This is a genomic window from Bradyrhizobium sp. (assembly GCF_027307225.1).
Lineage (GTDB): Bacteria > Pseudomonadota > Alphaproteobacteria > Rhizobiales > Xanthobacteraceae > Bradyrhizobium.
In genome coordinates, this window is the sequence record NZ_DAHUXJ010000053.1 from 55604 (window position 1) to 102356 (window position 46753).

The 46753-nt window shown below is 61.3% G+C and carries 40 protein-coding genes, 1 tRNA gene and 1 pseudogene (1 of these 42 only partly in view); 22 read left to right on the forward strand and 20 right to left on the reverse strand.

Annotation, left to right across the window (positions count from 1 at the left end):
• On the reverse strand, positions 1-542 hold the 5' portion of the coding sequence (locus M6D32_RS09260) for an acyltransferase (RefSeq protein ID WP_298255551.1). 685 nt of this gene lie to the left of the window's left edge; the window shows 542 of its 1227 coding nt (coding positions 1-542); its start codon is at positions 540-542; the stop codon falls past the left edge of the window.
• A gap of 1 nt (position 543) precedes the next feature.
• Complete coding sequence (locus M6D32_RS09265) at positions 544-1701, reverse strand: GNAT family N-acetyltransferase (RefSeq protein ID WP_298255553.1); 1158 nt, start codon at positions 1699-1701, stop codon at positions 544-546.
• 372 nt (positions 1702-2073) lie between these two features.
• On the opposite strand from M6D32_RS09265, the gene M6D32_RS09270 reads away from it, so the two are divergent.
• The gene (locus tag M6D32_RS09270; RefSeq protein ID WP_298255555.1) at positions 2074-3165 is read left to right on the forward strand and encodes a hypothetical protein; all 1092 of its coding nucleotides are present in this window, start codon (positions 2074-2076) and stop codon (positions 3163-3165) included.
• A 93-nt stretch (positions 3166-3258) separates the two neighbouring features.
• Here M6D32_RS09270 and M6D32_RS09275 read toward each other — a convergent pair whose 3' ends face one another.
• Genes M6D32_RS09275 through M6D32_RS09290 form a run of 4 tightly spaced genes read right to left on the reverse strand, consistent with a single transcriptional unit; the run spans position 3259 to position 7791 of the window.
• Complete coding sequence (locus M6D32_RS09275; RefSeq protein ID WP_298255557.1) at positions 3259-4647, reverse strand: O-antigen ligase; 1389 nt, start codon at positions 4645-4647, stop codon at positions 3259-3261.
• Complete coding sequence (locus M6D32_RS09280) at positions 4644-5645, reverse strand: glycosyltransferase (RefSeq protein ID WP_298255559.1); 1002 nt, start codon at positions 5643-5645, stop codon at positions 4644-4646. The genes M6D32_RS09275 and M6D32_RS09280 overlap by 4 nt, the downstream gene beginning before the upstream one ends.
• Positions 5632-6630 carry a hypothetical protein gene (locus M6D32_RS09285; protein ID WP_298255561.1) on the reverse strand — a complete coding sequence of 333 codons (999 nt, stop codon included), beginning with the start codon at positions 6628-6630 and terminating at the stop codon, positions 5632-5634. Before M6D32_RS09285 ends, M6D32_RS09280 begins: the two co-directional genes overlap by 14 nt.
• A gap of 57 nt (positions 6631-6687) precedes the next feature.
• Positions 6688-7791 (reverse strand): endo-1,4-beta-xylanase, encoded by a 1104-nt coding sequence (locus tag M6D32_RS09290; RefSeq protein ID WP_298255563.1) that lies wholly within the window; start codon positions 7789-7791, stop codon positions 6688-6690.
• 193 nt (positions 7792-7984) lie between these two features.
• Between M6D32_RS09290 and M6D32_RS09295 the strand changes: the two genes are divergently transcribed.
• From M6D32_RS09295 to M6D32_RS09310, 4 genes and pseudogenes are all read left to right on the forward strand, one after another.
• Positions 7985-9298 carry a hypothetical protein gene (locus M6D32_RS09295; protein ID WP_298255565.1) on the forward strand — a complete coding sequence of 438 codons (1314 nt, stop codon included), beginning with the start codon at positions 7985-7987 and terminating at the stop codon, positions 9296-9298.
• 234 nt (positions 9299-9532) lie between these two features.
• Entirely contained in the window at positions 9533-11803 is a 2271-nt protein-coding gene (locus tag M6D32_RS09300; RefSeq protein ID WP_298255567.1) for an exopolysaccharide transport family protein, read from the forward strand.
• Positions 11796-12617, forward strand: coding sequence for a WecB/TagA/CpsF family glycosyltransferase (locus M6D32_RS09305; RefSeq protein ID WP_298255569.1), 822 nt, complete (start codon positions 11796-11798; stop codon positions 12615-12617). Before M6D32_RS09300 ends, M6D32_RS09305 begins: the two co-directional genes overlap by 8 nt.
• 120 nt (positions 12618-12737) lie before the next feature.
• A pseudogene (locus M6D32_RS09310) lies at positions 12738-14009 on the forward strand (MFS transporter); the annotation flags it as partial.
• Positions 14010-14057: 48 nt separating this feature from the next.
• On the opposite strand, the gene M6D32_RS09315 reads toward M6D32_RS09310, so the two are convergent.
• From M6D32_RS09315 to M6D32_RS09330, 4 genes are all read right to left on the reverse strand, one after another.
• The gene (locus tag M6D32_RS09315; protein ID WP_298255571.1) at positions 14058-15338 is read right to left on the reverse strand and encodes a TRAP transporter large permease; all 1281 of its coding nucleotides are present in this window, start codon (positions 15336-15338) and stop codon (positions 14058-14060) included.
• A 243-nt stretch (positions 15339-15581) separates the two neighbouring features.
• A complete protein-coding gene (locus M6D32_RS09320; protein WP_298255573.1) occupies positions 15582-16130 on the reverse strand; it encodes a TRAP transporter small permease in 549 nt (182 codons plus the stop codon).
• Positions 16131-16148: 18 nt separating this feature from the next.
• Positions 16149-17180 carry a TRAP transporter substrate-binding protein DctP gene (dctP, locus tag M6D32_RS09325; protein WP_298255575.1) on the reverse strand — a complete coding sequence of 344 codons (1032 nt, stop codon included), beginning with the start codon at positions 17178-17180 and terminating at the stop codon, positions 16149-16151.
• 864 nt (positions 17181-18044) lie between these two features.
• The gene (locus M6D32_RS09330; RefSeq protein WP_298255577.1) at positions 18045-18623 is read right to left on the reverse strand and encodes an outer membrane beta-barrel protein; all 579 of its coding nucleotides are present in this window, start codon (positions 18621-18623) and stop codon (positions 18045-18047) included.
• Between the two features lie 78 nt (positions 18624-18701).
• On the opposite strand from M6D32_RS09330, the gene M6D32_RS09335 reads away from it, so the two are divergent.
• The 11 genes from M6D32_RS09335 to M6D32_RS09385 all read left to right on the forward strand — a co-directional run bounded on the left by M6D32_RS09335 (position 18702) and on the right by M6D32_RS09385 (position 28617).
• Positions 18702-19352, forward strand: a complete 651-nt coding sequence (locus M6D32_RS09335; protein ID WP_298255579.1) for a hypothetical protein — start codon at positions 18702-18704, stop codon at positions 19350-19352.
• A 97-nt stretch (positions 19353-19449) separates the two neighbouring features.
• Entirely contained in the window at positions 19450-19857 is a 408-nt protein-coding gene (locus tag M6D32_RS09340) for a FixH family protein (RefSeq protein WP_298255632.1), read from the forward strand.
• Complete coding sequence (locus M6D32_RS09345; RefSeq protein ID WP_298255581.1) at positions 19854-21299, forward strand: efflux RND transporter periplasmic adaptor subunit; 1446 nt, start codon at positions 19854-19856, stop codon at positions 21297-21299. The genes M6D32_RS09340 and M6D32_RS09345 overlap by 4 nt, the downstream gene beginning before the upstream one ends.
• Complete coding sequence (locus M6D32_RS09350; protein WP_298255583.1) at positions 21296-24490, forward strand: efflux RND transporter permease subunit; 3195 nt, start codon at positions 21296-21298, stop codon at positions 24488-24490. Before M6D32_RS09345 ends, M6D32_RS09350 begins: the two co-directional genes overlap by 4 nt.
• Before the next feature lie 134 nt (positions 24491-24624).
• Complete coding sequence (locus tag M6D32_RS09355; protein ID WP_298255585.1) at positions 24625-25182, forward strand: sigma-70 family RNA polymerase sigma factor; 558 nt, start codon at positions 24625-24627, stop codon at positions 25180-25182.
• Positions 25179-25820: a DUF1109 domain-containing protein gene (locus tag M6D32_RS09360; RefSeq protein WP_298255587.1), complete on the forward strand. Its 642-nt coding sequence runs from the start codon at positions 25179-25181 to the stop codon at positions 25818-25820. The genes M6D32_RS09355 and M6D32_RS09360 overlap by 4 nt, the downstream gene beginning before the upstream one ends.
• Before the next feature lie 111 nt (positions 25821-25931).
• Complete coding sequence (locus tag M6D32_RS09365) at positions 25932-26192, forward strand: hypothetical protein (RefSeq protein ID WP_298255589.1); 261 nt, start codon at positions 25932-25934, stop codon at positions 26190-26192.
• Between the two features lie 536 nt (positions 26193-26728).
• Positions 26729-26863, forward strand: coding sequence for a hypothetical protein (locus M6D32_RS09370; RefSeq protein ID WP_298255591.1), 135 nt, complete (start codon positions 26729-26731; stop codon positions 26861-26863).
• A gap of 38 nt (positions 26864-26901) precedes the next feature.
• Positions 26902-27252 (forward strand): hypothetical protein, encoded by a 351-nt coding sequence (locus tag M6D32_RS09375; protein ID WP_298255593.1) that lies wholly within the window; start codon positions 26902-26904, stop codon positions 27250-27252.
• A gap of 13 nt (positions 27253-27265) precedes the next feature.
• Positions 27266-27907, forward strand: coding sequence for a class I SAM-dependent methyltransferase (locus M6D32_RS09380; RefSeq protein ID WP_298255595.1), 642 nt, complete (start codon positions 27266-27268; stop codon positions 27905-27907).
• The gene (locus tag M6D32_RS09385) at positions 27904-28617 is read left to right on the forward strand and encodes a cytochrome c family protein (RefSeq protein ID WP_298255597.1); all 714 of its coding nucleotides are present in this window, start codon (positions 27904-27906) and stop codon (positions 28615-28617) included. The genes M6D32_RS09380 and M6D32_RS09385 overlap by 4 nt, the downstream gene beginning before the upstream one ends.
• Before the next feature lie 264 nt (positions 28618-28881).
• On the opposite strand, the gene M6D32_RS09390 is transcribed toward M6D32_RS09385, so the two are convergent.
• A complete protein-coding gene (locus tag M6D32_RS09390; RefSeq protein WP_298255600.1) occupies positions 28882-29790 on the reverse strand; it encodes an SWIM zinc finger family protein in 909 nt (302 codons plus the stop codon).
• Complete coding sequence (locus tag M6D32_RS09395; protein ID WP_298255602.1) at positions 29787-32504, reverse strand: DEAD/DEAH box helicase; 2718 nt, start codon at positions 32502-32504, stop codon at positions 29787-29789. Before M6D32_RS09395 ends, M6D32_RS09390 begins: the two co-directional genes overlap by 4 nt.
• A 131-nt stretch (positions 32505-32635) precedes the next feature.
• Between M6D32_RS09395 and M6D32_RS09400 the strand changes: the two genes are divergently transcribed.
• On the forward strand, positions 32636-33067 hold the full coding sequence (locus M6D32_RS09400; protein ID WP_298255604.1) for a hypothetical protein: 432 nt from the start codon (positions 32636-32638) through the stop codon (positions 33065-33067).
• 350 nt (positions 33068-33417) lie between these two features.
• Here M6D32_RS09400 and M6D32_RS09405 read toward each other — a convergent pair whose 3' ends face one another.
• The 3 genes from M6D32_RS09405 to M6D32_RS09415 all read right to left on the reverse strand — a co-directional run bounded on the left by M6D32_RS09405 (position 33418) and on the right by M6D32_RS09415 (position 36289).
• On the reverse strand, positions 33418-35235 hold the full coding sequence (locus tag M6D32_RS09405) for an AIPR family protein (RefSeq protein WP_298255605.1): 1818 nt from the start codon (positions 35233-35235) through the stop codon (positions 33418-33420).
• A gap of 396 nt (positions 35236-35631) precedes the next feature.
• Positions 35632-35706 (reverse strand) — tRNA-Glu (locus tag M6D32_RS09410).
• A 250-nt stretch (positions 35707-35956) separates the two neighbouring features.
• On the reverse strand, positions 35957-36289 hold the full coding sequence (locus tag M6D32_RS09415; RefSeq protein ID WP_298255607.1) for a hypothetical protein: 333 nt from the start codon (positions 36287-36289) through the stop codon (positions 35957-35959).
• 64 nt (positions 36290-36353) lie between these two features.
• Between M6D32_RS09415 and M6D32_RS09420 the strand changes: the two genes are divergently transcribed.
• A complete protein-coding gene (locus M6D32_RS09420; protein WP_298255634.1) occupies positions 36354-37334 on the forward strand; it encodes an RluA family pseudouridine synthase in 981 nt (326 codons plus the stop codon).
• Between the two features lie 218 nt (positions 37335-37552).
• The gene (rpoH, locus tag M6D32_RS09425; RefSeq protein WP_298255609.1) at positions 37553-38452 is read left to right on the forward strand and encodes an RNA polymerase sigma factor RpoH; all 900 of its coding nucleotides are present in this window, start codon (positions 37553-37555) and stop codon (positions 38450-38452) included.
• A 205-nt stretch (positions 38453-38657) separates the two neighbouring features.
• On the opposite strand, the gene M6D32_RS09430 is transcribed toward rpoH, so the two are convergent.
• A complete protein-coding gene (locus tag M6D32_RS09430) occupies positions 38658-39281 on the reverse strand; it encodes a peptidoglycan recognition family protein (RefSeq protein ID WP_298255611.1) in 624 nt (207 codons plus the stop codon).
• 56 nt (positions 39282-39337) lie between these two features.
• Positions 39338-40558 carry a GGDEF domain-containing protein gene (locus tag M6D32_RS09435; protein ID WP_298255613.1) on the reverse strand — a complete coding sequence of 407 codons (1221 nt, stop codon included), beginning with the start codon at positions 40556-40558 and terminating at the stop codon, positions 39338-39340.
• Positions 40559-41386: 828 nt separating this feature from the next.
• Here M6D32_RS09435 and M6D32_RS09440 point away from each other — a divergent pair.
• Positions 41387-42238, forward strand: a complete 852-nt coding sequence (locus tag M6D32_RS09440) for an SDR family NAD(P)-dependent oxidoreductase (RefSeq protein ID WP_298255615.1) — start codon at positions 41387-41389, stop codon at positions 42236-42238.
• Positions 42239-42358: 120 nt separating this feature from the next.
• On the opposite strand, the gene M6D32_RS09445 is transcribed toward M6D32_RS09440, so the two are convergent.
• The 3 genes from M6D32_RS09445 to M6D32_RS09455 all read right to left on the reverse strand — a co-directional run bounded on the left by M6D32_RS09445 (position 42359) and on the right by M6D32_RS09455 (position 45094).
• On the reverse strand, positions 42359-43156 hold the full coding sequence (locus M6D32_RS09445) for a lytic transglycosylase domain-containing protein (protein ID WP_298255617.1): 798 nt from the start codon (positions 43154-43156) through the stop codon (positions 42359-42361).
• Between the two features lie 347 nt (positions 43157-43503).
• Positions 43504-44373: an alpha/beta hydrolase gene (locus tag M6D32_RS09450; protein WP_298255619.1), complete on the reverse strand. Its 870-nt coding sequence runs from the start codon at positions 44371-44373 to the stop codon at positions 43504-43506.
• A 31-nt stretch (positions 44374-44404) separates the two neighbouring features.
• Positions 44405-45094, reverse strand: coding sequence for an alpha/beta hydrolase (locus M6D32_RS09455; protein ID WP_298255622.1), 690 nt, complete (start codon positions 45092-45094; stop codon positions 44405-44407).
• Positions 45095-45233: 139 nt separating this feature from the next.
• On the opposite strand from M6D32_RS09455, the gene M6D32_RS09460 reads away from it, so the two are divergent.
• On the forward strand, positions 45234-45857 hold the full coding sequence (locus M6D32_RS09460; protein ID WP_298255624.1) for an ABATE domain-containing protein: 624 nt from the start codon (positions 45234-45236) through the stop codon (positions 45855-45857).
• A 67-nt stretch (positions 45858-45924) separates the two neighbouring features.
• Positions 45925-46608, forward strand: a complete 684-nt coding sequence (locus tag M6D32_RS09465; protein WP_298255626.1) for a haloacid dehalogenase type II — start codon at positions 45925-45927, stop codon at positions 46606-46608.
• The last annotated feature ends 145 nt before the right edge of the window (positions 46609-46753 follow it).

The window sequence follows — 46753 nt, forward strand, 5'->3', positions numbered from 1 at the left end:
GACGCAAAACGAAACCGCGCGAGCCATGTCGAGCTGAAGACCAGAACGCTGCCGAATACCAGATAGGTCCAGAACTCGGCGCAAATGCTCCAGCTCGGCGGATTCCAGGTCAAATGCTGAACGAGTCCGAAGGACTGCCCGAACCCCAGATTGAGTGGAATGGTACCCAGTGAATTGGTGCCGGTGAACGGTGGCAGATAGAACGAAGCGCCGCGCGCGGCGAGCACGGCTTTGCCGCTTTCGGCTGCCAGAAACGCCAGCAGGACAATCACGTGAAGCGGCCAGAGCCGGCCGAACCTCCGGATTGCGAATGCACCCAAATCGTCGAGCGTCTTGATCCGATCGCCGTAGCTGTAGGTGATGACGAAACCGCTCAGCACAAAAAAGAAGTCGACAAAGAGATAGCCGTTGCGAACGAAATTGAGCGGATAAATCGCGCTGTACAGATTGAGGTGAAACAGGGCCACCAGCAGCGCGGCAACCCCGCGCCAGCTATCGAGCACCCGGAAGTGCAGCTTTGCCGTTTCCACCGATGAAGTCATTTCATTCCTCGTGTGACGATCGACCCAATGCACGCCCAATCTTTTGCGCGAGCCGCGGATAGCGGCGCAGTCCCTGCGCAGCGTGGTCGCGCAGGACGTAGGGAATGCCGCGCCAGCGGAGCGCAACGCTTGCGTCTGTGAGCGGAATCTGCATGGCACCAAAGCGGCGCTTGAACGCATAATTGCCCACGCTCAAATCGAACCGGCGAACGCCTTGCTCGTGGAGGGCCGCCATGGTGCGCTCGACGATGAGCTTGCTGGGGGAGCAATGCGACCAGCGAGCGCCCGCATTGCTGATTCTCAGGACGACAAAATGATCGTCCTGCCTGACACCGAACATGGTCGCCACGACCGCCTCATCGCAGCTCAGGGTCGAAACAACAACATAGCCATCTGACAACCCGCGCCTGACCAGATCCCGGTAGAAATGCGCGTGAGTTTCATCATTCAGCACGAACTCCAGACCGAGTTTCTGCATGCGCTCCTGTTGCTGCGCATCCATAACGTCAAGCGCCTTCAATGCCTCGTCGACCGAACGCATCATTCGAAAAGTCCCGCCGGGATGACGGCAAAACACGCGCCAATACCGCGCCATCTGGATTCGCTTGATTGAAGTTCGATAGGTTTCGAAATCTTCGCCGGTTTCGATGATATTCCCGTTCAGCGAGCTTGAGCCTGCGCGCCCCAACAATGCGAGGGGGTTAAATCCGCCCGCAAGCCTGCTCGGCATCTTCTTTAAACGAACAAGGTCGACGCCACCGGGCACCTTGCGCAATCCCGCCACCAGCGCCTTGCTAACCTCTCGCGCCTGCGCGGCGTCGAGCGTCACGCCATCCGCAAGCAGCGGCGCGTTGTAATCCGTCACATTCAGATCGGCGAATTCGACAATCCGCACGCCGTGGCGCACGCGAAGCACGAGTGGCACCAGCGCAATCCGCCGCCCGGTAATGCCGTCGCTGACGATCGCAATCAGCGGCAAGGCTTCCTTGAAAGCGCCATACCAGGCTTCGAACCACATCGGATGCTGAAAGGCCGTTTCCTGGTTGGCGCCGGACCAGCATGCTGACGCGCGCTTCCAGTCATCGGCGAAGTCGATGCTGAAGCTGGGCGCAAGAGAAGATACTCGCCCGATTAGTCGCCCGGCTTCCGAGATCGTCATCGTCCGCCAACTTCCCTCAGCCGGTCCCGCTGCCGATCGTTCGACAGCATGACCGCACCATTTCGGTCTTCTGACCTGGTTGTTGTTTTCCGCCAGTTGCCGTCAATTGCCGTACGGCTTCGGTTGAATTATGCGTGATGCCGTTGTGGAGCAGACGCGCGATCTTTGGCTGTTTATCCCGCAAAAAACAGGGTTTAGGCAATCGCAGCGGCTGACAGTTGGCTCATCACTGGGATATATGGCTAACGTCGATATCCGCGGAACCTGAACAGAGCCGTCCAGAGCACCGATCTTTGCCGAACATCCTTAACGCAACCTGCCGGCGCATTGGTGCCAATTGCCGCTCAATCATCCGACGTTTCAGCAAACGCCATGACGGCAGACACTGAACATAAGGCGCTGTTTCTCGGCGCGGGCGCAGAAATGCAATGCGGCATCGGACACTTCACGCGTCTGCTATGCGACGCCGTCGAGAAGCTCCATCCCGGCCGTTGCACCACGTTAACCTTGACGCGATCGGAGGGGTCGGTTGCCGAGATCTGGCGCGCGGTCGGCGCCGCCCACAGCGTGGTCTGCAATCTCCCGATCGTGGCCTGGAAGCGGGTGATCCTGCGGCCCTTGCTGGCGCTTTTGATCGCCCGCCTGCGGCGCCGCCGTGTCGTCCTGATCCAGCATGAATGGGCGAGCCTGCATTGGCTGCGGCAGCTCACCTATCTCCCGGCGCTCTTGCTCGCCGACACGATTGTCATGTTCTCGCCACTGGTGCGGGGCGAACTGGCCAGCCATCCGCTTCTCGGCTGGACGGCTTCGAAATGCGTGCTGGCGCCGCTGCCGCCCAATATCGACGCTCCGTCGGACATCATCGATTCTCCCTTGCGCGAACAACTCGCCACCGCGCGCAAGAACGGCCGGTTGGTGCTCGGCTATTTCGGATCGATCTATCCGGGCAAGCAGCCCACGGCGCTATTGGATATCGCTGCGGACCTGTGGGACCGTGGAAAAAAGCCGCTGACCGTCTATATCGGCTCATTCATCAGAGCTCTGGATAACGTCGAGCAGGATTTCTACGGACGGGTAAACGAACTCGGCTTGACCGATGATGTCATCGTCAGCGGCTACATTGCGTCCGACGCCGAGGTGTTCGGGTTGTTCGGCGAGGTCGACGCCTTCTGCTACCCGCTCGACGAAGGATTGACCGCGCGGCGCTCCAGCATTCTCACCTGCGTGCAATCCGGCCGGCCGGTGATCGTCACCGGCCCCGCCAATGCGGATGAGTTCGATCATCACCCGCGGCTCAAGGCTCTGATCGATCGCGGCGCCATCGGCCTCGTTCCACGCGGTTCGCCGCCGCAAGCCTATGCCGATCGCATCATCGCCGCACTTGAATCGCCCCCCGCGCCCGTTCCATTCGATTTCGATGGCTGGTGGCAGGATGTCGCGAGGGCGATCGATTCGGAGCTTTAGGCTAGTGCGGCGAATTTGAAGTTCCTATCAGTTTCGCCGTGAGTTCGTTATAGGAACTTCAAATTCAAAGCCGCTACTCAAAACAATAAGTTGCTAGAGCTCCTTTGATTCCGAAGTTCGCATCGGAGGGGCCGCAATAGCTTGCGAACTTCGGAATCGGAGCTCTAGTTGCGTCTTCAGACGAAAGCGCGCGAGATAGTGCAAGCCGAACACCGCCGTCAAAAAAGTCACCCACATAGGATCGGCGCGGTCGAGGAAGAAGCTTTCCATCGAAGAAAGGTATAGTCCGAACAGCCATACCTGGAGCAATGCCGTTGCCAATGGGCCACTGTTGCCCTGGCAATCGGCGGTATGGAAATTTCGCAAGGGCGCGATCACGAATACCGCAATCAGCAGCGCCAACCCCGGCAAGCCCATCGCGAGCGTGATATCGAGATATCCGTTATGGCTATGGGCAGCCGAAGCAGCCCATTCCATGCCCTGCGGCAGATTTCGCACCGCGCTGCTTCCCCAGAACGACGCAAATCCATATCCCGTCCAAAGTTTCAGCTGCGCAGCCTCTAATCCAAAGGTCCAAATATCGGTGCGGCCGGTGAAGGTCGCGTCCACCGGCAACGCTTTGGAAATGGCAGCGAGATGGTCGCTCATCACACTGCCGATGCCGATCATATTGAGCATCACAAGCGGAGCCAGCAACACGATGGCGCGGCCCCACAGCGATCGGATCGATGCGGCGAAGGAGGTCAAAGCCAGCACCACGACGCACAGGGCCAGCGAGCTCTTTCCCTCAGTGTTGATAAAAAACACAACCGTCAAGCCGACCGCGATCCCGCCAGCGAGCCATGAACCGGCGCGGATGATGTAGATGCCGAGAAATAGCAGCATCGCCATCATGCCCGCCGCCATGTTCTTGTGTCCGAACACGCCGCGCCAGTCTCCAGCGAGCGCTGGCTCCTGGGCGTCGGTTGCAAGGTGAACCGACAGATTGGGAATCAGCAGGACGCCCAGGTAGCAAACGGCCAGCAGGCTCAAAATCGCGATCGCGAACCAGCGTCTCAGTTCGTTCTCCGACTTCGGCAGCAACAGCAATGACGCGGCAACAGCCGCGACACAAAGCGACAGCACAAATCGGCGGGCGGAAGTACCCGGCTCGATCGACATCACGACGGTAGCAGCGGTCCAGCCGACCAAAGCGAGATAGCCCGGCGAGATCAGCGTCGCAAATCCGCGCCCGCCGTCGCGCATCGCGAGGGCAAATGTTACCAGGGCGAAACAGCCGAAGGCCACATAGGTCGAGGCTTCCTTGCCCGTCGTCACCTCGGCAAGCAGCATGTTGCTGAGATCAATGAACGGCTGCAACGATATCCAGGCCAGCAATAACGCACCAACGAAGGCGCCCGTGCGCGCGATATCGATAGCCTCCCAGCGGGAAACCTCGCCGAGGACGGCGCGCGTATCGGAGATGAAGGCGAACCGGCTCAAGATGCGATCTTCGAGGCTTTATAGGGTTGAGGTTCGATACCGAACGCGGCTAGCAGACCACCGGCCGCGACGATCATCGGATGCAAGGCGATCAGCGTCTTTCGCTCGGCGAGATAAAGGCGAACGGCGCGAAGCAGCGATAGCGGCAACAGCGCCAGAATCTTGGCGGCGAGCCGCACACGCAGCCACGGCGTTTGCGCCCCCTTGCGCTGGACGTGATAATTGATCGCGCCGATGCGAAGCCCGCGCAATGCGATCCATGACAACCCGGACCGGTTGTCCGGAACCGTTTCAGTGATGACCGCTTCGGCCGCCCAGTGAAATTTCATGCCACCCCGACGGCAACGGGTGAAGAAGTCGACATCGCCGCCGCCAAGGAAATTGAAGCGCGGATCGAACGCGGGGCTGCCGAGACGGTCGAACGCCGATCGTCCGATCAGGCAGTTTCCGCAGCCGTAGATGATCGGCACCGGCCCGCTTGCATCATAAGCGGGGCGAAACGCCGGATGGCGCTGCAAGCCTTGCTTGGCTTCGTCATCGAAGCGCTGCAGAACCGGCCCACCGACGACGTCGGCGCCGGTCACTTCGGCCGAGCGCACCATCTCTTCCAGCCAATCCGGCGAGGCGATCTCGTCGTCATCGATCATCAGAAAATAGCGGGCCGCCGAAAATATTGCCTGCGCCGTTTCGAATGCTGCATTGATGGCATAGCAGTTTCCCTGCCGCGGTTCGACGACACAGAGTCCGGCAAGCCGGTTGGTCCGGAGAAATTCGCTGGCAACCGGCACGCTGCCGCAGGCCGCTGCATCGTTTTCGACCACGACGACGGCGAAGCGTCGATCGGTCCGCTGATCGGTCAACGACCGAAGCGTTCGCCGCAAGTGCTCGGGCCGGCGGAAGCAGGGGATGCACACAACGATCTCGATCGCTTGATCGAGCGAGGACGACATTGCCGCGATCGCGCGCGGCGTTTCGCGCCTGAGACTAAAGTTTCCCATCTGGCGGCACCTCGATCCAGGGGAGTTGCGACAGGCGCGGCCACCATCGGCGGCGCACTTCCTCCGCGGCCGGGTTGGAGTCCAGCACGGACGCCGGAATTTCCGGCATTTCCGCCGCCAGCACGTCATCGCGCAGGAAGATCGCGTTGAACCCGAGCGCATTCATGCCGACAAGACGATAGCCCTTGCGCCGGCCGACCGCGACAAAGGCGGCAAGGCTGGCGGAGCGGAACATCGCCTGGTCGGCAGGCAAGGTAGTGAACGAGAAACCAGGCCGGTAGGGAATGGTGAGCGCAAGACCGCTCGGCACGGCGTTGTTGAACTCGCAAATCAAAATCCGCGGGCGCGTCTTCATCGCGCTCCACAGGTAAAGGTCGTTGCCGTCGATACCGAGCGACAGCACGTCGACCTCATCGGGTACGCCGGCAGCGGCGAGCGCGTGGTTGACGTTATCGCGCGTGAACCACTCGGCCCGCATCACCGGCGGCGCGCTGCGAGTAGCAGGATGAGAGGCGAAGAAGCGCCGGCCTTCCCTGACGAAGACCGGGTCGCCGTCGAACAGGAAGCCTCGCCAGCGATGATGCACCAGAAGGTTGGTCGCCATGCAGACGCGGCCGTCCTGAGAACTGATTTCGACCACGGTGCGGGATGTCGATCCCGCAAGCGTCAGCAGATACAGGAGGTGACCGTCTTCCTCGAATTCGGAAAAGCGGCTGAAGCCGACCTGATCGAGTGGGAGGATCACGCCGGAAGCCTGCAGTTGCTTCCAGGTAGCGACCAGATTCTTCTGGGCCACCTCGGACTGGCGGTAGATTGCTTCCTCCGATCCGCGAGCCAACTCGACCAGCCGGCGTTTGATGGCGCGAAGCGAAGGCACACCACGCAGGCGCGCCTTGGCCAAGTCCAGCAATTGCCGGCCGAGGGCGGGTCGCGGCGCGGCCAAGGACGAGGTGGAAGACTGATACTCGGTCGTTGTTTGGCTCATCGGACGTTCAATTCGTTAAGGACTGCGTTACTTCCCGGCGTATGGCGTTCGTATCCATCACGCCTTGTGGCGAAATTCGTCGATCACGTCGAACAGCGGCTTGCGCCTGAGTTCGGCATCGAGCGGCAACGGCCGGTTGGGCATACCATCCCGGCGTTTAAAATAGATTGGCACCCAGGTGTATCGATCGCTGAGACCCCAGGTCAGGACCGCTTTCGGCCGAACCACCTCGTAAACCGTTTGTAAAAACTGGTCGGCGAGATCGGCCACCAGTTTGTCCCGCTCGTGGATTTCGCCAGGCAAGTCACGGTCGATCACATCAAGCTCGGTGATCCAGACATCGAGATCGAGGGCTTTGATTTCCGTCAGGAGCGCCTGCAAGCCATCACGATCGATCGTGCGGCTGGCGAACAGATGCGCCTGCAATCCAACGGCATGCAATGGCACGTTGCGGTCTCGCAGCGACCGCAGCAACTGAAGCAGCGCGCTTCGCTTTGCCGAAAAGCGCTCTCCGGCATATTCCACATCGTATTCATTGAGCACGAGCCGCGCGTCGGAATCGACCGCAGCGGTGGTCTCGAGCGCGATCCGCAGATAGTCGGGCCCGAGCCGTTTCGCCCAGATCGAGGGGCGTAGCGACGCGGCGCTTTCGGGCCAGTCGACCAGAGGCTCGTTGATCACGTCCCACGATGGAATTGCGCCTTTATATCGCGACACCACCGTCTCGATGTGATCGATGAGTTCGCGTTCGGCATCCGCGTGCGTTGCGATCTGTTCGGTCCATTTCGGCAGCGCGCCGTACCAGGCGAGCGTATGGCCGCGAACCTGGATACCGTTCTGGCGCGCGAAGTCGACAATCGCGTCGGCCTTCTCGAACCGGTATTGGTCCGGCGTCGGCCGCAGCTCGAGCCATTTGAGTTCGCTCTCCGGCACGACCAGCTGGCAGTCGGCGATCACCGCCTCGCGATAGGATTGATCGGCCGCGAGCGCATCGGATCGCACCGCCGCGCCATAGGGAATGAAATTCCCCTCGGCCGAAGGCTTTGACGGTGTCGCAAATGCGGACATGGCGGACAACTGACCTGTGCCGAAAACGGTCAGTGCCGCGGCCGATGCCGTGCCGGCGAGAAAACCGCGCCGGGAATGCGTCTCTATCGACATTGATTCAACCTGAAATCGGGCCTGCCAAATCGTTTGCACGAATACTCGCACCAACAACTGCAATATCCGGTCCAGCGCAGTCCTTTGCAGCACCAAATGTCGGCGATGGTTACCGCATACGGATTAACCAGACCTTCAGCATCCCCAACACGGCGAAGCCGCGCGGCATTAATCTTGCTCTCGGGACACCAAGATGAAATCTGAACCGTTAAGCACGCTCGAACTGGATACGCCCGTCATCTCGCTGGCATCGCGGCTGCTCGCGGCGCTGACGCATGCCTTCCGTACGCAGTTCGCCAACTATCTTCAGGTCTTCGCCGGCACCGGCGCGCGCCTCTTTCTTCAGGCGGTTTACTTCTTCCTTCTGGCCAACACGCTATCGCTGCACGACATGGGCGTGTTTGCCTCGGCCTCCTCGACCGGGATCATGATCGGGTGCTTCTCGGGATTCGGCTTTGCTTCCCTTGCCTACAGGGCATCCGCTGGCAAGCGCCGCACGCTCGGCGGCTATCTCGCGATCTTCTACGCAAGCTGGCTGATCGCTTTGCCGCTCTGCCTCGCCGCCTCGTTGCCGATTTTCTATTTTCTGTTTACGTCGTCGCTGTCGCTAGCGGCGTTTCTCCTGATCATCGCGGTCGAAACCGGCCTGTGGCGGATCGTGGAGATGATCCACCAGGTCAATAACGGCCTCGGACGCTATGCGTCGGCGTCGCTTGTCATCAGCTGCGGGGCGGCGCTGCGGACCGCCGGCGCCGTTACTTTCGCTCTCTCCGGCAAGCACGATGTCGAGGCCTGGGCCCTTGTCTATTTCGCGTTCAATCTGGCGGCGATGGCGCTCGCGATCGCCGCGTTTCAACCGCGCATCAAATTACGCTGGAAAACTCAGATCTTCTTCGGCCGCATGCGCGAGGCACTGCTGTTCTCGGTCGCCTACTGCGCTTCGATTGCGCAGAACGAGATTGACAAGCTCGTGTTGCTGTCGCTCGCCGATCAGCGCACCGTCGGCATCTATGCGATCTCCACCCGCATCATCGATTTTACGTCGGTGCCGATCCGCAGCTTCTATGTACTGTATTCGCGAAAGCTGATCATCGAGGGCTACCGGCGCAGCCAGCTTCGCCGCAGCCTCGGCGTCGAGGTCCTGATCGCGCTGATCTCGACCGCCGGCCTCTCCGCGCTGCTGGTGACGCTTTCGATCTGGCCGGATCTGCTCGGCCATAATGTTGCGGTTGCGGCACAGCTGTTCGGCGTGCTGCTGGCCGTGCCGGCTTTCAAGAATCTGCTCGAGTTTCATTCCGAGCTTTTCTTCGTGTATCAGCACATGACGATCCGCGCCGTACTGGCAACCGTGCTGGTGGGAATGAAGGCCGCAGCCCTCGCGCTGCTGCTGATCCACTTCGACAACATCGTCGACTGGGGGATTTGGCTCAACGCCCTCTATTTCGGACTTTATGTGTTCTCTGCCGCATCCGTTTACGGCTCGATATTCGGAGGCAGCGGCCGATGACGGCGCGCGATTCCAAAACCGATAACCAATCGTTAACCGTCGAACGCGGCGTTTGGTCCGACGACGAAAGGACGCGAGCAACTCGACGTTTAAACGGTTTCTTTGCCAATTCGGTGAATAGTCCTTCAATGAGTATGGTAAATTTTTCCTGTTGCGTTCTTTTTACGCCCGACGTTACCCGAGAAGTAACCGCTCAGACGATGCGTTCGGCGGTTCGAACGGAAACCGGGGCTCATGCTGGCGTATGACCAACCCATAACGCGATCGAAGCCCGACGCCAGGCCAAAGCCTGCGCAGAGAACGGCCGGGTTGAACGTATTGCAGGTCGCGCAACTGCTTTGGCGGCGCAAGACGGCGATCGTGTTTGCGGCGCTGATCGGCGCCTGCGCGGCGGTTGCGATCGGCAAAGGCCTGACCCCGAAATACATTGCGACCGCGCAGCTCTATGTCGACCCGCGCGAACTTCAACTGGTCGATCGCGAACTGACGCCGCGCTCGCAGGATATCTCCGGGCTTGCGATGGTGGTCGACAGCCAGGCGCGCGTGATCACGTCCAACAGCGTACTGATGCAGGTGATCCAGGACACCCATCTCGACATCGATCCGGAATTCGGCGGCGGAGCGAATGGCGGCCTGGCAAAGCTGCTCAGCTTGTTCGGGCTGCAACTGCGATCGGCCGCCCCGACAACGCTGGGATTGACGGCGGCGCTGGACGCGCTCATCCACCACATCATCGTCAAGAAGACCGACCGCACCTTCATCGTCGACATCGACGTCTGGTCTTCCGATCCGGCCAAGGCGGCGATGCTCGCCAATGCGATTTCGAACGCCTATCTGGCCGAAGCCAAGAATTCGCAATCTGTTGCCGCGCGGCGCGCCACCCACGATCTGTCGGGGAGACTGAAGGAATTGCAGGACCGGCTGCGTACCGCCGAGAACGCGCTCGCAATCTACAAGGCGCAAAATAATTTCGTCGGCACGCAAGACACGCTGATCACCGACCAACAGCTCCTGGCAAGCAATCAGCGGCTGGCGGCGGCGCGTGCGGCGACGCTCGATGCCCAGGCCAAATACGATCAGATCGAAGCAAGTCGCCGCAATGCCGGCGATGCTGGCGCCATTCCAGAAGCGCTGCAATCGCCGACGCTTGGCAATTTGCGCGCGCAATCTGCGGAGGCGCGCCGGAAACTCGCAGAGATGACGGCCGCATTCGGCCCCTTGCATCCCTCGCTGCGCCAGATGGAAAAGCAGGTCGAGGACCTGCACCGGACGATCAACGAGGAAGTCGACCGCTTCGCCCAATCGGCGAAAAACGATCTCGCTCGCGCCCGCGATTACGAAACCTCTCTCGCACGGTCGCTCGAGGCCCAGAAGCGTCAGAGCGTCCAGCTCAGCCACGCTTCGGTACGGCTGCGCGAGCTTGAACGCGACGTCGACGCCGGCCGCGAGGTGTATCAGTCGTTCCTTAAGCGATCGCGCGAAACCGAGGAACAGGAAAGCCTCAATACCTCGAACGCCCGCATCATAGGCGAAGCGACGATCCCGCGGCGGCGTTCCTTCCCGCCGCCCATGAGCATACTTGCGGCGATCGGCCTTGTGCTCGGCGGACTCGCGGCTGCAAGCTGGTTTGCCGGCGTGGAATTGTTGTCCTCGGAGATGGCCGAGCAGCCGCCCTATGAGGAAGTACGACCTTTACCCGAGGCCGAAACTCCGGCCCTGCAGCCGAAGACGGCGGAGGCCAAGCCTCCGTCACCGGTAGCGGAGAAACCGGGAATCGCGCGTCTTCAGGAAACTGACGTCATACGAACGCTCGGCGGCATTCTCGCCGACAGCGGCCCCCCCGACCTGACACGGCTGGGCTGGCCGACCTTGCGGGCGACGCTCTCGCTCACGACTTTCCTCAATTCGATGCGCGACATGCGCGAGGCGCTCGCGCGTCGCTCGGCGGCGAATGTCGCACCCGTGATGGCCGTCATCGGCCAGGGCTTGGGCCGCGACCGAAGCATCGTCACCTTGAACGTCGCACTGGCAGCGGCTCGTAACGGCGCGCGGGTGCTGATGATCGACGCCGATCCCGAACGCCGCGCGCTCTCGAACAAACTTGCAGGCCCGGCCAAACCGGAGGCGAAGCGCCTGGCGTGGCTCTCGATCGGCGGCAAGGCGGAGCGCGCGATCAAGACCAGAAATGGCATCGAGGTATTGCCCACGATCGGCCCTGGCGCTATCGGCGCCATTCGAAAGACCATCGCACAGGCGCGCGCCAGCGCCGACTACGATCTCGTGATCATCGACGGCCCGGCACTGCCCTTCAGCGCGGAAGGCCGCAAGTTGATCGATGTCGCGGATGGGCTGATCGCGATGCTGTCGGCCAATTTCGATATCAACGGCTGCATGGACGACATCATCGCGGGCCTCGGCGGCGCCGAGCACAAGCTGGTCGGCGTTATCATCAACGAACTTCGTTCGGTCCCGGCCCAACCGGTCCGGAGCGCGGCCTATGCTTGAGCGGCGCGCGAACCCGGTCGGCAGAGCCGCCACGGCGAGTATCCCCTGGATCACGCTGGGTGGTCTTCGCATCGCCGTGCTCGATCTCGAGCAGACCGCCGATTTCATGATCGACCTGGTGTTCCCGCAGCGCCGGATGGCCCGGCCGCTATATCTGACGTCGGCGAACGGCGAAGTGCTGGCGCGCTGCTCCACCGAACCCATGACGGACCAGCTATTCCGTGCCGCCGATCTCATCAATGCGGACGGACAGCCGCTGGTCGCGGTGTCGCGGCTGAGATCGCCGTTGCCGCTGCCGGAGCGGGTCGCGACGACGGATCTGTTCCACGTGGTTGCGCGAAAAGCGGAAGCCGCCGGCCTCACCTTCTATATGTTCGGCGCCGACGAAGATGAAAATGCCGCCGCCGTTGCCAACGTTCGCAAGATGTATCCGCGCCTGCGGATCATCGGACATAGCCACGGCTATCTCCGCGGTGACGCGCTCCGCGCCAAGGTCGCCGAGATCAACGACCTGGCGCCGGATTATCTCTGGGTGGCGCTTGGCGTGCCTCACGAGCAGGCCTTTGTCTCGGAGTTTACGCCGCACCTCACCAAGGTCGGCGTCATCAAGACATCGGGCGGATTGTTCAATTTCCTCTCCGGCAGCAGCCGCCGCGCGCCGCGCTGGATGCAGGAGGCCGGCCTCGAATGGGCCTGGCGAATTTGGCTGGAACCCCGCCGCCTGTTCTGGCGCTACCTGACGACCAACCCCCGCGCGCTTTATTTGCTGCTTAACAAGAGCCTCGCGAGATCGGACCACGCGCCGTCCGGCTAACGCGGGTCTCCCGGCTACGCCTGATCCGGCCGATTTGCGCATCGACGAATCGCGCCAATTGCTGGCGCAGCTTTTCCGGCGGTACCGTGTTACAATTTCGCTCCGTAACAGGAAGCGCCCATGATCAAGGATCTGATGTCGTCGCGCCGGTTTGCGCCGCTGTTCTGGGCCCAATTCTGGTCCGCGCTCAACGACAACGTTCTGAAAAACGCGCTTGTCATCATGCTGCTCTATGGCGCGACGACCGGACACGGCGACGCGCTGGTGACGGTCGCCGGCGCGGTCTTCATCTTCCCTTTCTTCATCCTCTCGGGCCTCGGCGGTGAACTCGCCGACAAATACGTCAAGGGCGTCGTGGCGCGGCGGCTCAAGTTTGCCGAAATCTTCGCGGCAGGCTTTGCCTCCGCCGGCTTCTTTCTGCATTCGATCCCGCTTCTGTTCGTCGCGCTCGCTCTGTTCGGGATCGTTGCCGCCCTGTTCGGCCCGGTGAAATACGCCATGCTGCCAGACCAGTTGTCGGTCGGCGAGCTTGCGACCGGCAACGCGCTGGTCGAAGGCGCGACGTTCTTGGCGATCCTGATCGGCACCATCGCCGGCGGGCTTCTCGTTTCCGGCTCGAGCCACATGGGTTGGGTCACCTCGGCCATCATGCTGCTCGCCTTGCTGTCGTGGGGATTTGCCTTGCGCATTCCCCATACGACGCCGTCGGCGGCCGATCTCGCCGTCACCGCCAATCCCTGGACCTCGACCATTCGCCTCCTCAAATCGCTTTATGCCGAGCAGCGGCTGTGGGACGGCATGCTGATCGTGTCCTGGTTCTGGCTGGCCGGCGCCGTCGTGCTGTCGCTGTTGCCCGCCTTGATCAAGGATGTCGTCGGCGGGACAGAGGCCGTGGTGACGATGTGCCTTGCGATCTTTGCGATCGGCATCGCGAGCGGCTCGCTGTTTGCCGCGCAGCTCTCGCACGTGCGGCCGAACCTGGCGCTGGTGCCGATCGGCGCCATCATCATGGGCATTGCCGGCGTCGACATCGCCTGGGCGATCGGCCACGCCACAACCGGCTCCGGCATCACGCCGGCGGCGTTTGCGACCTCGCTCAGCGGGCTGCACATGATCGCGGACTTTGCGATCTTCGCCTTCGGCGGCGGCCTGTTCGTGGTGCCGTCCTTTGCCGCCGTGCAGGCCTGGTCGGCGCCTGCCGAACGTGCACGCGTGATCGCGGCGGGCAATATTTTGCAAGCCGGCTTCATGGTGGTCGGCTCGCTGTTCGTCGCGGCTCTCCAGGCCGCCGGTCTCTCGATTGCCTGGATCTTCTTCGGCCTTGCGATCGCCTCGTTCGGCTCGATCTCCTTCGTGCTCGGCAAATGGGACAAGGAAGGCGTGCGCGATTTCGGCAGCGGTCCGGGGCCAGCCGGCGGAATACGTTGCACTCAATAGAATTCAATTCCCGTATACCAGATGCGGCAGCCACATCGTGAGCGCCGGCACGTAGGTGATGATCATCAGCACCGTCAGCAGGAGAAGCAGGAACGGCAGCACACCGCGCACGACCTCGCCGACCGGCGCGCGCGAGATCGTCGACAGCACGAACAGGTTCAGCCCGACCGGCGGGTGAACCAGCGCGATCTCCATGTTGTGGGTGAAGATGATCGAGAAGTGCACGGGGTCGACCCCGAGCGCGGGCAGTACCGGCGCGAGGATCGGCAGCACCAATAACAAGGTCGCGATCACCTCGAGGAAGCAGCCGAGCACGAGCAGCAGGACGTTGATCGCAAGCAGGAACTGCCAGGGCTCCAGGTGCTTCGCCAGCACCCATTTGACGAGTTCGGCGGGAACGCCGGAAGCCGTCATCCAGTGGCCAAACGCCAGCGCGGTTGCGACGATCAGCATGATCGCGCCGGCACTCTTCAGCGCGTCCGCGACCACCCACAGCGTCTCCGACCAGTGGAAACCCTGATAATAGATCAGGCTCACCAGCAGCGACACCACGGCGGCAATCGCGGCGGCTTCGGTCACTGTGACGATGCCGCCGTAAATACCGACCAGCACGATCGCCGGCACCATCAAGGCCGGGATCGCCCGCGCCGTGACGCGAACGCGTTCGGCGATCGGCAGCGATGGCTCGACCGGAAATTTTCGTCGCCGCGCGTCGTACCAGACCCAGGCAAAGAACACCGCCGCCTGCAACAGGCCCGGCAGGATGCCGGCGAGAAACAGGCGCGGCACCGACTGCTCGGCGACAATGCCGTAGAGGATCAGCGCCAGCGACGGCGGAATGACGATGCCGATGGTGCCCGACGCACCGACCACGCCGAGCGCGAAGCTGCGCGGATAGCCTCTTTCGACCATCGCCGGCAGCAGGATCGTGCCCATCGCAAGCGCGGTCGCGACCGAAGAGCCGGAGATCGCCGCAAACAGCGTGCATGCCACCACCGTCACCAGCCCGAGCGAGCCGCGGACGCCGCCGAGCCAGGCTGCCGACAGATCGACCAGCGCTTTCGCCACCCCGCCATGGCGCATAAAGGTTGCCGCCATCACGAACAACGGCAGCGACATCAGCGTCGGCGAAGTCAGGTGATCGACGATGACTTGCGCCACGCCGATCAGCGGCTCGCCGGAACCGAGATAGAGAACGGCCGCGCACAGCCCGAGCACGAGGAAGATCGGCATGCCAGCGGCGAGCAGGCCGAAGAACAGCACCAGGAACAGGATGACCGTCATGGCGCGTTATCCCTCCCCCACGAGCGAAGCGAGGTGTGGGGAGGGTCGGCGAACTCGGAAGCGCTCCTGCGCTTTCAGAGTGAGCCGGGGTGGGGGTTCTTCAGGATCAAGAATCGCCAGTAGTATCGGGTCCACCCCCCACCCTGGCCTTCGCTTCGCTTCGGCCTTCCCTCCCCGCAAGGGGGAGGGATAAGAGAGCGAGCCCGCCATCGCGACCACATCCAGATCCGGCTTCATCATGCCCTATTCCAGCGGCAGGGCATTGGCGCCGCCAGCGCCGCGCTCATGTTCGGGAATATGACCAACCGTCATGGTCGCCGGATCGAAGGCGAACAGATAGCGATAGAGCCGGACGAAATAGCGGCCGGACATCAGCGCCGCGCCGGTCGGCACCGCCGCCGAGTAAAGCCACATCGGAAACTGCACGTCGGAAGCGCTGCGCTCGTCGAGCATCCAGGAGGTCTCGACGATGCTCAGCCCATACCAGGCGAGCCCGAGGCAGAACGCCAGCGCGACGATGCAATTGGCCACTTCCATCCAGCGCTGCACGCGCGGCGAGACGGCGCGCAGCACGAGATCAGGCCGCACATGGCCATCGGTGCGCACCAGCTGCGAAGCCGCCAGCATGATGCCCCATACGACGAGATAGACGATCACCTCCTCGGCCCAGGAGATGGCATAGCGCGGCGCGACATAGCGCCCGACGACCTGCACGAGACCCACGATCATCGCGGCGAGACCGAGCAGGCCGATCAGGGTCCGCTCGACCTTGTCCCACCATGTATCGCGCAACGGCGAACTCCCCGTCACCTAGCTATGGCTTCCGACGGCGTCGCCGACGAGCTTGACGATCTCCGGCGACAGCTTGGTGTCGCGGATGAGATCGGCCTGGCTTGCGATCATGCGCTTGCGATCGGCCACGAGCTGATCCGGCGACGGATCGACAAAGGTCACGCCGTTCGCCTGCATGGTCTTGCGGGCGTCGGCCTGCGATTTCGCCGACATCGCGCGGTAGCGTTCGACATTGGCCTGCCAGACGTCGCGCAACAGCTTGCGATCGGGATCGCCGAGCTTGGACCAGAACGTGTCGCTGACCATCGGGATGTAATTGGCGTAGAACTGATGGTCCGCGTAGGAATATTTGACGCCGGCTTCATACAGTTTTGCCGAATTGACGCTCTCGTCGCTGGAGACAAAGCCGTCGAAGGTGCCTTGCGACAGCGCCAGCGGCACATTCGGCCACGGCGTGACATTCGGGATGCCGTGCACGAAGGCGATGCGCCACGAGATGCCGGCGCCGCCCGGGCTGCGGATTTTCAGCCCCGAGAGATCGTCGAGGGTGCGAATTTCCTTCTTGGTCGTATACCAGTTCTCGTTGCCGAGCTCGAGCCAGTGGCCGAGAATATGCGATCGGAGCTTGGCCTCGAGCTGCTTGTTGACGTGTTCGCCCGGCGCGCCGTCGCTGCAACGGCGGTACACCTCGACTGCGGGACTATAGAGCGCAGGCAACTGGCAGAAATCGACATCGGGCACCAGCCCCGTCATGGTCCAGGTGCCGGGCGAGGCCATGTCGACCTGCCCTTGAAGCAGCGCCTTGGTGACATTGAGATCGGCAAACAATTGCCCGGACTGAAACAGCTCGGTCTTGATCTTGCCGTGGCTCGCCTCCTCAAGCTTGCCGAGATAATCCGATATCGCCTGGTTGCGCGGATGGGAGGGCGCGGTGTCGAGCGAGCAGCGCAGCTTGATGGTGTCGTCCGCGAATGCCCTGCGCGACAGATAGGGCGCGGCGATAACGCCCGTGGTGGCGGCCACGAAGGCGCGCCTGTTCAATGCTGTCATCTTTTCCTCCCGACGGCTTTTTTCGGACCCGTTTCCAGTCCCTCTTGGTATACAAGGATCGCGCCTGTTTTTGTCCTTGGCAACCGGAATCGGCGGGCTTTTGGCTCAGACTTTGGGCTTTGGGCGTGGTCATGGTCCGGGCCTCATGGTTCTACCGGCGATGCAAGGCATCGTCCGGTGGCGCTCTTTGAGTTGCGCCGTTCGCGACGGCCTCGCAACAGCTCGACCTGCTCGGGCGCGCGCCTCCTCACCATGAGGATTTTCGTACCCCGCGCGCTGGCCTCATCCTGAGGAGCATCGCGAAAGCGATGCGTCTCGAAGGATGACGCTGACGACGCACCTCCGCGTTCCCGCGACACTCCGCGCCCGGGTCATACATCAATTTCATCCCTCGAATACGGAGGGCGCAGGGAATGCCGGGCGCGTCAGCGCACCCGCAGCCTCGCATGCAAAATAGAAAGCACGCGAGTTAGTTACCACAGGTTCGCCGAAACATCCGGCATTCCCTGCGCGATGGTGTTACGACTTATTCCGTACTCTCTCCGGCGATCGGGCTTGTTGTCACCGTCCCCCCTGAGAAGCGATAGCTTCTTAAGGAGTTCGCGCCAGCGTCGAGACGCTAAGACCACACGGCTTCGTCGTCCGCCTGGAACCGCTCGTCAGTCGATCCACAAGCGTCCATCGCATCCCGCGTCCAACGTTTCGTGACGATCGCGATACGCCCTCTTATGTGGGCGCGAGACGGGCGAGCTTGTACAGATGATTTGCCCGACGGGTGGAGCGAAATATTTTTGCCTGAAGGGCTGGACAGTGGCGGGCAATCAGCCGGAGTGATTTGCCCGTCGGGGCAAATCAAATCCTTTCTTAGCGCCGGCCGAACGACATCGGCGTGGCGCCGGGCAGCAGCGCGGCGTTCATGTCGGTGGGCTGTTGCGCGAAACTCGCGCCGAACGACAGGCTGAGATTCGAGGTCGGGCGGAATTCGACCCCGGCATTGACGCGATAGCTGGAGGGCAAGTTGCCGGAAGAGCCCGAGTCGAGCGCGGAAAACGGGCTGCCGATGACGGGGCCATTATATCTCAGCGTATCGAGGCCGGCATAGACCGAGACCGGCGCGCTCTTGAAGTTGTAGCCGGCCTGGGTGCCTTCGTAGGTGAAGGAGGAAGCGCTGCCCAAGGCGCTGACCGCGCTGAAGCTGTTCGGACCAAAGCCGAGGTTGCCGCGCTCGCTGCCGATGAACCAGCCGTTTTCGAAATTATAGCGCGTGGAGAAGCTGCCGAACGCGTTCACATTCGTATCCGATGTCAGGGCCGACCCGAAGGCGGTGGTCGTGGTCCAATACGGCACGAGATTCGATTGCGCCTGCGCCGCCGGCGCGCCGAAACAAAGCGCGGCAAACGCGAAGGCCAAAGCGAAAGCTGATCGGCGCGAAATCATGGACATCCACACCAATCTACACCGCCGGCCGCGGCCAAACAACTGGATGCGCATTCACTGCCTCAGTGGCATCCCCGCCGGATCATGTCCTTCTCGCACCAGCGGTCGCAGGTCCTGATGGTGCCGCGCTTCTGGCAATTCGCAACACATTCCGCGACGGAGCACGCCGGAGCTTCCCGACGGAAAAACGAGAGCCACGCAAAATCAATGGGGCCGCCACCTTTTTTATTGGAAGCTGCACGTTGTTTCACAAAGACAATCTCGACTTTTGGTAAACCGGATAACCTTCCGAATCGCGCTACGTCTCGCCACCGAATCTGGCGCAATCGTGAAGAGCAGACGATTTGCATAGTTCCTCCCGTCGTGAGAAAAGAACCCATGCGTCCGCGAAGGATATTTGGCTGGCTGATCGTGCTGACCGTGGCGACGGGGCTTCTCGCCGCGCCGCTCTCGGTGCCTGCCCTGGCTGCGCTGCACGTGGCGTCGGCCGACGGGATGCGGTCGATGGCTGACATGCCCTGCTGCCCCGATCAGCAGGACCAGAAAGCCAAAGGCTGTGGGTCCTGTCCGTTCATCGCGCTCTGCATGATGACAATGACCATGCCCGCCCCGGACAGCGTGGGCGTGCTGGTTAGTCGCAATTTCTCGCGCAGCAAATTCCCTCTGCCGGACGATCTGATGATCGGCGGACTCGGTGAACATCCTCCGGATCAACCACCTCGAACCATCGTCTGACCGGCGGAGTCGTCCGCCGGAATGTTGGCGCGCGTCTCTTAGAGGACACGCGCCGCCGTATGTCGCTCCGGCGGCTCATCAGACGTTTCGAGGAAAGATCATGAAGATTTCCATCGCGCGCGCCGTTGCGGCCGCGCTCATCGGCATATCGCTCGCGGGAGCGCCAAAGTTCGCGTTTGCCGACATCAAGGACTACGAATTCCAGCTCGTACAGCCGACCGTGCAGTCTGGCGCCGACAAGATCGTCACGGTCCGGCTGGTCAACAAGAAGACGGGCAAGCCGGTGCCGGATGCCGTCATATTCGCTTCCCGTCTCGACATGGCGCCGGAGGGCATGCAGGAGATGGTCACGAAGGTGACGCCCATGCCGGGGACCGAGCCGGGCACGTACCGGTTCAAGGCGACCTTCAGCATGGCCGGTCGCTGGCAGTTGTCGCTCGGCGCCAAGGTGCAAGGCGAGATAGGTACCGTCGAGAACAAGCTCGTTATCACGGCGCAGAAGTGAAACGCGCCGTCATCACGGGCACCGTCGCTGCGGTCATCGCGGCGGCGGGAGCCGGCTTTGTCGCGCGTGCGCTCCCGCGAGCGAGGACTTTGTTCAGTTCTCCAGCGATTTCGTTCGCGGCAGCCGCCGAAGCCGGCGCGACGATTTACTTTCAGGACCCGGACGGAAAGCCGTCTTACTCGCTCACACCGAAGAAGACGCCGGACGGCCGCGACTGGCGCGGCGTGCCGGCGAGCGCCGATGTGAGTTTCGGCGAACCGGAGAAACCAGCAACCGAAGGCAGGAGTGCCGCGGCGAAGACGGAACGCAAGATCAGATACTACCGCAACCCCATGGGCCTGCCGGACACCTCGCCGGTGCCAAAGAAGGACTCGATGGGGATGAACTACATCCCGGTCTACGAAGGTGAGGACAGCGACGACGGATCAGTGAAGCTGTCGCCGGGCAGGATTCAGCGCACTGGCGTGAAATCCGAGCCGGCCGCGCGGCAGCGTATCAGGTCAATCATTCGAGCACCCGGGAGCGTGCAGTTGGACGAACGGCGCGTCTCGGTGGTCGCGCTGCGTTTCGAGGGGTTCGTCGAAAGCGTCGCCAACGTCACCACCGGCGATCACGTCCACAAGGGGCAGGTGCTGATGAACGTCTACAGTCCGGCGCTTTCCAGTGCTGCGGCCGAATATCTTTCCGCACTCAATGCAGGCGCCACCGGAAAGGAACTGAAGGGCGCGCGCAGGAGATTGGAAAATCTCGCCACACCGGAGCCGGCGATCAGGGAGCTCGAACGGACGCGCGATATCTCGCTCTCGATTCCCTGGCTCGCGCCACAGGACGGTGAGATCCTGGAACGCAACGCGGTGAACGGAATGCGGGCCGGACCGGGCGATGTTCTGTTCAGGATCGCCGATCACCAACTCGTCTGGGTCCTCCTCGACGTCGCCGAACGCGACCTCGCGCAGGTAGCTATCGGATCGAAAGTGACCATCAAGCCGCGTGCGCTGCCTGGCCGCACCTTCACCGGCACGGTGTCTCTGATTTACCCGCATCTGAACGCCCAGACCCGGACCGCGCGCATTCGCATCGAGGTGCCCAATCCTGATGAGGCGCTGCGGCCCGAAATGTACGTGGACGCCGAGATCGAAACGGGCACGCCGGACCCCGTCCTGTCGGTGCCCGAAAGCGCCGTGCTCGACAGCGGCGCGCGTCAAGCCGTCCTGATCGACAAGGGTGAGGGTCGCTTCGAGCCACGCGAGGTCAAGATCGGCCGCCGCGGTGGTGGCTATGTCGAGATTACGCAAGGCCTCTCCGAAGGCGAGGCCGTCGTGACCTCGGCGAATTTCCTGATCGACGCCGAAAGCAATCTGAAGGCGGCGTTGAAGGGGTTTGCAGAGGCGAACGGTCCGCAAGCGAATGATCAGGTCGGCGGCACGGAGGCGCGTCCATGATCGCCCGCCTCATCGCCTGGTCGGCCCGCAACCTGCTCCTGGTGCTGTTCGGCACCGGCTTCGCGGCGGCGGCCGGCATCTACGCACTGGTTCATTTGCCGCTCGATGCCATTCCGGATCTCTCCGACACCCAGGTCATCATCTACACGGAATATCCCGGCCAGGCGCCGCAGGTGATCGAGGATCAGGTCACGTATCCCCTGACCACGGCAATGCTCACGGTCCCGAAATCGAAAGTGGTGCGCGGCTTCTCGTTTTTCGGCGTCTCGTTCGTCTATGTAATCTTCGAGGACGGCACCGACATCTATTGGGCGCGCTCGCGCGTGCTCGAATTCCTCAACGCCGCGAGTTCGCGGTTGCCGGCCGGCGTGACGCCGACGATAGGCCCCGACGCGACCGGCGTCGGATGGGTCTACCAGTATGCGGTGATGTCCAAGGAGCTGAACCTCGCCGACACACGAACCATTCAGGACTGGAATCTCAAATTCGCGCTCGCCAAGGCCGAAGGCGTCGCCGAGGTCGCGAGCGTCGGCGGGTTCGTCAAACAATACAATGTGATCCTCGACCCACAGCGCATGCGCGATCTCGGGATCACCATGCAGAAGATGCGCGATGCCATCCGCGCCAGCAACGCCGATGTCGGCGGCCGCACGGTCGAGCTTTCCGAATTCGAGTATGTCATTCGCGGCAAGGGCTACATCAGGAGCATCAACGACCTCGGCAACATCGTCCTGAAAAACGATGGCGGAACGCCGGTTCTGCTGAAAGACGTCGCCCGCGTCGAGCTCGGTCCGGACGAGCGGCGCGGCATCACCGAGCTCAACGGCGAAGGAGAAGTCGCCAGCGGCATCGTGTTGCAGCGCTTCGGAATGAACGCACTTGATGTCATCAACAACGTCAAAAAACGATTGAAGGAGATCGCGACCAGCCTGCCGAAGTCGGTGGAGATCGTGCCGGTCTATGACCGCTCCAGCCTGATCTATGCCGCCATCGATACGCTCAAGCACACGTTGGTCGAGGAGAGCCTCGTGGTCGCTTTGGTCTGCATTCTATTCCTGCTGCATGTCCGCAGCGCAATGGTCGCGATCCTGATGCTCCCAGTCGGGGTCCTGATGGCGTTCGGAGCGATGAAGCTGCTCGGCATCGGCTCCAATATCATGAGCCTCGGCGGCATCGCGATTGCGATCGGCGCCATGGTGGACGCTGCGATCGTCATGATCGAGAACGCGCACAAGCATATGGAGCGCGCCGAACCGGGCCGATCGCGAATTGCGATCCTGATCGATGCGGCCTCGGAGGTCGGGCCGGCGCTGTTCTTCAGCCTGCTGATCATCACCGTCTCGTTCATGCCGATCTTCACCCTGGAATCGCAGGAAGGGCGGCTATTCGGTCCGCTTGCCTTTACAAAAACCTTCTCGATGGCGGCGGCCGCGTTGTTGTCGGTCACGCTCGTGCCGGCGCTGATGGTGATCTTCGTTCGCGGCAGGATCATTCCCGAACACAGGAATCCGATCAATCGGTTCCTGATCTGGATGTATCGGCCGATGATCAGAGCCGTGCTGCGCGCCAAGACGCTGGTGGTCTTGCTCGCGATGGCCGCGCTCGCCGTGACGATCTGGCCCGCGAAGCAGCTTGGCAGCGAATTCATGCCGAACCTGAATGAAGGCACGCTGCTCTATATGCCGACGACCTTGCCGGGCATATCGGTGACGAAGGCGGCCGAGCTGATGCAGACGCAGGACCGGATCATCAAGTCGTTTCCGGAAGTGGCATCGGTCTTTGGCAAGGCCGGACGGGCCGAGACGGCAACCGATCCGGCGCCCCCCGAGATGTTCGAGACGGTCGTCAACCTCAAGCCGAAGGAGCAGTGGCGGCCCGGCGTCACCATCGACAGCCTGACCGCCGAGATGGACAAGGCGCTGCAATTCCCCGGCGTCTCCAACGCCTGGACGATGCCGATCAAGGCCCGCATCGACATGCTGTCAACCGGCATCCGGACGCCCGTGGGCGTCAAGGTGATCGGCACCGATCTTGCCGAGATCGACAAGCTCGGCAAGCAGATCGAACAGGTGCTGCGCGCGGTGCCGGGGACTTCGTCCGCCTACGCCGAGCGCACCATCGGCGGTTACTATCTCGAAATCACCCCGGACCGATTGGCGCTCGCACGCTACGGGATCATGGTCCAGGACGTGCAGGACGCGATTGCCACAGCCCTCGGAGGACAGACCGTCACGACAACGGTCGAAGGCCGCCAACGCTTCACGGTCAATATGCGCTACCCCCGCGACCTCCGGGACAATCCCAGGAAGATCGCAAGCGACATCCTTGTTCCCATGCCGGCGGGAGGCGCGGTGCCACTGGGAGAGATCGCAACGGTCAAGCTGACGCGCGGGCCGACCACCATTCGGACGGAAGACGGACAGCTCGCGACCTACATCTATGTCGATATCCGCGACCGCGATCTCGGCGGCTACGTCGCCGACGCACAGCGCGCGGTCCAGGCCAGCGTCCAGTTCCCGCCCGGTTATTACGTGATCTGGAGCGGGCAGTACGAATATCTGGAGCGGGCCGCGGCGCGGCTAAAGATCGTCGTGCCGGCGACGTTGCTCATCATCTTCCTGTTGCTGTTTCTCAACTTCCGCACCGTCACCGAGACCCTGATCGTGATGCTGTCGCTGCCGTTCGCGCTGGTCGGCGGCATGTGGCTGATGTGGTGGCTCGGCTTCAACCTTTCGGTCGCGGTCGCGGTTGGCTTCATCGCGCTGGCCGGCGTCGCCGCCGAAACCGGCGTCGTGATGCTGATCTATCTCAATCACGCGTTGGCCAGGATCAGAGAGAAGCGGGAGGAGGAGGGTCGGACCTTGAGCCGCGCGGACATCTACGACGCCATCATGGAAGGTGCAGTCGAGCGTGTGCGGCCAAAGATGATGACCGTCGTTGCCATCATGGCCGCGCTATTGCCGATCATGTGGAGCACGGGCGCCGGCTCCGAAATCATGCAGCGCATCGCGGTACCGATGATCGGTGGCATGATTTCTTCGACGCTGCTCACCCTGATCGTGATCCCGGCGATCTTCGGGATCGTCAAAGGCTTCGGGTTGCCAAACCGCGACTTGCCCGAGAGCTGGTCTCCGACAGAACGAGGAGAGACAGCCAAACGACCGCAGCGGGTTCCCGAGCCCGTCGAGTGAGATGAGATTGCCGTTTCAGCGAGCGATGCCGCACCGACTAACGACGGACCGCGCCAAAAGCTGTATCATTTTGGTGCCTCTCACCGCCTCTGTAACCAAAGCGGCGGCGATAGCGAACTGTCAGATGTGCAAGCATGTCGACCGACGAGATCGAGCTTAAGGCCTTGATGCTTGCAAGCCTTGACGGCGATGCGGCCGCTCATCGGGTGTTGCTTGGTCGATTGAGCAATCGTTTGCGCGCCTATTTCAAGGGCAAGTTGACGAGAATTGGCAAAGCTGCCGCAGACGCGGAAGATCTGGTTCAGGAGGCGGTATTGGCCATCCACCTCAAGCGAGATACGTACGATACCCACGAGCCTCTGACGCCCTGGGTGCATGCAATCGCCCGCTACAAGCTGATCGATTTTCTGCGCCGAACCAGGGCATTGCGCGCGGATGTCCCGATCGGCGAAGCCGATGAGGTCATGGCGCATGACGATCGCGAAGCGGCAGAGAGCAGCTACGACCTCAGGCGCCTGATGGATCGGCTCTCGAAGAACATGCGATGTGCCATTATGGCCGTCAAGCTGGACGGATTGAGCACAGCCGAAGCAGCGAGGAGGTGTGGGCTTTCGGAATCGGGCGTAAAAGTAAACGTCCATCGCGGGCTCAGAACGCTCGCCGCCTTGATCGCGCAGGGAACTGCGCCATGAGAACCGACGATCTCGTTGAGTTTCTGAGCAGGAATCTTGAGCCAGTTGATCGCGGTGCCATCTTGCGCACTTTTTGCGTGGCGGTTGCCGCAGGAATAGCTGCGGCGCTCGGCGTCGCGTTTTTTGGCTTGGGTGTCCGACCCGACTTCACGACAACACACGCGTTGATATTTCTTGCGCTTAAGCTCGCTTTTGCGATTGGAATCGTAGGGTTGGCGATCGTTTACCTGACGAGGCTGATGCGCCCCGGCGGAGAACGTAGAATCTCGCCGTTTCTCATCATGGCGCCGTTCCTGGCCATCGTGCTTCTCGCGGCAATCAGCCTCGGTTCAGCTCCCCGCACACATTGGGACAGGATGATCGTAGGAGATGAATGGCTGGAATGCCTGCTCTCCATCCCCATCATCGCCATCGTTCCGTTCGCCGCTTCGATTTGGGCGGTGCGAAAAGGTGCACCTACGGACCTTGTGCGCGCAGGCGCTTTGGCCGGTCTCATTGCCGGAGGGATCAGCGCAATCGGCTATGCACTGCATTGCACGGACGATTCGCTGCCCTTTGTCGCGGTCTGGTACGGCGGAACCATCGCGCTCTGCACGCTCGCGGGCGCGGTATTGGGGCCGCGGCTGTTGCGCTGGTGAACGGCGCGCAAAGTCATCTCACGTCGACGTGAGACTGTAACTGACGGAAAATCCGCTCCGAACTCACTGTTAGAAGCGCACATCACGGCGCTTCCAACACGGAGCCGGAACATGCAAGCCAAACACCTTCTCACAATGTCGCTCTTGGTGCCGCTGATGGCAGCCTCGCCGACAGCGCAGGCGGGCTCGACGATCTCCGACAGGAATTACTGGCCTAACCAGGCCAAGCAGAGTGCGCCGCACCGGGCCAACCTGCGCCCCCACGTCAACTCCGCCTTCGCCTACGATCGGTCAGCGCCAGCTCCGCCGCCCGCGATCGTCAATGGCGAAGGAGCGGGCTGGCGTTATCACGGCGGTCCAAAGGGGCGCTAGTACCAAGGGTTGCCGATGATCATCGAGAGAGTTCGCAACCCTCAGAATCGGCTCAACGGAAAAGGAGCGTTGCAATGCTATTCGATCCTCACAGCATGGCTAACAATGGAAACTCACCGATTGCGACTATAGGAAATTATGTCGCGCGCTATCGGATGGCGCTGTATGTCGCCTTTGCGGCGGCCACTTCCCTGGGCGTTGTCTGGAACTGGAATTGGCTGACGGGCGCCGAAGTATTTCGCATCCTGGCAGCGCTGCCCTGCAGTTTCATGATGCTGATGTGCTTGAAACGCGCGGGTTGCATATCCGCGCCCGAGGAACCAGTCAACCGGCGGTGATTTGTTCCGCGGCTAGTGATCCGATTCTAACGTTCGCATCCCTTCTCAGCGCCACTTTTGCGAATGTTAGAATCACAGGACCACCAGCAAATATATGTTTTTTAGTGGAGTTTAGGATTTGACATTCGCCTTTTCCGAACTCGCGGCTAGGTGGGTAGCGGGTGTCAAATCACTCCACTAGCAACTTGAGGTGAAGCCATGATGAATGACATGATGCCTGGAATGATATGGGGCATGGGGCTCGTCTGGTTGCTCGTAGTGGTCGTCTTGATCCTGGCCGCGGCCACGCTGATCAAATATCTTCGCACCGGCAGCAAGGAACACCGGCTGTGAAACAGCTCGCGCCCATTGCATTCACCGTTGGAGATTACTTGATCGGAGCAGCCATCGGCGTGGTGACGGCGATCGTGGTCCGTCTGGCGATCTCGCCCGGGCTCGACATGGTGATCGGCATGCTCGTAGGCACCGCGATCGGACTGATCGTTCAAGCGTTGCTGGGGCTCATCCTGTCACCGGTGTTAGGGCTAATGGAGACGATGGTGCCGGGAATGTTGATCGGAATGTACGGCGGCATGCTCTTCGGCATGCGAGACTCGATGGGCGCCGGTTCGAGAACGCTCCTTGCCGCGGCAGCCGTCGGAGCGCTGTTCGGTGTGATCGTCGTCCTCGGCGTCAAGATCTACGACCGCTGCCTGCGCGGCATCGTCCTCGACGCCACGTGAACGGAGGACCATCATGGATTCAGCCACACAGCGGAAATGGGACGAGGCCAGCCGCACCTACGACTTTTTCACGTTTGGCGAGGACCGCCGTCTCGGTCAGCACAAGCAGCGACTGTTCAGCAAGGCTCGGGGTGAGACACTTCTGGTCGCAGCCGGTACCGGCAACGATTTCAAGTTCTTTCCTCCCGGCATGCACATCACCGGGATCGACATCAGCCCCCAGATGATCGAGCGCGCGCGGCGGAAGGCGGCAAGCTATTCCGGCCGGATCGATCTCGCGGTCAAGGACGCGTGCAACCTCGATATCCCGGATTCAAGCTTCGATACGATCGTCACCGTCTTCACCTTCTGCTCTGTGCCACGACCGATCGTCGGATTGAAGGAGCTTCATCGCGTGCTGAAGCCGGATGGGCAACTCCTCATGATGGAGCATGTGCGTAGTGCGTTCGGGCCGCTCGGCGTCATGATGGATCTGCTGACGCCGCTTTCCCGTCGGCTGGGTCCCGAACTCAATCGCGACACTATCGGGAATGTTCAAAAGGCCGGATTCCGCCTGCGCCGCGTCGAGAACGCCTATCTCGACGTCGTGAAGATCATCGAGGCGGTACATGCAACGGCGCCTGAAGTGAAGAACGAAGCGGGAGTGATCTCATGAAGGTACAAGTCGTGATAGCTTTTGTGACGATGGTGCTCGCATCGCCCCTGCTAGCGCAGCAAGGTGATGCTTCCCGCGGCGAGCGCGATTTCCGCGTGTGCGCGCCCTGCCATTCGCTTGAACCCGATCGCAACATGACCGGGCCGAGCCTCGCCGGTCTTTGGGGACGCAAGGCAGGGTCGCTGCCGAGTTTCGAGCGCTATTCCGACGCTCTCAAATCCTCTGGGATCATCTGGGACGACCGCTCACTCGATGGATGGCTGACCGATCCCGAACGGATGGTGCCGGACAATGAAATGCCATTCAACGGAATCAAGGATGCCCGCGAGCGCGGCGACCTGCTCGCCTTCCTGAAGGAAGCGACCAAACCGGGCGCCGCGCCGCAGCAGAACGCTCAAGCGCAAACGGGCGGCATGGGGGGCATGGGCGGAATGATGCGCGGCGGAAACGACACCAACCTGAAGAATCTTGAGCCGGCCAGGCAAGTCAAAGCCATCACCTATTGTCACGACAGCTACCGCGTGACTACCGCCAATGGAAAGACACGGCACTTTTGGGAACGCAACCTGCGCTTCATGACGGACTCCAGCAGGGATGGGCCGCAAAGCGGAGTGCCCGCGATCATGCCTGCCGGGATGTTGGGCGATCGCGCCGCCGTGATTTTCGCCGCGCCGGAAGAGATCACCAAGATGATCGAACAGAGCTGTTAAGTCATGCCGCGGCTGGATGGACATTCGCGTTTTGCGGGCGCTTGTTAGAAAACGGGAAGCCTGGAAGTGGAGTTAGTGTTGCTTCCGCTCGGCATGGCCTTCGTCATGAGATGGGAGATCCTCTGGCCGCTGATGAGCGTTGGCGCGCCACTCGGAACAAAAACTGCGAACTCTTATAAGATTGAGATTGCGACTTAATTTCAAATGCGATCGCCTTCTAGGCGGCGCCACAGAATCGATATTCGCCACGGACAGGCCACTCTGCTAAGAACCGCGTCGTGCGCCTCCCTTCCCGGCGGTGGGAGAGCTTGCGTTGCGCCCGGACTTTTTCCGAATCCCAAGCGGTGATTTGCTTTTCTTCGCCGATGCCTTTGTTGCGACGGGCGCGGCATTCCCCTTTGATGTCCCCGACGCCCGGTGCCGCGTTGGCGCCGAGCGAACGTGGGTATCGAACGCAGCAGATGCGGCCATCTCCAGCCCGAACAGCGCTGCAACATCGCTGTCACCGAGCAGCTTGGCGGAGCTGGGCACAGCTTTGGTTCGCACGAGATCCTGTCCGGCATCGGCGAGCAATTCATTCTCGTCCACGCCGCGCAACACGAAGAGGAGTTCAGGCTCTTCGTCAAGTCTGGCGCCAACGCCATAGAGCGCCGCCGCAACGTGCTTGCACATGTCTGCCCAGTCCGGACAGCTACAGGACAGCTTGATTTCTTCAGGCGATGGAAACAAGCCGTCGCCCTCCCGGCAGACTCGGTCCATGATTCCCTTGGCCAAGCGGCCTTGCAGAAGTTCAACCAGCGAGTCGATCCCGCCCGCGCAATCCCGACAGATAGCCTTCCATCGCATGGCCTCGACCGGCGCGATGGCGATTTTGATTTCGTAGAGCGTCGAACCCGCGACCATCGCAGCTACCGCACCCTTTGCGATTTGTAGATCCAGGACGGAGCCGTTGCGGACATAGGTTCGGCCACGTGGCAAGCGGGTCGCATAGTCGCTATAACGCTCGAGGTTGGTGCACCACGCCTTGCCCCAGAAGGTCTTGGCAATCGTGCGGCCCTCGATCGTTACGGGGGCAACCGATTGTCCTCGTTTCCGGAGCTTGGCCAGTTCGCGCGCTGCTTGTCGCCGCTTCGCGGCCACAGGAACATATGGATGCCAATCAAAATAGCTCATCCGGCTACTTCCCCTTTCGCTGCGTTCAGATCGAGGGCGACGAGCTTCAGCAGTTCCTCGTCCTTCATCTCGGTCAGCGCCACTTCGGATGTCGAGCCCAGCAAATCGCCGGCAAGTTGCTTCTTCGACTCGATCAGCTTGTCGATCTTGTCCTCCACGGTGCCCCGGCAAATGAACTTATGCACCAGGACATTCTTAGTCTGACCGATTCGGAAAGCTCTGTCTGTCGCTTGATTTTCGACGGCCGGGTTCCACCACCGGTCGAAATGAACGACATGCGAGGCGGCCGTGAGGTTGAGCCCCGCGCCACCCGCCTTAAGGGAGAGCACGAAGAACGGGACATTTTCGTCGTCCTGGAACCGGCGCACCAATTCCTTGCGCTTCTTGACCTCGGTTTCCCCATGCAGGACGAGGCCGGCCCGCCCGAACACGGAGCCCAGGAACGCCGCCAGAGGAGCTGTCGTCTCCTTGAACTGCGTGAAGATCAACGCCTTCTCCTGCCGGGCGGCCACCACCTCCGCGATGTCGCGCAACCGCTCGAATTTGCCGCTGTCCTGCTCAGCCCACGCGCCATCGCCGAGCCACTGCGAGGGATGGTTGCAGATTTGTTTCAGCCGCATCAGAAGAGCGAGCACCAGACCTTTTCGCTGCATCCCGTCGAAATCGTCAAGCTGCCGCGCCAGTTCCTGCACCGCTTGCTGGTAGAGCGCCGCCTGCATACGGCTCAGGGAACAAAAGGCATTGATCTCGGTCTTGTCGGGCAGATCGGCGATGACGCTCTTGTCGGTCTTCAGGCGCCGCAGGATATAGGGGCGCACCAGATCGCGGAGCGGCCCGTAAGGGTTATGCGGCCGATCGGCGAGGCCTTTGACAAAGGACGAAAACTGCTTTGACGATCCCAACAGTCCGGGATTGATGAAGTCGAAGATCGACCAGAGGTCGCCGAGGCGATTCTCGACGGGCGTGCCAGTCAGGGCAATGCGCGTATCGGCCTTGAGCTGCTTGACCATCCTGGTCTGCTTGGCGGCCGGATTCTTGATCGCCTGCGCCTCGTCGAGCACGACCATTCGCCACGGCACGGTCGCGAGCGACGGCCAGCGCGCCAGAAACCCGTAGCTGGTGATCACCAGGTCTGTGTCTGCCAGCATCTCTGCATCGGGATTGCCCGCGTCGTCCACGCTCAACAGTTCGGCCGGTGCAGCCGATGGGTGGGCCACGCGCGCCGTCAAGTCCGGCGCAAATCGGGCAATTTCCGAAACCCAATTGGCCAGCAGCGATGCCGGGGCCACAAGAAGGCATGGCCGTCGCCTGTCTTTGGTCTCGCGCTTCAACACGAGCAGAAGCGACAGGACCTGGATGGTCTTGCCGAGCCCCATGTCGTCCGCAAGGCATGCCCCGAGCCTGAGCTGAGCGAGCAAATAGAGCCATTGCACGCCCGCCAGTTGGTACGGCCGCAATGCGCCTCGAAGAGATTTGCCGGGATCAATCCGGGCAAGCCCGTCGGGGCGGCGCAACGCCGCCAATGTTTGCGCCAGCCAGGGACCCGCCACGGTCTGGCTCCAGTCGATATCCGCCTGTCCACCGGAATCTTTCTCGGCGATGTTGGCGCCGGCCAGCATGCGCATCGCCTCGCCGAACGACAGGCCGCCGCTGGCGGCGTGCCGTTCGACTGCCTCGAAATCATCGAGGGTCCGGCGCAGACGTTCATGGTCGACCTCGACCCATTTGCCGCGGATCAGGATCAGTCCGTCGGACTGTGCGAGCAGCCGCTTGATTTCGGCCGCCGAGAGCTTTTCGCCGTCGAGCGTCACTTCCATCCGGAAGTCGAGCAACGCATCCATCCCCATCTGCGATGGCGCCCGCCCCCCGATCGTCGCCTTGACTTGCGCGCGCGCCGGACGGTTCAAACGCCAACTCGCCGGCATCCGCACGGCGACCCCGGCGCTTTCGAGCGCGGGCACGTCTTTCAGGAATTGCAGCGCCTGCTGCGGGCTCCAGCGTAGCGGATGATAGATCTCGCCGGCGTCGACCATGACCTTCAACCAGGCGCAGTGCTCGGCGGCGCGCTGGACGGGCAGCAACAGCGACAGCAGGCGCGCGCGATTTTTCGCGCCGGCATATTCCTGCAAGGCCTTGCCGAGAGGCACATGCTGGGGCTTGGCCTGGACGGAAAGCCGCGTCGTGTAGGTGACCATGAACGCGAAGGGGGCAACTTCGTCCCGCCTGTTCTCGGCAAGATTGAAATGGACGCGACCAATCAGGTTCCAGGCAGGATGTCGGCCTTTGAGGAACTCCTGCACGGAGAGCCCGGCGTCAGCCAGTTCGGCATCAAAGGCTGCATCCATGTCTCGCCAAAGATCGGTCAGGACATCGGCGCTCAGGTATTCGCCGCCCGTCATGGGCGGAACGGCCGCCGCCAGTTGCTCCAGTTCGCCATCCGTCGGAGCTGCAACGGGCGGCTTGGCGGACCGCTCCGCGATCTCGGAAACGGCGCAAAGCGCGGTTACGTAGCGGGCTCCGAACTCTCGCCAATACGACAGCACGGGAGGTAAAATCGTTCCGACTTCATCGGCGCCCAGGCGCAACAGGCCATGTCCAGGCCCCCGCTGGAAGGCTTCCGCCAGATCAGGATGCTCTTCGTGCTCCAGCCCAGGCGCGTCCCCCGCCTCCCTGAGAATCAATTGACCGCGCGGGGTAAGAACAGGCGCCAGCATCATGATCGGATCATTTTTGCGATTTGCGGCGGATGGAGGCGGGATAGCCTGTTGACGGGACTGATCGGGATCATCGATCATAGCCTGGATCTTTATCCAAACGATACCTGACCAAGCAGCAGCCGAAAACCATGCCCGTGAGTATGGGGGACATTGCGCAGGCCTTCGAGTTCGCCAACACCGGCGGCAACCTGGGCGAATTTCTTGCTTTCGTCTGCAAGGCGACCGGCACGATCTACTATCAAACCGATTTTCCAGACGTAGCCGGGATGAACGACGAACTGCCGGACGACATCGACGACGAGGAGAAATATGTCGCGCTCCCGGACAAACGGGAACTCGGGCTCGGCAAGCCGCTGGTGCTGAACTTTGCTCGCGAGTTCCTGCCGGACGATTTCGACGACGTCTGCGATTGCTTCGGCAGGCGTGGTGCCTACCAGAAATTCAAGTCTCTGCTCGCCAGACGCGGCGCGATCGATCAATGGCACGCCTTCGAAGCCAAAGCCACCGAGCAGGCGTTGCGCGATTGGTGCGCGCTACATTCGATCGAGATCGTCGGCTGATTTGGCCGCCTTTGATTCGTCGGGGCGTTAGTGCGGCATCCAATTCTCCACCGGCGATCGAAATCGAGGAGTGGGCTGCGCTGTGGCCGGCCGACGCGGCATTCGGCGGCCCAGAGGATCAGTGCGGCGATATCGAATAGTCACGTGTGAAATCGTAGCTGGCGCTCCTTGGGGAAGGTGCCGGCCCACCAGCAAGTGCCGATAAAACAAGCACAAATCAGCTTGCCTGTCCCATAATGCTACCACCGTCTGCTGCCACTCACAAGCGTGGTTTCGTGTCAACATGCCTCTGCGAGCCGAGCATCATCACAGCGCCGTGTCACATCAGCGGAGAGGATTAGTTGAAGCCCTCAATTCAAGGGAATGTCTCCAAGAGGCTCACGGACAGCCAATACAGAATCCTTGAGTATCTCCGCGATGTGGCTTGGTGTCTCCCGCCCTCGCATCCAGTTTCTATGTACAAAATTCTTGTCGTGCTTCTTGCTAATCTTGTACGCCGTAATCACTCCAGACTTTGCGTCTCGGTAGATCTGAAGCAAAATCTTCCCTCGTGCGTCTTCGCCTAGTGTCCAGTCGCCCTTGTAGAGTTTGCGAAGCTGCGCTTTCCACGCCCCGTTGGGGTAGTAATGCTCGAACACCTTCCGTGCGGCGAAGATTAGCACCCACTTTCTCTCCAAAGCCGCTTTCGCATCGTGATCGGTCTCCGAACTTCGATCCTCCCGCATGCGGACACCAAACTCCTTTGCGAGCCAATAAACGGCGGCTCTCAAACGAAACTCGTCCTCCGGCATTCGCTCCCACTTTGACTGACCGTCTCCAAATATCTTGTTGTAGCCACCCGAGACATCATCAAACAAAAACGAAGTGGAACCTGAGAACGCCACCGGGTCTTCTAAAAATGCATAGACCGTTTTAGCAAACTCCTCGAGGCGCACGAGTTCTGAGTTCTTCGGCGGGCTATCTGTCCGCTTGGGAACATACACCACATGCCGACCGCGGTAGGTCAGCGCCTTAAATTGCTCCTTCAGGTTCTCTTGTACGGCATCGTTGCTTCTGAAGTCGGAGACCTTTACGACGTTCTGCGTGTTATTGAACTGCGTAATTTGCTCTCGCATCTTATGAGACGCCCCGTACCCACCAGAGATTTCAGTAATCCGCACAAGTACCGTCGGCGGATGAGTCGCCCACCGGTCTATCCCCTCTCGCGACCTTGCAGCGTTTACCAGCGCCTTTACCGTTTGAGCGCCATTGATGACTTGAAGTCCAGTTACGTCGATTTGTTTCTCGCTAGCGCTTAACTCACGGCAGAGGCACGATATGCCGTTGTTGAAAAGAAAGAACTCCTCGGCTTTTTCCTTGGCTGACTTTACGATAGCCTTGTTAGTGTTGGTATTGCCGATAAAATTTCGGATGTTCAGCGAGAAGAGAGAATCTCTTCCTAATGCTTCGTAGGCGCCAACAATTTGCTTGGCGTCTAGCGCCATTATAAAGGATCGAAAGTCGCCAGCTTCTACTTCGATTATCGAGGACGCTCCCCGCTTCCCCTTCTGACCGATTGGATAGAGGGTCCATTTTCTATTCGAACCACCCGCATCGATTGCTCGGGCACTACGCAGTTCTTCGTTCAGGTCCTGCTCGTCGAGATAAACCCATTCGCATCTCGACTCCAGATCAGGAATATCTGAGGGATAGCTCGCAGCTTGTTGTGAAAGCTTTCGCGCTTGCCCCTCAAGTTTACCAAACGTCACGAAAATCATCGTGAAAGAGTCATTTTTCCAATCGATTGAGTATGCCCGATCCAGTAGACGATCATTGCCCTTTAAACTTGGGTCTACCAAACGTTTTAGTATCGACTGGAAATGAGAGATGGTCTCGCCGAGTTCTTTCGCTCCCTCGCTTCTATATTTCGATTGAATTATTAGGACGTGATTATCATCCCGGTGTATCAGGTCGCACCCTAGGTCATTCGCACCGTCGACGTGAGCCAGCTCTAAGTCTTCTCCGCTGATTTCTGAACGCACCCTATTGTGGATTTCGCTGATATAAAAATTGGTCAATGCGTATGACTGTTGAACCGCGTTGAGCTTACCGAATTTTTCTTTCAGGAAGCCCTCAGTAAATCGGACGAATTCGTCTCGCGCTTTAAGTTTCTTTGTCTCAGCAGACATCGTTTGGTGCCTTCGCTTTTGTCGGCTGAGGTAGATACCAGCCCTGTTAAACCTAGCAATCCAGCTTGGCCGTACCAATCCGGCCGTTCCGAGTGACGCGAAATAGGATCTCTCCGATTCCTATTTGAGCATTGTCTATAGCCTAAACGGTCTTTTAGATTTTTGGTGCCTAGCGATGCTCTCAGGAAAACCAGACGTAGCTTGGCAAGCTTCTTAACAACCACAGCGGCCTTTGCAGGCGCTCAGGCACCTTCCTCTGGGCGTCAGTGCCATGGCTATCTTTGACCAGGCCCATCAGCGCACGCGTTCAAAGCTACGTCCAGGTGCTACTACCCGAGTGCAGTCAAAGCATAGACTTGTAGGATGTTTTTGAATTATCAGCGCTTCTGAAGCTACTGGCGCTCCCTAGGGGAATCGAACCCCTGTTTCAGCCTTGAGAGGGCCGCGTCCTAACCGCTAGACGAAGGGAGCGTAAGCGCCAAGGGAATAGCCTTGAAAGCGGGCCACGGCAAGGCGGGTTTGCTCATCTTGGTTCACGGAATTGCTCAACGCTTGTCATGCCCGGCCTTGTGCCGGGCATCCACGTCTTTTTCTCCAGCGTCAGGGACCAAGACGTGGATGGCCGGGCATAGGCGAGCGGAAGCGACGCCGTTCTTCGAACGGCTATGCCCGGCCATGACGACTAAGGTTGCGGCTTCGCTCGCGGGGGAGGGATCAAAGGCTACGGCTCGTTGACGAACCGCAGACGCCCGAGCGCCTTCAGCGTATGCGCATCGAAGGTGCGGATTTCGGTCGATCCCGCGATATCGAGCGTCACCACCACCCGGTCGCCGGCGAGGCCGGTCGAAACAATCTTCGCGCCCTTGGGCAGAACGGCGGTGATCTCGGCCGGATTGGTCCTTCCCTCCGTCCTGAAAAGACGATAGCCGATGGCGATCAGGACGGCCGCAACCGCGAGCCCCGTGGTCAGGCCCGCGATCAGCATCATGCGCCGGACCCGCGCAAACAGCGCGGCCTGTTCGGGGGTCGGTTGGCTCGCAACGCTATCGGTCATCAGGCTATCAGGCTCTTCTTGGAACGAAATTCGAGTAACGGTCACCGTGGGTAACAGTCAGCGGCTGGAAGTCATCGTCGAAGGCAGCGAGGGATCGCCCCGGCTCGACCGCGTGCTGGCCGCTCATTTGGCCGAGCTGTCGCGGTCGCGGCTGAAGGCGCTGATCCTGGCCGGCCAGGTCGCGGTGAAAAGCGCCGCCGTCCGCGACCCCGCTTATCATGTCGGACGCGGCGATACGATCACAATCGACGTGCCGGAACCGGTCGCCGCTGAACCGCAGGGCGAGAACATCGCGCTTGACGTCGTCTACGAGGACGACGACCTCATCGTCATCGACAAGCCGGCCGGGCTCGTGGTGCATCCGGGCGCGGGTCACGAGACCGGCACGCTGGTCAATGCGCTGATCGCCCATTGCGGGGAAAGCCTTTCCGGCATTGGCGGGGTGAAGCGGCCGGGCATCGTGCACCGGCTCGACAAGGACACGTCTGGACTTCTGGTCGCCGCCAAGAACGACGCGGCGCACCAGTCGCTGTCGGCGCAATTTGCCGACCACGGCAAGACCGGCGAGATGCGGCGCGGCTATCTTGCTTTCGTCTGGGGGGTGCCGAACCGCTCGCGCGGCACAGTCGATGCGCCGATCGACCGCCACCCGCATGCGCGGGAAAAGATGGCGGTGCGCGAAGGCGGCCGCCACGCCGTCACCCATTGGGAGATCGTCGAGAGTTTCAAGGGCACCGACGGCAAGCCGGTCGCCTCCCTGGTCGCCTGCGAGCTCGAGACCGGCCGCACCCATCAGATCCGGGTGCATCTCGCCCACATCGGCCACCCCCTGATGGGCGATATGGTCTATGGCCCCCACTTCAAGACCAAGGCGACGCACCTTGGGCCCGAGGGCCAGATCGCCCTCGCCGCCCTCGATCGCCAAGCGCTACATGCATACCTCCTGGCCCTGGAGCATCCCAAAACCGGGGCGATTCTCGAGTGGAACTCGGATTTGCCTCGGGAACTCGATCTTTTGCGCCATTCCCTGAAGGCGGCGCTATGACGCAGGGCAGTTGGAAAAGCCTCGATATACCAACCGGTTATGGCAGCCACACTGTAACGTGACGGGGGTTTAACTTCCAAAACGGGCAGCGTTTGGTGTATGTTGCACCTGCGTTGAATACCCAACGCAGGAACATCGCGGAGCGACTGGCTTTAACACAGCAGTTGCCTGCCTGGCCCGCCGCTGTCGGGGGCCTGAACCAAGTGGAGGGCGCTCGAATGGCCCGCACAGCTACCTTGCCGGTTCTCAATGGAGAATCCGGCCTGTCCCGTTACCTCGCCGAAATCCGCAAGTTTCCGATGCTGGAACCCGAGCAGGAATACATGCTCGCCAAGCGCTTGCGTGAGCACGACGATCGTGGCGCGGCACATCAACTCGTCACCAGCCATCTCAGGCTCGTGGCCAAGATCGCCATGGGCTATCGCGGCTACGGCTTGCCGATTTCCGAGGTCGTCTCGGAGGGCAATGTCGGCCTGATGCAGGCGGTGAAGCGGTTCGAACCCGAAAAGGGATTCCGGCTCGCTACATACGCCATGTGGTGGATCAAGGCTTCGATTCAAGAGTACATCCTGCGTTCCTGGTCGCTCGTGAAAATGGGCACCACCGCGAACCAGAAGAAGCTGTTCTTCAACCTGCGCAAGGCCAAGAGCAAGATCTCCGCCCTCGAAGAGGGAGATATGCATCCTGACCAGGTGAAGCTGATCGCCAAGCGTCTCGGCGTGACAACTCAGGACGTTGTCGACATGAACCGCCGTCTCGGCGGCGATGCCTCACTCAACGCCCCGATCCGCGACGACGGCGAAGCCGGCGAATGGCAGGACTGGCTGGTCGATAACTCGCCCAACCAGGAAACCATCATGGCCGAGCACGAGGAGTTCGATCATCGCCACCAGGCGCTGACCGGCGCCATGGGCGTGCTCAACCCGCGTGAACGCCGCATCTTCGAGGCGCGGCGCCTGGCGGAAGAGCCGATGACGCTGGAAGACCTCGCCGCCGAATTCGGCGTGTCGCGCGAGCGGGTGCGGCAGATCGAGGTCCGCGCGTTCGAGAAGGTGCAGTCGGCCGTCAAAGGCACGATCGCCAGGCAGGAAGCCGCCGCTCTCGAGGCCGCGCTCTAAGCGCGGCCCGATCTTCGGGCAGGCTGAAAACCGATACCAAAAGCCGGCGGCAACGCCGGCTTTTTTGTTGGATAATTTCATCGTGTCCCGGACGCGTCGCGGCATTTGATGACGCGACGCAGATCCGGGACCCACGACGAAATGCATAGACCCCGGATCAGCAGCGCACCACGCCCACGGCGTGTCGCGCAGCGTCCGGGGAACGCTACTCCCCCCACTCCCGCGCCATGTTCGCGAGCGCGCAGCCTTCGCAGTAGCGCGCATCCTTGAAGTCGATCCAGTTGTGCGCATAGACGTGATCGAGCGGAATGCGGTAGCGCGCGCACAGCACCTTCACCAGAATCCGCCAGGCCGCGACCTGCGCGTCGGTGGCGGGCCTGGTCACGTCAGGGTAGTTGCCGGCGAACTCGACGCCGATCGAGGTGTCCTTGTTGACCCGGTGATAGGTCTTGCTGTTGTCGATGTATTTGTTGTCGTTGCGGTCGCCGCCGTCGGTGTGGGTCGGCACGAGATTGTCGGCGACAGCCCAGTAGACCGTGCCATCGGTCTCGACCCAGATCATGACGCCGCGCCGCGTCGGATTTTTCGATTGCGCCAGTGCGCCGCCGCGCGCCGAGCCCGCCGGTCCCTCGGTCCGGTGCACGATGATGTTCGCCCACGGATGCGCCTTTTCAACGTCACCCCACGGCGCGAGCCAGACCATTTTCAGGCCCGGAATATCAGGCGTGCCGGAGGAGCGCGCGATCGTCTCGATCGAGGGATCCGCGGCGAAGGCCGAAGCCATCAACGCGAGCGCGCAGATTGCACTCAGAAGAAGAGGGAATTTCATGGACGGCACTATGCCGACAGCCAGCCGCACCGATCAAGCGGCAAGCACGAACCGGCTCAGGCGAGGCGGCGCACAGGCTCTCGCCGTATCGGTGGCAGTTCGGGCGCGAGCGGCGGCGCCGGCTCGTAGACCGCGTAGCGGTCCCTGCCCTCTTTCTTTGCCACGTAGAGCGCGTGGTCGGCCGCCGCGATCAGCCGGTCCGGGAAGACTCCAATCTCCCGCGACCACTGCGCCACGCCGATCGAGACTGAAAGCGGAACCTCGTTGCCGACGCAGCCGGCGGCATCCTCGCGGCACACCTCGACGATCCGGCGCGCGACCATTGCACCCTCGCGCAGCGTCGAGGCCGGCAGCATGATGCAGAATTCGTCGCCGCCGGTGCGCGCCAAGAGATCGCCCGGCCGAAGCCGCGTCTGCGCCATCAGCGTAAAATGCTGCAGGCAGGCATCGCCAGCCGCATGACCATGGGTATCGTTGATGGTCTTGAAGTTGTCGATATCGACCACCAGCAGCGCAAACGGCTGATGGCTGCGGTCCGAGCGGGCACATTCCTCGCTGAGGCGTTGCAGCAATTGCCGCCGGTTACCGACGCCGGTGAGATCGTCCATCATCGCGAGATCGGCGACCTCGTTGCGCAGGCGGTCCATCGCCATCAGCAGGAAGCCGAAATTCCAGACCATCGACAGGAACATCAGCGCCAGAATCATGACGGACTGCGAGGCATTGAAATGAACGAAGGAGAAATCGCCACCGATGTGCCACAGCTTGGCGACCACGCGAAAGGCGTTGATGCAGAGGACGATCGTCGCAACCGACGCCGTCAGATGCGCACCCGGACTGACCCGACCTTCTCGCCGCGTCATCAGCCAACTGATGGAGGCGGCCACCGGAAGCGACTGCGCGATCGAGTAGCACACGATCCGGCCTGTCTGGCTGTCGTAGCCATAAAGAAAGAAGGCGAGGCCGAGAAAGGTCATCGCGGTGACCACGACCGTACCGCGCCAGACGGTCGTATCGTCGTAGAAGCGCCTGATGCCCATCGCAGAGAGACAGGTCGAAAAGGTGATCAGGGTGCCGCCGATAACCAGGGGTGCGAGAGAATCCATCACGAGGACAAGCATCGCCGCCGCCGCGCTCGCTGCGCATGCGAATGCCGAACCGGTCCAGAATTTCGCCGCCTTGAAGGTCGGATAGCTGTGGAGGATATAGGCCCAGATTACGCCGAGCGCGATGAAATTGACGATGAACGCCGTCCAGAGCGTCGGAACGTTCAACATTTGAAACCCGGAGCGATCATCGCCCTGTCTCCCCGTTTTCAAGCCGCCCACGTAGTGGGGTGGATTTGACATTCGCTCCCCGTAACCGGGAATGCGCAAAGCAAATGTCAAATCCAGAACACCAATGACCATCTCGGTAGTCTTGCGGAGCAAGATGTAACGGCGGCCATTAATGAAGTCTCACCCGAGACTCCAAATACGCGTCTTGGTTGTGAAATGCTGAAGAGCATTCGGGGCCGGTCGCACGCAGCGGACGGGTTTCTCCTGACCCCGCGTTGTCGCAACGTTAACTCTGATCGCGAGCGACATCGCGTGAGGCGCGATCGTTCGATCGACCGCCTGGAAAGCCGACGGAGCGCGCACCAGACCGTAGCTTGCGCCAAAAACACGTCAAAACGCGTAACTTCTGTGGATAACGCGATGACGCGCACGTGACAATGCAAGGCAGACGCTCGCGAATCTGGTGGGATTAGAGTTGAGGATATTGCGAGGCTGGCCCTCCGCCGAGCATGCCTCGTGTCGCGTTTCAATCCATTAACTCAAAAGAGGATGCTATGGCTAAGAAAGCGAAGAAGGCAAAGAAGGCGAAAAAGGCTAAGAAGGCGAAGAAGAAGTAGCTTCGAATTTCTTTAGCCCGGGTAGAGCCTCGCTCTGCCCGGGCACTCAAAACGGGTAGCAAACATGCAGCGGGCCTCTGGCTCGCTTTTCTATTGTGGCTCGCTTTTTTATTGTGGCTCGCCTTTTCAATTCCCGTTTTGAATTCTCTTGATCCGGCCTGCCCGATCGCTTTCAGTGACGAACCTCACCTATGCCCGGAGTAATCCCCTCATGACAGCGATCCCAGGGGCCGCCGTCGCCATCACCGGTGCTGCGAGCGGCATCGGCCGGGCGCTGGCAATCGAACTGGCCGCCCGCGGCGCCGACCTCGCGCTTGCCGATCGCGACGAAGCCGGATTGCAGACGGCTGCCACCGAGATTGCCGCGACCAGCCGGCGGAAGATCAGCCTTCACCGCGTCGATGTCAGCGAGCCCGAGGCAATCACCGCGTTCGCGCGCGAGGCGATCGCGGCGCATCCGGCGCTCAGCATCGTCATCAACAACGCCGGCGTGGCGCTGCTCGGCCAGTTTCACGAGATCGACCAGGCGCAGATCGAATGGCTGTTCAACATCAATTTCTGGGGCGTGGTGCATTCGACCCGTGCCTTTCTGCCGCATTTGGCGAGCCAGCCGGCCGCGCACATCGTCAACCTTTCCTCGATCTTCGGCATCGTCGCCCCGCCCGGCCAGACCGCCTATTCAGCGGCGAAATTCGCCGTGCGCGGCTTTTCGGAATCGTTGCGCCACGAATTGCAGATGGCGAAAAGCCCCGTCCGGCTGTCGGTGGTGCATCCGGGCGGCATCAAGACCAACATCGTGCGTAATTCGCGGGCCGGAAGCGGCGTCACCGACAATGAGCGCCGGGCGCAATCGATCGAGCGCTTCGATGCCATCGCGCAGACCTCGCCGAAGGATGCGGCGCTGCGCATCATCAAGGGCATCGAGAAGAACGAGCCGCGCATCCTGATCGGTGGCGACGCCCGCTTCATGGACATCCTGCAACGTTTCCGGCCCGGCACCTACTGGAACATGATGGCGAAGCACGTCTGGAAGACTCCAAAAGAGGCCAACAAGGACGGCTGAGTTCGTCGGTGCCAGTCGTTCCTCATTCCGGGGCAGCCCGTCAGGGCTGAGACCGGAATCCGTTTTTCACGGCATTCAGGGCATGACGCAAAACCGTTGCCGCCGTTGGCGGCGCAGCGCTCACTCCCCGCCGTCGATCTGGCGGCCCATGATTGCGATCGCCTGTTCATAGACGGTGGCCGCATTCCATTCCTGGATCGCCGCAAAGTTCGGCTGGCCCGGCTGATAGCCCGCGCCCGTGCGCCAACCATGCGCTTTCAGGAAGTTCGCGGTCGACGACAGCGCGCCGGAAGCCGTTTCGAGATTGCCGACGCCGTATTCCAGCATCGTCTTCGGCAGAAACTGCGTCTGGCCAATCTCGCCATGCATGGAGCCGCGCTGGCTCGCCGACAACGTGCCGCGGTCGATCAGCTTCAATGCGGCGTAGAGCTGGTCCGTGAAATATTCCGGCCGCCGGCAGTCGTAGGCGAGCGTTGCGATCGAGGACAGCATGTTCTGGTTGCCGCGCTGGCTGCCGAACCCGGTCTCCATGCCCCAGATCGCAATCAACGGCCCCGGCGGCACGCCGTAGCGCTGCTCGATCGAGGCGAACAGCGCCGCGTTCCGCTGCTTCATGGCCCGGCCACGCGACACGATCGCCGCCGACCCGCGCTTGACCATGAATGCATCGAGCGAGAGCTTGAAGCTGTGCAGGCTGCGATCGGCAGCGATCGTCGCGCTCGCATAATGCGTCTGCTCCAGGGCGGAAATCCCGGCGCCGCCGATCCCCTTGGCGCGCGCTTCCGTCGCGAACAGGGGCTTCCAGGCTTCGAAGCCGCCGGGCCCGTTACCGCATCGGGCGGCAAGCGCCTGCGAACTCCAACCGGAGACGACGGCGGCAGCCGCAAACGCGGCAAGTGAAGCTACTCGGCTCTTCATCGGCAAGTTCCCTCGTGGACGCGGGCGCACCTTACGTCATCCGAGAGCGTAACGGAAATGCCGGTTCCGCGGTACGACGGGCGCCCCTGGTTCGAGAGCGTGGAACGCCACGCACTCTCGAACCATGGGGACTAGTGCTCCGATTCCGAAGTTCGTATCATATTGCGGCTCCACGTTTACGAACTTCGGAATCAAAGGAGCACTAGCCAATTACGTGATTCTAGTGCGGTTTAGAATTTGAAGTTCCTATGACGAGGTTACCGCGAAACGGATAGGAACTTCAAATTCACCGCACTGGTTTCCAAGTGGTCTCATCCCTTGGAAGGTTGGACCACGTGGGAGCCGCTTCAACGTCTCAGAAATTCGCGGATGGCTTGTCCGATCTCCTGCGCATGGGTTTCGAGCGCGAAGTGGCCGGTGTCGAAGAAGCGCACCACCGCATCGGGAATATCGCGCTTGAAGGCTTCCGCGCCCGGCGGCAGAAAGAACGGATCGTTCTTGCCCCACACCGCCAGCAACGGCGGCTTGTGGGTGCGGAAGTAGTCCTGGAAGGCCGGATAGAGCGCGACATTGCTCTTGTAGTCGCCGAACAGATCAAGCTGAATTTCATCCGCGCCCGGACGCGCCAGATAGAAGTTGTCGAGGCTATAGCCATCCGGCGACACCGCCGTCTCGTCTGTCACGCCATGGGTATATTGCCAGCGGGTCGTTTCCGGCGCGAGGAAGGCACGCAAACCGCTGCGATTTTCCACTGACGGATCCTGCCAATAGGCTCGGATCGGATTCCACCCCTCGCTCAGGCCTTCTTCATAGGCGTTGCCGTTCTGCGAAATGATCGCGGTGATCCGCTCCGGGTGTCGCATCGCCAGCCGGAAGCCGGTCGGCGCGCCATAGTCAAACACATAGACCGCAAACCGATCGAAGCCGATCACCTCGGTGAAGCGCTCAATCACGCCGGCGATATGGTCGAACGTGTATTTGAAGCCTTCGCGCGGCGGCATGTCGGATTGACCGAAGCCGGGCAGATCCGGCACGACGATGTGGAAGTGATCGCGAAGAAGCGGGATCAGATCGCGGAACATATGGCCCGCGCTGGGAAAGCCGTGCAGCAGCAGAAGTTTTGGCGCGCCTTTCTTTCCCGCTTCCCGGTAGAACACCTTGAAGCCGTCGACGTCTGCCGTTTTGTACTGAACTGCTGAAGTCGTTTTCGCTGACATGGGATTACTCCTTCTCGTTTGAGTGGGATTTTCAGGCTGCCACGCTCTTGATCGCTTCGCGGACGATCTCGACGACGACATGGGGCGCGGTCACAATCGGCGCGTGATCGACCGTCTGCTCGCTCACTTTGGCTTTCATGCGTTCGGCCATGAAGCGCTGGGTTTCGGCCGGGATCATCCGGTCCTCTTCCGCGAGCAGGAAAAAGCTCGGTACGTCCTTCCAGAGCGGGCGCTTCACCGGCACCGTGATGCAGGCCGGCGAGATCGGGCGCTGAACGGCGGAGAGCACCGCAAGATCGTCGGCGCTCGCGTGCTGCGCGAACGCATTCTTGAACGCTTCGTCCGGCAGCCAGATCAGGCCGTTGTCATCAGGCGCGAGTTTCGGCGCGAGCGGATGCGACGCGGCGCGATAGAACACGTCGGCGACCGTCTCGCCCTCGTCCGGCGCTAGCGCCGTGACGTAGACCAGCGCCTTCACCTGCTTGGATCGCGTCTCCGCAATGACCGCGCCGGCATAGGCATGGGCGACCAGGACCACCGACCCGTCGAGGCGCGCCATCGAGCGATCAAGGGCTGCAACATCATCGGCCAGCGACGTCAGCGGCAGCGGCGCGGCCACGACATTGATGCCTTCGGACTTCATCGCGGCGATCACCCGTGCCCAACTCGATCCGTCCGCCCAGGCTCCGTGTGCCATCACCACGTTGATATTCTTTGCCATTTTCGCGCTCCGGGTTAAGTTTGACGGTAACCTGTTTAATATTTGTTGACCGGTTACTACTCCTTCGCCTAGTAACTAGTCAATAGCTTCTTTACAGGTTACCATTCGGAACATTTCATCAGACCCAAGACGCCAGCCCATGCGCGATCACCCGCCTGCCATTTTCATCGCCGACTCCCGCGGCCTCGATTTTCTCAACTCGGTTGCAACGCCGGTCGATACGGAGATCGACTGGATCGCGGACGGCGACGGATTTCTCGATTGGCTGGCGCAGGCCGATTACGCTGCAACGGACGTGCTCAACGACATCAGGGCGCGCGCCAAGCCGGGCGAGCTCGATCGTGTTGCCGGCGAGGCACGACAATTGCGCGAGTGGTGCCGCGGCTTCGTCCGCAAGCACATGGGAAAGCCGTTGAAGGCAGGCGCGCTGCGCGAGCTCGATCCCCTGAACCAGCTGCTGGCGCGCGACGAGGCGTTCAGCCGGATCCAGCGGCATCAACGCGAGGCCGGCAAGCCATTGCAGTTGCAGGTGACGCGGCGCTGGCGGTCGGCGGAATCCCTGCTGATGCCGATCACTGAGGGTCTCGCGAAATTCATTTGCGATGAAAATTTTTCTGACGTGAAAGCGTGCGAAGGAACGAGTTGCACGCTGATGTTCGCCGACCACACAAGAAGGCGCGCCCGCCGCTGGTGCAGCATGGCCATCTGCGGCAACCGCGCCAAGCAGGCTGCTCACCGTGAGCGGCTCAAACACAAGAACTAAGGCCGCAAGCGCTTATATTACGTCTCCCCGCTTACGTCCCCCAGCGCCAAAAGAAGGAGTCCATCCCATGGCCAAACTGCCCCTGATTGTCTTCGACGTGAATGAAACCCTGCTCGATCTCGAAACCATGAACCTGACGTTCGAGCGCATCTTCCACGACAAGAGCGCGATGCGGCTCTGGTTCGCGAACCTCATCATGTATTCGGCCGCGCTCACCGTCGCCGGCTGCTACGTGCCCTTCACCGATATCGGCGGCGCCGTCATGAAAATGATGGCTGACGTCAGCAGCATCAAGATCATCGATGCCGACAAGAACGAATTGACGGACAAGTTCTCGACCATGCCGCCGCACGCCGAAGTCCCGGCAGCGCTGCGCAAACTAAAGAGCGCGGGTTTCCGCCTGTTCACGCTGACCGACAATCTTCTGGAGGTGCAGACGCGCCAGCTCACGCAAGGCGGCATCGTCGACCTGTTCGAGCGCCGCTTCAGCGCCGATGGCGTCAAGCACCACAAGCCGTCGCGCGAGGCCTATGGCCATGCCGAGAAGGAACTCGGCACCAAACCTTCCGACATGTGCCTGATCGCCTGCCACACCTGGGATACGCTTGGCGCGGTCGCGGCGGGCTGGGAAGCGGCACTGATCAAGCGTCCGGGCAACGACGTGCTCGGCGTCGGCCCGCAGCCGCACATTGTCGGCAACAGCCTCGATGACGTCGCCAACCAGCTCATCGCGCGGCATAAGGCGGGGTGAGCCGGACTAGTGCTCCGATTCCGAAGTTCGTATCATATTGCGGCTCCACGTTTACGAACTTCGGAATCAAAGGAGCACTAGCCAATTATGTGATTCTAGTGCGGTTTAGAATTTGAAGTTCCTATGACGAGGTTACCGCGAAACT

Excerpts from the sequence above, each read along its gene's own strand:
- M6D32_RS09335 (WP_298255579.1), top strand. The coding sequence starts at position 18,702 with ATGTCCTTCTCGCACCAGCGGTCGCAGGTCCTGATGGTGCCGCGCTTC.
- M6D32_RS09450 (WP_298255619.1), bottom strand. The coding sequence starts at position 44,373 with ATGTCAGCGAAAACGACTTCAGCAGTTCAGTACAAAACGGCAGACGTC.
- M6D32_RS09350 (WP_298255583.1), top strand. The coding sequence starts at position 21,296 with ATGATCGCCCGCCTCATCGCCTGGTCGGCCCGCAACCTGCTCCTGGTG.
- M6D32_RS09460 (WP_298255624.1), top strand. The coding sequence starts at position 45,234 with ATGCGCGATCACCCGCCTGCCATTTTCATCGCCGACTCCCGCGGCCTC.
- M6D32_RS09290 (WP_298255563.1), bottom strand. The coding sequence starts at position 7,791 with ATGTCGATAGAGACGCATTCCCGGCGCGGTTTTCTCGCCGGCACGGCA.
- M6D32_RS09415 (WP_298255607.1), bottom strand. The coding sequence starts at position 36,289 with ATGACCGATAGCGTTGCGAGCCAACCGACCCCCGAACAGGCCGCGCTG.
- M6D32_RS09285 (WP_298255561.1), bottom strand. The coding sequence starts at position 6,630 with ATGAGCCAAACAACGACCGAGTATCAGTCTTCCACCTCGTCCTTGGCC.
- M6D32_RS09455 (WP_298255622.1), bottom strand. The coding sequence starts at position 45,094 with ATGGCAAAGAATATCAACGTGGTGATGGCACACGGAGCCTGGGCGGAC.
- M6D32_RS09385 (WP_298255597.1), top strand. The coding sequence starts at position 27,904 with ATGAAGGTACAAGTCGTGATAGCTTTTGTGACGATGGTGCTCGCATCG.
- M6D32_RS09440 (WP_298255615.1), top strand. The coding sequence starts at position 41,387 with ATGACAGCGATCCCAGGGGCCGCCGTCGCCATCACCGGTGCTGCGAGC.
- rpoH (WP_298255609.1), top strand. The coding sequence starts at position 37,553 with ATGGCCCGCACAGCTACCTTGCCGGTTCTCAATGGAGAATCCGGCCTG.
- M6D32_RS09465 (WP_298255626.1), top strand. The coding sequence starts at position 45,925 with ATGGCCAAACTGCCCCTGATTGTCTTCGACGTGAATGAAACCCTGCTC.
- dctP (WP_298255575.1), bottom strand. The coding sequence starts at position 17,180 with ATGACAGCATTGAACAGGCGCGCCTTCGTGGCCGCCACCACGGGCGTT.
- M6D32_RS09315 (WP_298255571.1), bottom strand. The coding sequence starts at position 15,338 with ATGACGGTCATCCTGTTCCTGGTGCTGTTCTTCGGCCTGCTCGCCGCT.
- M6D32_RS09430 (WP_298255611.1), bottom strand. The coding sequence starts at position 39,281 with ATGAAATTCCCTCTTCTTCTGAGTGCAATCTGCGCGCTCGCGTTGATG.
- M6D32_RS09390 (WP_298255600.1), bottom strand. The coding sequence starts at position 29,790 with ATGAGCTATTTTGATTGGCATCCATATGTTCCTGTGGCCGCGAAGCGG.
- M6D32_RS09265 (WP_298255553.1), bottom strand. The coding sequence starts at position 1,701 with ATGACGATCTCGGAAGCCGGGCGACTAATCGGGCGAGTATCTTCTCTT.
- M6D32_RS09355 (WP_298255585.1), top strand. The coding sequence starts at position 24,625 with ATGTCGACCGACGAGATCGAGCTTAAGGCCTTGATGCTTGCAAGCCTT.
- M6D32_RS09300 (WP_298255567.1), top strand. The coding sequence starts at position 9,533 with ATGCTGGCGTATGACCAACCCATAACGCGATCGAAGCCCGACGCCAGG.
- M6D32_RS09330 (WP_298255577.1), bottom strand. The coding sequence starts at position 18,623 with ATGTCCATGATTTCGCGCCGATCAGCTTTCGCTTTGGCCTTCGCGTTT.
- M6D32_RS09435 (WP_298255613.1), bottom strand. The coding sequence starts at position 40,558 with ATGTTGAACGTTCCGACGCTCTGGACGGCGTTCATCGTCAATTTCATC.
- M6D32_RS09270 (WP_298255555.1), top strand. The coding sequence starts at position 2,074 with ATGACGGCAGACACTGAACATAAGGCGCTGTTTCTCGGCGCGGGCGCA.
- M6D32_RS09395 (WP_298255602.1), bottom strand. The coding sequence starts at position 32,504 with ATGCTGGCGCCTGTTCTTACCCCGCGCGGTCAATTGATTCTCAGGGAG.
- M6D32_RS09405 (WP_298255605.1), bottom strand. The coding sequence starts at position 35,235 with ATGTCTGCTGAGACAAAGAAACTTAAAGCGCGAGACGAATTCGTCCGA.
- M6D32_RS09305 (WP_298255569.1), top strand. The coding sequence starts at position 11,796 with ATGCTTGAGCGGCGCGCGAACCCGGTCGGCAGAGCCGCCACGGCGAGT.
- M6D32_RS09380 (WP_298255595.1), top strand. The coding sequence starts at position 27,266 with ATGGATTCAGCCACACAGCGGAAATGGGACGAGGCCAGCCGCACCTAC.
- M6D32_RS09295 (WP_298255565.1), top strand. The coding sequence starts at position 7,985 with ATGAAATCTGAACCGTTAAGCACGCTCGAACTGGATACGCCCGTCATC.
- M6D32_RS09400 (WP_298255604.1), top strand. The coding sequence starts at position 32,636 with ATGCCCGTGAGTATGGGGGACATTGCGCAGGCCTTCGAGTTCGCCAAC.
- M6D32_RS09445 (WP_298255617.1), bottom strand. The coding sequence starts at position 43,156 with ATGAAGAGCCGAGTAGCTTCACTTGCCGCGTTTGCGGCTGCCGCCGTC.
- M6D32_RS09280 (WP_298255559.1), bottom strand. The coding sequence starts at position 5,645 with ATGGGAAACTTTAGTCTCAGGCGCGAAACGCCGCGCGCGATCGCGGCA.
- M6D32_RS09365 (WP_298255589.1), top strand. The coding sequence starts at position 25,932 with ATGCAAGCCAAACACCTTCTCACAATGTCGCTCTTGGTGCCGCTGATG.
- M6D32_RS09360 (WP_298255587.1), top strand. The coding sequence starts at position 25,179 with ATGAGAACCGACGATCTCGTTGAGTTTCTGAGCAGGAATCTTGAGCCA.
- M6D32_RS09370 (WP_298255591.1), top strand. The coding sequence starts at position 26,729 with ATGATGAATGACATGATGCCTGGAATGATATGGGGCATGGGGCTCGTC.